Source organism: Streptomyces monomycini (genome assembly GCF_022271435.1).
Classification (GTDB): Bacteria; Actinomycetota; Actinomycetes; order Streptomycetales; family Streptomycetaceae; genus Streptomyces; species Streptomyces monomycini.
On sequence record NZ_JAFIQY010000005.1, the window covers coordinates 115,344 to 173,014 of the forward strand.

At 72.4% G+C, this 57,671-nt stretch carries 36 protein-coding genes, 1 tRNA gene and 5 pseudogenes (2 of these 42 cut by a window edge); 14 read left to right on the forward strand and 28 right to left on the reverse strand.

The annotated features are described in order from the left end of the window. From JXZ78_RS08440 to JXZ78_RS08470, 7 genes and pseudogenes are all read right to left on the reverse strand, one after another. Window positions 1–2,711: the 5' portion of a non-ribosomal peptide synthetase gene (locus JXZ78_RS08440; RefSeq protein WP_238782758.1), read on the reverse strand. The gene continues 1,969 nt to the left of window position 1, outside the view; 2,711 of the gene's 4,680 nt are visible here — the first part of the coding sequence; it begins with the start codon at window positions 2,709–2,711; its stop codon lies beyond the left edge, outside the window. Beyond that, window positions 2,708–12,034, reverse strand: coding sequence for a non-ribosomal peptide synthetase (locus JXZ78_RS08445; protein WP_238782759.1), 9,327 nt, complete (start codon window positions 12,032–12,034; stop codon window positions 2,708–2,710). The genes JXZ78_RS08440 and JXZ78_RS08445 overlap by 4 nt, the downstream gene beginning before the upstream one ends. A 175-nt stretch (window positions 12,035–12,209) precedes the next feature. Further along, window positions 12,210–14,282 (reverse strand): ABC transporter ATP-binding protein, encoded by a 2,073-nt coding sequence (locus tag JXZ78_RS08450; RefSeq protein ID WP_030024778.1) that lies wholly within the window; start codon window positions 14,280–14,282, stop codon window positions 12,210–12,212. 447 nt (window positions 14,283–14,729) lie between these two features. Then, entirely contained in the window at window positions 14,730–15,725 is a 996-nt protein-coding gene (locus tag JXZ78_RS08455; protein WP_030024780.1) for a ParB N-terminal domain-containing protein, read from the reverse strand. A gap of 535 nt (window positions 15,726–16,260) precedes the next feature. Beyond that, a pseudogene (locus JXZ78_RS08460) lies at window positions 16,261–16,671 on the reverse strand (winged helix-turn-helix domain-containing protein); the annotation flags it as partial. A 261-nt stretch (window positions 16,672–16,932) separates the two neighbouring features. Then, the gene (gene aroF / locus JXZ78_RS08465; protein ID WP_030024782.1) at window positions 16,933–17,982 is read right to left on the reverse strand and encodes a 3-deoxy-7-phosphoheptulonate synthase; all 1,050 of its coding nucleotides are present in this window, start codon (window positions 17,980–17,982) and stop codon (window positions 16,933–16,935) included. 442 nt (window positions 17,983–18,424) lie between these two features. After that, window positions 18,425–21,307, reverse strand: coding sequence for a helix-turn-helix transcriptional regulator (locus JXZ78_RS08470; protein ID WP_238782760.1), 2,883 nt, complete (start codon window positions 21,305–21,307; stop codon window positions 18,425–18,427). Window positions 21,308–21,883: 576 nt separating this feature from the next. On the opposite strand from JXZ78_RS08470, the gene JXZ78_RS08475 reads away from it, so the two are divergent. The 7 genes and pseudogenes from JXZ78_RS08475 to JXZ78_RS08505 all read left to right on the forward strand — a co-directional run bounded on the left by JXZ78_RS08475 (window position 21,884) and on the right by JXZ78_RS08505 (window position 26,838). Continuing rightward, the gene (locus tag JXZ78_RS08475; protein WP_030022965.1) at window positions 21,884–22,339 is read left to right on the forward strand and encodes a nitroreductase family deazaflavin-dependent oxidoreductase; all 456 of its coding nucleotides are present in this window, start codon (window positions 21,884–21,886) and stop codon (window positions 22,337–22,339) included. A gap of 268 nt (window positions 22,340–22,607) precedes the next feature. Further along, window positions 22,608–23,180, forward strand: a complete 573-nt coding sequence (locus tag JXZ78_RS08480) for a hypothetical protein (RefSeq protein ID WP_030022964.1) — start codon at window positions 22,608–22,610, stop codon at window positions 23,178–23,180. Between the two features lie 397 nt (window positions 23,181–23,577). Beyond that, window positions 23,578–24,123 (forward strand): hypothetical protein, encoded by a 546-nt coding sequence (locus JXZ78_RS08485; protein WP_157851702.1) that lies wholly within the window; start codon window positions 23,578–23,580, stop codon window positions 24,121–24,123. 4 nt (window positions 24,124–24,127) lie between these two features. Beyond that, window positions 24,128–24,838 (forward strand): DUF6193 family natural product biosynthesis protein, encoded by a 711-nt coding sequence (locus JXZ78_RS40685; protein ID WP_157851701.1) that lies wholly within the window; start codon window positions 24,128–24,130, stop codon window positions 24,836–24,838. A gap of 478 nt (window positions 24,839–25,316) precedes the next feature. Continuing rightward, window positions 25,317–25,604 carry an IolE/MocC family protein gene (locus tag JXZ78_RS08495; RefSeq protein ID WP_030022962.1) on the forward strand — a complete coding sequence of 96 codons (288 nt, stop codon included), beginning with the start codon at window positions 25,317–25,319 and terminating at the stop codon, window positions 25,602–25,604. A gap of 264 nt (window positions 25,605–25,868) precedes the next feature. Further along, window positions 25,869–26,231, forward strand: a pseudogene (locus JXZ78_RS08500) (GDSL-type esterase/lipase family protein); the annotation flags it as partial. A gap of 112 nt (window positions 26,232–26,343) precedes the next feature. Beyond that, entirely contained in the window at window positions 26,344–26,838 is a 495-nt protein-coding gene (locus JXZ78_RS08505) for an FG-GAP repeat domain-containing protein (RefSeq protein WP_050502839.1), read from the forward strand. Window positions 26,839–26,848: 10 nt separating this feature from the next. Here JXZ78_RS08505 and JXZ78_RS08510 read toward each other — a convergent pair. The 3 genes and pseudogenes from JXZ78_RS08510 to JXZ78_RS08520 form a co-directional block, all read right to left on the reverse strand. After that, a pseudogene (locus JXZ78_RS08510) lies at window positions 26,849–27,159 on the reverse strand (class II glutamine amidotransferase domain-containing protein); the annotation flags it as partial. Window positions 27,160–27,217: 58 nt separating this feature from the next. Beyond that, window positions 27,218–27,643, reverse strand: a pseudogene (locus JXZ78_RS08515) (SUMF1/EgtB/PvdO family nonheme iron enzyme); the annotation flags it as partial. Between the two features lie 123 nt (window positions 27,644–27,766). After that, window positions 27,767–27,851: transfer RNA gene (locus tag JXZ78_RS08520), tRNA-Leu, on the reverse strand. A 323-nt stretch (window positions 27,852–28,174) separates the two neighbouring features. Here JXZ78_RS08520 and JXZ78_RS08525 point away from each other — a divergent pair. The 6 genes from JXZ78_RS08525 to JXZ78_RS08550 all read left to right on the forward strand — a co-directional run bounded on the left by JXZ78_RS08525 (window position 28,175) and on the right by JXZ78_RS08550 (window position 36,830). After that, complete coding sequence (locus JXZ78_RS08525) at window positions 28,175–29,899, forward strand: thiamine pyrophosphate-binding protein (protein WP_030023196.1); 1,725 nt, start codon at window positions 28,175–28,177, stop codon at window positions 29,897–29,899. A gap of 27 nt (window positions 29,900–29,926) precedes the next feature. Next, on the forward strand, window positions 29,927–31,183 hold the full coding sequence (gene frc, locus JXZ78_RS08530) for a formyl-CoA transferase (RefSeq protein ID WP_238782779.1): 1,257 nt from the start codon (window positions 29,927–29,929) through the stop codon (window positions 31,181–31,183). A 116-nt stretch (window positions 31,184–31,299) separates the two neighbouring features. Beyond that, on the forward strand, window positions 31,300–33,441 hold the full coding sequence (locus JXZ78_RS08535) for an acetate--CoA ligase family protein (RefSeq protein WP_050502874.1): 2,142 nt from the start codon (window positions 31,300–31,302) through the stop codon (window positions 33,439–33,441). Between the two features lie 32 nt (window positions 33,442–33,473). Then, window positions 33,474–34,838 carry an OFA family MFS transporter gene (locus JXZ78_RS08540; protein ID WP_050502871.1) on the forward strand — a complete coding sequence of 455 codons (1,365 nt, stop codon included), beginning with the start codon at window positions 33,474–33,476 and terminating at the stop codon, window positions 34,836–34,838. A gap of 202 nt (window positions 34,839–35,040) precedes the next feature. Then, window positions 35,041–36,156 carry an NAD(P)/FAD-dependent oxidoreductase gene (locus tag JXZ78_RS08545; RefSeq protein ID WP_078624573.1) on the forward strand — a complete coding sequence of 372 codons (1,116 nt, stop codon included), beginning with the start codon at window positions 35,041–35,043 and terminating at the stop codon, window positions 36,154–36,156. Between the two features lie 77 nt (window positions 36,157–36,233). Then, window positions 36,234–36,830, forward strand: a complete 597-nt coding sequence (locus tag JXZ78_RS08550; RefSeq protein ID WP_030023191.1) for a class I SAM-dependent methyltransferase — start codon at window positions 36,234–36,236, stop codon at window positions 36,828–36,830. A 100-nt stretch (window positions 36,831–36,930) separates the two neighbouring features. Here the strand turns inward: JXZ78_RS08550 and JXZ78_RS08555 are convergent, their stop codons facing one another. The 15 genes and pseudogenes from JXZ78_RS08555 to JXZ78_RS08625 form a co-directional block, all read right to left on the reverse strand. Then, complete coding sequence (locus tag JXZ78_RS08555; RefSeq protein WP_030023190.1) at window positions 36,931–37,587, reverse strand: PASTA domain-containing protein; 657 nt, start codon at window positions 37,585–37,587, stop codon at window positions 36,931–36,933. A 229-nt stretch (window positions 37,588–37,816) separates the two neighbouring features. After that, window positions 37,817–38,395 carry a hypothetical protein gene (locus JXZ78_RS08560; protein WP_030023189.1) on the reverse strand — a complete coding sequence of 193 codons (579 nt, stop codon included), beginning with the start codon at window positions 38,393–38,395 and terminating at the stop codon, window positions 37,817–37,819. A gap of 98 nt (window positions 38,396–38,493) precedes the next feature. Further along, on the reverse strand, window positions 38,494–38,877 hold the full coding sequence (locus JXZ78_RS08565; protein ID WP_050502868.1) for a chorismate mutase: 384 nt from the start codon (window positions 38,875–38,877) through the stop codon (window positions 38,494–38,496). An 85-nt stretch (window positions 38,878–38,962) separates the two neighbouring features. Then, window positions 38,963–40,060, reverse strand: coding sequence for a sugar phosphate isomerase/epimerase family protein (locus tag JXZ78_RS08570; protein WP_030023187.1), 1,098 nt, complete (start codon window positions 40,058–40,060; stop codon window positions 38,963–38,965). 49 nt (window positions 40,061–40,109) lie between these two features. Then, window positions 40,110–41,504, reverse strand: coding sequence for an alkaline phosphatase family protein (locus JXZ78_RS08575; protein WP_030023186.1), 1,395 nt, complete (start codon window positions 41,502–41,504; stop codon window positions 40,110–40,112). 794 nt (window positions 41,505–42,298) lie between these two features. Further along, a pseudogene (locus JXZ78_RS40695) lies at window positions 42,299–42,922 on the reverse strand (metabolite traffic protein EboE); the annotation flags it as partial. A gap of 13 nt (window positions 42,923–42,935) precedes the next feature. Next, entirely contained in the window at window positions 42,936–43,784 is an 849-nt protein-coding gene (locus JXZ78_RS08585; RefSeq protein ID WP_030023185.1) for a TatD family hydrolase, read from the reverse strand. Window positions 43,785–43,845: 61 nt separating this feature from the next. After that, window positions 43,846–44,865 carry an EboA domain-containing protein gene (locus JXZ78_RS08590; protein WP_238782780.1) on the reverse strand — a complete coding sequence of 340 codons (1,020 nt, stop codon included), beginning with the start codon at window positions 44,863–44,865 and terminating at the stop codon, window positions 43,846–43,848. 14 nt (window positions 44,866–44,879) lie between these two features. Continuing rightward, window positions 44,880–45,938, reverse strand: coding sequence for a sugar phosphate isomerase/epimerase family protein (locus JXZ78_RS08595; protein ID WP_078624570.1), 1,059 nt, complete (start codon window positions 45,936–45,938; stop codon window positions 44,880–44,882). Beyond that, window positions 45,935–46,900, reverse strand: a complete 966-nt coding sequence (locus tag JXZ78_RS08600; RefSeq protein WP_030023182.1) for an SCO3242 family prenyltransferase — start codon at window positions 46,898–46,900, stop codon at window positions 45,935–45,937. Before JXZ78_RS08600 ends, JXZ78_RS08595 begins: the two co-directional genes overlap by 4 nt. Before the next feature lie 158 nt (window positions 46,901–47,058). Further along, window positions 47,059–48,150, reverse strand: coding sequence for an inositol-3-phosphate synthase (locus JXZ78_RS08605; RefSeq protein ID WP_238782781.1), 1,092 nt, complete (start codon window positions 48,148–48,150; stop codon window positions 47,059–47,061). Between the two features lie 206 nt (window positions 48,151–48,356). Then, on the reverse strand, window positions 48,357–49,649 hold the full coding sequence (locus tag JXZ78_RS08610; RefSeq protein ID WP_050502873.1) for a ThuA domain-containing protein: 1,293 nt from the start codon (window positions 49,647–49,649) through the stop codon (window positions 48,357–48,359). A gap of 176 nt (window positions 49,650–49,825) precedes the next feature. Continuing rightward, window positions 49,826–52,318 carry a PQQ-dependent sugar dehydrogenase gene (locus tag JXZ78_RS08615; RefSeq protein WP_030023180.1) on the reverse strand — a complete coding sequence of 831 codons (2,493 nt, stop codon included), beginning with the start codon at window positions 52,316–52,318 and terminating at the stop codon, window positions 49,826–49,828. Between the two features lie 193 nt (window positions 52,319–52,511). Next, a complete protein-coding gene (locus JXZ78_RS08620; protein WP_030023179.1) occupies window positions 52,512–53,525 on the reverse strand; it encodes a sugar phosphate isomerase/epimerase family protein in 1,014 nt (337 codons plus the stop codon). Between the two features lie 201 nt (window positions 53,526–53,726). Next, window positions 53,727–54,947: a Gfo/Idh/MocA family protein gene (locus tag JXZ78_RS08625; protein WP_078624572.1), complete on the reverse strand. Its 1,221-nt coding sequence runs from the start codon at window positions 54,945–54,947 to the stop codon at window positions 53,727–53,729. Between the two features lie 111 nt (window positions 54,948–55,058). Here JXZ78_RS08625 and JXZ78_RS08630 point away from each other — a divergent pair, with 111 nt between their 5' ends. Further along, a complete protein-coding gene (locus JXZ78_RS08630) occupies window positions 55,059–55,343 on the forward strand; it encodes a hypothetical protein (protein ID WP_238782763.1) in 285 nt (94 codons plus the stop codon). Window positions 55,344–55,346: 3 nt separating this feature from the next. Here JXZ78_RS08630 and JXZ78_RS08635 read toward each other — a convergent pair whose 3' ends face one another. The 3 genes from JXZ78_RS08635 to JXZ78_RS08645 form a co-directional block, all read right to left on the reverse strand. Continuing rightward, window positions 55,347–56,516: a substrate-binding domain-containing protein gene (locus tag JXZ78_RS08635; protein WP_078624568.1), complete on the reverse strand. Its 1,170-nt coding sequence runs from the start codon at window positions 56,514–56,516 to the stop codon at window positions 55,347–55,349. After that, on the reverse strand, window positions 56,513–57,460 hold the full coding sequence (locus tag JXZ78_RS08640) for an ABC transporter permease (protein WP_050502872.1): 948 nt from the start codon (window positions 57,458–57,460) through the stop codon (window positions 56,513–56,515). The genes JXZ78_RS08635 and JXZ78_RS08640 overlap by 4 nt, the downstream gene beginning before the upstream one ends. Before the next feature lie 113 nt (window positions 57,461–57,573). Beyond that, window positions 57,574–57,671 carry the 3' end of a sugar ABC transporter ATP-binding protein gene (locus tag JXZ78_RS08645; protein WP_238782782.1) on the reverse strand. 1,555 nt of this gene lie beyond the right edge of the window, so the window shows 98 of its 1,653 coding nt (coding positions 1,556–1,653); its start codon lies beyond the right edge, outside the window — the gene reads right to left on this strand; its stop codon occupies window positions 57,574–57,576.

Consider the following 57,671-nt stretch of genomic DNA (forward strand, 5'->3'; position numbering starts at 1 on the left):
TGGGCCACCCCCGGCGCGGCCGCGAGCACGGCCTCGATCTCGCCCGGTTCGATGCGGTAGCCGCGCACCTTGACCTGCGCGTCGGCGCGCCCGGCGAAGAGCAGTTCGCCGTCCGGCGTCCAGCGCGCGAGGTCGCCCGTGCGGTACATCCTCCCCCGGCCTTCGGCCGGGGGGACCCCCGTGCCGGGCGGGAACGGGCAGGCGACGAAGCGTTCGGCCGTCGCGCCGGGGCGGTCGAGGTAGCCGCGGGCCAGGCCCGTACCGGCCAGGTACAGCTCACCGGCCACGCCGGGCGGTACGGGCTGGAGGAACGCGTCGAGGACGTACGCCTGCCGGTTGGCCAGCGGGCGCCCGATCGGCAGCACGTCCGGGGTGGGCCCGCCCGGCCGGAGCCGGTGCCAGGTGGCGCTCAGGGTGGTCTCGGTGGGCCCGTACAGATGCCGTACGGACACCTCGGGGCACGCCCCACGCACCCGCGCCACCGACGCCGCCGGCACCACGTCGCCGCCGGTCAGCACCTCGCGCAGTCCGGTGAAGCACTCCGGGTCCTCCTGCGCGGCCACCCGGAAGGCCCCGGCGGTCAGGTGCACCGCCGTGACACCCGCCGCCACCGCCTCCCGTACCCGCTGCGCGTCCACCGCGCCGGGCGCCGCCACGGCCACCCGGGCGCCGGAGACCAGCGGCACCCATATCTCGAACAGGGAGGCGTCGAAGGCGTGCGGGGCGTGCATCAGCACCGCGTCGTCCGGGCCGAGCGCCCAGTCGCGGTCCCCGGCCAGCGCCGCGACACTGCCGTGCGGCACGCCGACGCCCTTGGGTACGCCGGTGGAGCCGGAGGTGTACATCACGTACGCCAGGTCCTGGGGCCGCACCGGCGGTCGGGACTCACCGGCCGGTGCTTCCGCCACCGCCGTCCGTACCTTCGGGTCGTCCAGCACGACCGTCTGCCCGGCCAGGTCCGCCGGGACCGCCGCGCGAGTGGCCTCGGTGCACAGCACGAGCGCGGGCCCCGAGTCGGCCAGCAGGAACGCGACCCGCTCCGCCGGATAGCCGGCGTCCACCGGCACGTACGCCGCGCCCGCCTTCCACACCGCCAGCAGCGACGTGATCAGCCCGGCCGACCGCTCCAGCATCACCGCGACCCGGTCGCCACGGCCCACCCCCAGGCCGCGCAGGTACGCGGCGAGGCGGTCCGCCCCCGTGTCCAACTCACCGAATTGAACACTTTGACGCCCGTCCGTCACGGCCACGGCATCCGGCGCGGCCGCCACGCGTGCCGCGAACAGTTCCGGCACGGTGGCTTCCCCCGTCTCAGCCGCCTCCGCCGACGTGGCGTTCCACTCCGTCACGGCCCGGTGCCGCTCGGCCGCGTCCAGGACGTCGACCCGGCCCACCGGCACCGACGGGTCCGCCACCAGTTGCTCCAGCACCCGCACCAGCCGCCCGGCCAGCGCGCGGGCCGGCTCGGCGGTGACCAGGTCGGGCCGGTAGGAGACCTCCACCTCCAGCCGGTCGCCGGGGAGGATGCCGAGGGTCAGCGGGTAGTGGGTGGCCTGGCGCAGGCCGAGCGTGGTGAAGGTGAGCGTGCCGGGGGCCGATTCGGCAGCCGGGCGCGGGTAGTTCTCGTACACCACCAGCGTGTCGAAGCCCGCTTCCGGGCCGGCGTGCTTCTGGATGTCGGCCAGGCCCAGGTGCTGGTGCGGGAGCAGCGCGGACTGGCGGCTCTGTACGTCCTTGAGCATCTCCACCACGGGCTGCCCCGCGTCCAGGCGCACCCGCACCGGCACCGTGTTGATGAAGAGGCCGACCATGGACTCGACGCCGGGGAGTTCCGGCGGGCGGCCCGCCACGGTCGTGCCGTAGACCACGTCGTCGCGCCCGGACAGCCGGGCCAGGAGCAGCGCCCAGGCGCCCTGCACGACGGTGTTGACGGTCAGGCCGTTGCGGCGGGCCAGGTCGGTCAGGGCGCGGGTGAGGGACGCCGGCAGGTCGGCCTTGGTCTGGTCGGGCAGCTCGGGAGTGCGGGCCGGGTCGGCGGGGGCGACGAGCGTCGGCTCGCCGTCCCCGGTCAGTTCGGCGCGCCACGCGGCCCGCGCGGCGTCCTTGTCCTGCCGTCCCAGCCACGCCAGGTAGTCGCGGTAGGAGGCCGTCCGCCGCAATACCGAGGGGTCGCCGCCCGCCGCGTACACCGTGGTCGCCTCGTCGAAGAGGATGGGCATCGACCAGCCGTCGAGCAGGATGTGATGAGCCGTCAGCACCATGCAGTGCCGCTCGGCACCGAGGCGTACGAGCAGCACCCGCAGCAGCGGCGCCACCCCGAGGTCGAAGCGTTCCGCGCACGCGTCGGCTGCCAGCCGTCCGACCTCGGCGAGCGCGTCGGCCTCGGGCAGGCCGGACAGGTCGGCCTCGCGCCAGGGCAGTACGGCTTCCCGGCTGACGAGCTGGACCGCCTCCCCCGACTTGCGGCGGTGGAAGCTGGCGCGGAGCGCCGCGTGCCGGCCGAGCAGTGCCTGCCAGGACGCGTGCCAGCGGTCCGCGTCCAGGGGACCGTCGATGGTCAGGGTGCGCTGGATGACGTAGACGTCGGGTCCCTGGTCGCCGAACCCGGCGTGGAAGAGCATCCCTTCCTGCAACGGGGACAGCGGCCACACCTCGGCGAGTGCCGAGCCCCTGCCGGATGCCGGTCCCGTGGCGGGTGTTGAGGTCTTCACAGCGACAGTCCCCCTTCGAGCCGTGCCGCGATCGCTTCGAACTCCTCGACCTCGTCCTGTCCGAGGTCCAGGAGCGGGAAGTCGGAGGGTGTGTGGCCGCCCGCCTCGGGCGCGGCCGTGTGGGCGGCCAGGCCGCCGAGCAGGTCCTTCCAGAGGTCGCCCAGGCGGGCGACGGCCGCGTCGTCGAGGACGCCGGCCGGTCCGCCGACGGTGAGGGTCAGCGCGGGCCCTTCGGGCGTGTCGCGGATGACCGCGCCCGCCTCCACGGCGTGCGGCGCCGGCATGTCCGGGTCGTCGGAGCCGCCCAGTGCGGTGCTGCCCGCCGCTTCCCACGGCCGGACGGTGCCCTCGGGGGCGCCCGCGGGGAACCGGCCGAGGTAGTTGAAGCCGATCTGCGGGGCCGGAAGGGCGGCCAGTACGGGGCCGGTCTCCGGGTTGAGGTGGCGCAGCAGTCCGTGGCCGAGGCCGTCGCCGGGCACCGCGCGCGTCTGTTCCTTGACCGCCTTGAGCAGCGCTCCGGCCGCGGGGCCGCCCGCCATGACCTGGCGCGGGTCCACGCCGGACAGGTCGAGCCGTACGGGGTGCACGCTGGTGAACCAGCCCACCGTCCGGGACAGGTCCGCCCCGGCGGCCGGTTCCCGGCCGTGCCCCTCGATGTCCACGAGGACACCGGCCGCCGCTTCCGTTTCCGTCCGGGCGCACACGACCGCCGCGGCCAGCGCCGCGAGCAGCACCTCGTGCACACCGCAGTGGAAGACCGCGGGCGTCCGGGTGGCGAGGACCGCCACCTGCTCCCGGGGCACCTGCCAGGTGCGGTGGCGCACGGTCGCCTGGGTGTCCGTGCCCGGGTCGAGGGCGCGGGCGCCGAGCACCGGGTCGGGTCCGTCGAGTACGGCGGCCCAGTGCGGCAGTTCCGCCACGCGCCACGGCTGTTTCGCCTGCGCGGCCAGCAGTCCGGCCCACTGCCGGAACGCCGTACCGGCGCGGTCCAGTTCCGGTGCGCGCCCGGCCGCCACCGCTTCGCAGGCGGCCCGCAGGTCCGGGAGCAGGATGCGCCAGGACACGCCGTCCACCGCGAGGTGGTGCACGGCCAGCACCAGCCGGCCGGTGCGGTGCGGTCCGGCGTCCAGCCAGACCGCCTGGACCAGGACGCCTGCGGCCGGGTCGAGCCGTCCGACCGCTTCTCCGGCGGCCCGTTCCGCGAGACTGTCGAGGCCGCTGTCCGGCGCCCCGGCCACGTCCACCCGGGTGACCAGCGCGTCGGCGTCCACCGAGCCGCGGCCGCCGACGGCCAGCACCGGTCCACCGGGCCGCGGCACCACCCGGGCCCGCAGCATGGCGTGGGTGTCCAGTACGGCGGCCAGCCCGGCGGCCAGCACGTCCCGGCCCAGCCCGGCCGGGGCGCCCACGGTCGTCCACTGCGCGAACCGGCCGCCGGTGATCCGCTCCCCGAGCAGCCGCATCACCGGTGTCCACGGCACCTCGCCGGTGCCCGCGCCCGCGGTGTCCGCGCGCGGGCCGGACCTCACCGGCTCCGCCACCTCGGCCAGCCGCTCCGGGGTCTGCTCGTCGAAGACCTGGCGGGAGGTCAGCAGCAGCCCGGCCCGGCGGGCCCGCGCCACCAGCTGGAGCGAGGTGATCGAGTCGCCGCCCAGTTCGAAGAAGCTGTCCTCGGCGCCGGCCCGGTCCAGGCCCAGGAGTTCGGCGAACAGGGCGCACAGCACCGTCTCGGCGGGGGTACGCGGCTCCCGGCCGGTGACCTGTCCGGCGAAGTCGGGCGCGGGCAGCGCCGCGCGGTCCAGCTTCCCGTTCGGGGTCCTCGGCAGCTCGTCGAGGACCACCACGGCCGCGGGCACCATGTAGTCCGGCAGTGTCCCGGCGACGTGCGTACGGACGGACCGCTCGTCCAGGCCGGGCCCGGCGGGCACCGCGTAGCCGATCAGCCGGCGTTCGCCGGGACGGTCCTCGCGGACCACCGCGACCGCGTCCGCCACCGCGGGGTGCGCGGCCAGCGCGGCCTCCACCTCGCCGAGTTCGACACGGAAACCGCGCACCTTGACCTGGGCGTCCGCCCGCCCGGCGAAGACCAGTTCGCCGTCGCCGGTCCAGCGGACCAGGTCCCCGGTCCGGTACATCCTCCCCCAGCCTTCGGCCGGGGGGACGCCCATGCCGGGCGCGAACGGGTCCGCCACGAACCGCGACGCGCTCAGCCCCGCGCGCCCCAGGTAGCCGCGCGCCAGGTTCACCCCGGCGACGTACAGCTCGCCGACCACACCCGGCGGCACCGGCTGGAGGAAGGCGTCCAGGACGTACGCACGGGAGTTGATGATCGGACGGCCGATCGCGGGCGCACTGCCGGCGTCCAGCGGCGCGGTCACGGTGGAGGTGACGGTCGCCTCGGTGACGCCGTACTCGTTGAACAGCTCCCGGCCGGCGGACCAGCGGCGGCGTACCTCGTCGGTCATCGGCTCGCCGCCGGTGACCAGGACCCGCAGCCGGGACAGTCCGTCGGAGGGCAGTTGCGGCAGGAACGCGGCGGGCAGCACCACGTGGGTGGCCTTGCGTTCGCGCAGCAGGTCGGCCAGGTCCTCGCCGAAGGACTCCTGCCCGGCCGGGGCCAGCACGAGCCGCCCGCCCGCGCACAGCACCGGCCAGATGTCCCCCATGGACACGTCGAAGCTGGGCGAGACGCGCTGGACGACGCGGCTGTCCGGGCCGATGCGGTAGCGCGCGACGCGGTCGGCGACGAGGTTGGCCAGCCCCCGGTGCGCGACCAGGACGCCCTTGGGCACGCCGGTCGATCCGGAGGTGTAGATCACGTACGCCGCGTGGTCGGCGTGCAGCGGCGCGGACCGCTCGGCGTCGGACAGCGAGCCGCCCGTCCGGCGCGCCACCGCCGCGGCCACCGTGGGGTCGTCCAGGACGACCGTGCCGCCGGACGCCCCGGCCGGGATCGCGGCCCGGGTGCGCGTTGTGCACACCACGACGGCCGGTCCGGCGTCCCGCAGCACGAACGCGATGCGCTCGGCCGGGTATTCGGGGTCCACCGGTACGTACACGCCGCCCGCCATCGCCACGGCCAGCACGGCGACGGCCATCGCCACCGACCGTTCGACGACGACCGCCACCCGGCACTCCGGCCCCACGCCGTGCCCGGTCAGGTGCCGGGCCAGCTGACCGGCCTGGTGCTCCAACTCGGCGTAGGTGAGCGCCTCGTGTGCGTCCTGCACCGCGACGGCGCCCGGCGTGCGCCCGGCCTGTGCGCGGAACAGCTCGGGCATCGTCGCCACCGCCACCGGCGCGTCCGTACGGTTCCATTCCGCCACGACCAGCGCGCGCTCGTCCGCGTCCAGGACACCGACCCGGCCCACCGGCACCGAGCAGTCCGTCATGAGCTGTTCGAAGACCCGCACCAACCGCCCGACGAGCTTCTCGGCGATGTCCGCCGCCACCTGGCCGCGGCGGTGCGCCACGTGCACGCGCAGCCGCTCGCCCGGGATGACACCCAGGGTCAGCGGGTAGTGCGTGGCCTCGCGGGTGCCCAGGACGGCGAAGGAGAGCGCGTCCGGTGAGCCGGGCGCGGCGATCGCGCGGGGATAGTTCTCGTGCACGACGAGCGTGTCGAAGACGGCGCCGGGACCGGCCAGCCGCTGGATCTCCGGCAGGCCCAGGTGCTGGTGGGCCACCAGCGCGGACTGGCGTTCCTGGAGGTCGCGCAGCAGCCCGAGCACCGGCTGCGCGGCGTCCAGGCGTACCCGTACCGGCACGGTGTTGATCAGCAGGCCGACCATGGACTCCATGCCGGGCAGCTCCGGCGGCCGGCCCGCGACGGTGGCACCGAACACCACGTCGGTACGGCCCGCCAGCCGGGCCAGCACCAGGGCCCAGGCCCCTTGCATCACCGTGTTCACGGTCAGGCCGTGGCGGCGCGCCAGCGCGGCGAGGCCGCGGGTGGTCCGCTCGGGGATGTCGGTGATCACGTGACCGGCGTCCACCGGCCCCCGGTCGGCCGCGCCCGGCGCGACGAGCGTCGGCTCGTCGGTGCCGGTGAACTCGGCGGCCCAGGCGGCCCGCGCGGCGTCCTGGTCCTGGCGGGCGCGCCAGGCGAGGTAGTCGCCGTAGGACGCGGCCGGGGCCAGGGCCGACGCGTCACCGCCCGCCGCGTACACCTCGGCCAGTTCGGCCAGCAGGACCGGCATGGACCAGCCGTCCATCAGGATGTGGTGGCTGATGACGACGAGCCGGTGCCGGTCCGCGCCGAGGCGGATCAGCAGCAGCCGCAGCAGTGGCGCGACCGCCGTGTCGAAGCGGCGCTCCTGCTCCCGTGTGGCCAGCTCCTCGATGCCGGAGAGCGCGTCGGCCTCGGACAGGCCGGACAGGTCGATCTCCCGCCAGGGCAGGCGCACCTCACGGGCCACGACCTGGACGGCCTCGCCCGACGCGCGCCGGTGGAAGCTCGCGCGCAGCGCGGCGTGCCGGTCCAGCAGCGCCTCCCACGAGGCGCGCAGCCGGACGGCGTCCAGCGGTCCGGACAGCTCCAGCATCCACTGGGTCTCGTAGACGTCCGGGCCCTCCTCCTCGAAGGAGGACTGGAACAGCAGCCCTTCCTGGAGGGACGACAGCGGCCAGATGTCGGCCGGCCGCGGCACGGCGGCCTCCAGCTCCGCGACGCCGTCCTGGGTGAGGGCGAGCAGCGGGAAGTCGGAGGGCGTGTGGCCGCCCGCGCCCGGGCGGGCGGCGTGGGCGGCCAGTCCGCCCAGCATCTCCACCCAGCGGCGGCCGAGCCGCTGCGCCACCGCGTCGGCCTGGCCGTGCCCGTCCCGGTGCCGCCAGGTGAGCGTGAGGGTCAGGGTGGGCCCGGCGGCGGACGTACCGATCGCCGCGCCGGCTTCCAGGCCGTACGGGGACGGTGCGTCGCGGCCGGTCGCGACGGCTCCGGCCGTGACCTGGGCGCCGCCTCGCTCCGGGCGTCCCGAGCAGCTGAACGCGATGCGGGGGGCGGTGGTCGCCTCTGAGGCGCGGTGCCGTAGCGGGCCGAAGCCGTCGTCGCCGGGGGCCGACCGCACCTGCTCCTTCACCGACTTGAGCAGCGTCCCGGCCGCCGGGCCACCCATCAGCACCTCGCTGAGGGCGGTGCCGGAGAGGTCCAGCCGTACGGGGTGCACGCGGGTGAACCGGCCCACCGTACGGGACAGGTCGAGCCCGTCCGGGCCTTCGCGGCGGCCGTCCGTCTCGATGTCCAGCAGGACACCGGTACGGGCGTCCTCGCGCCCGTGGGCGACGGCGGCGGCCAGCGCGGTCAGCAGCACCTCGTCGGCGGTGCAGTGGAAGACGGCTGGCGCCCGGTCCACCAGCGCCGCCGTCTGCTGCGGCGGCACGGTCCAGACCATGCGGCGCGCCGTTCCGGCGGGTTCCGTGTCCGCGTCCGCCGCTGTGCTCGCGGCCGCGACGCCACCCGGGAGGGTGCCGGCGCGCGGGCCGTCCGGTTCCGCGTCCCGGTGCTCCTGCGCGGCCTGCGCGGCCGACAGGACCGCCCAGTGCCGGAAGGACGTGCCCACCGGGCCGAGCGTCGGTGCACGGCCGGCGGCCGCGGCCTCGCACGCGGCCGCGAAGTCCGGGACCAGGATGCGCCAGGACGCCGCGTCCGCCACCGCGTGGTGGACCGCGAGCACCACGCGACCGGGCTGCGCGGTGCCCGCGTCCAGCCATGTCACCTGGAGGTTCGCCCCGGCCGAGGGGTCGAGCCGTGCCACCGCTTCGCGGGCCGCCCGTTCGGCGGCGGGGCCGAGGTCCACCGCGGCCACGGCCTCCCGGCTGACCAGTGCCGCCGCGTCCACCGTGCCGCGGTCGGGCACCACCAGGCGCGGCTCGGCCTCGTCCCCGGCGGTGGTCCGTGCGCGCAGTACGGCGTGGGTGTCCAGGAGGGCGGCGACAGCGGCCCGCAGGGTGTCCGTCCGCAGGCCGTCCGGGGCCGCCAGTACTGCCCAGCGCGCGAAGTCGCCGCCCCGCGCGGTGCTCAGCGGCGCCCAGGGGATCTCGCCGGTCTCCGTTTCCGGGTCCGACTGCCCGGCCTGCGGGGCGGGAGCCACCCGTGCCAGCCGCTCCGGGGTGCGCTCGTCGAAGACCTGGCGGGTGGTCAGCACATGCCCGGCGCGGCGCGCCCGCGAGGCGAGCTGCACCGCCATGATCGAGTCGCCGCCCAGCTCGAAGAAGCTGTCCTCGGGCCCCACCCGCTCCCGGCCGAGCACCTGCGCGAACAGCGCGCACAGGGTCTCCTCGGCGGCGCCGCGCGGCTCCCGCGCCGATCCGCTGCCGGTGAAGTCGGGGGCGGGCAGTGCCTGGTGGTCGACCTTGCCGTTCACGGTCAGCGGGAGCCCGTCCAGCGGGACGAACGCCGACGGCACCATGTACTCCGGCAGCCGCCCGCCCACGAACTCGCGCAGCGCGGCGAGCAGCGCGCCGGTGTCCCGGCCCGCCGCCGCGCTGCCGCCGGACTCCCCGGTGAGCAGGGCTTCCGGAGCGCTGCCCGCGCCCACGGCGGCCCGGCCGCCGCCCGGCTCGTCGCGGAACGGCTGCTCGTCGCGCGGCGGCTGCCCGCCGTCGTACGCGGGCTGCGCGACGACGTACGCCACCAGCCGGCGCTCCCCCGGCCGGTCCTCGCGGGCCACCACCACCGCCTCGCCGACCGCCGGGTGGGCCGCCAGCGCCGCTTCGATCTCCCCCGGCTCGATACGGAAACCGCGCACCTTGACCTGGGCGTCCGCCCGCCCGACGAAGACCAGTTCCCCGTCGTCGGTCCAGCGCACCATGTCGCCGGTGCGGTACATCCGCTCACCGGGCACGAAGGGGCTGGCGGTGAAGCGTTCCGCCGTCAGGCCGGGGCGGGAGAGGTAGCCGCGCGCCAGGCCCGTGCCGGCGATGCAGAGTTCGCCCGTCACCCCTGGCGGTACGGGCTGGAGGAACGCGTCCAGTACGTACACCTGGCGGTTGTCCAGCGGGCGGCCGACCGGCAGTACGGACGGCACCGGGTCGCCGGGGCGCAGCCGGTGCCAGGTGGCGCACAGGGCGGCCTCGGTCGGCCCGTACAGATGCCGTACGGCCACCTCGGGGCAGGCCGCGCGCACCCGGGCCACGGCGGCCGGCGGCACCACGTCACCGCCGGTCAGCACCTCGCGCAGCCCGGCGAAGCACTCCGGTGACTCCTCGGCCACCACGCGGAACGACCCCGCCGTCAGATGTACCGCCGTGACCCCCGCCGCCACGGCCGCACGGATCCGCGGCCCGTCCACCACGCCCTGTCCGTCCACCACCACGCGCGCGCCGGACACCAGCGGCACCCACACCTCGAACAGCGAGGCGTCGAAGGCGTGCGGCGCGTGCATCAGCACCGCGTCGCCCGCGCCGACGGACCAGTCACGCTGTCCGACGAGCCCGGCGACGCTGCCGTGCGGCATCGACACGCCCTTGGGCACCCCGGTCGAACCGGAGGTGTACATCACGTACGCCAGGTCCTCAGGGCCCACCCGGACCGCCGGGTCCTGCGCGGGACTTGCGGCCACGGACGCCCGCGTACGGGGGTCGTCCAGCACCACGACGCCGCCGCGCACGCCGGGCGGCACCGCGGCCCGGGTGCTCCCGGTGCACAGCACGGCCGCCGGCGCCGAGTCGGCCAGCATGACCGCCACCCGCTCCGCCGGGTACGCGGCGTCCACCGGCACGTACGCCGCGCCCGCCTTCCAGACGCCGAGCAGCGCCACCAGCAGCCCGGCCGACCGCTCCATCAGCACGGCGACCCGGCTGCCGCGTGTCACCCCCTGGCTGATCAGGTACGTGGCCAGGCGTCCCGCTTCCGCGTCCAACTCCGCGTACGTCAGTGACTGTTCGTCGTCGGACACGGCGACGGAACCGGGCAGGCGCGCGGCCTGGCGGGCGACCAGCTCCGGCACCGAGGTGCCCGGCCGCTCGGCCCCCGTGGCGTTCCAGCCCTCCACGACGAGCCCGTGCTCCGGCGCGCCCAGCACCCCGAACCGCCCGACGGGCACCTCGGGTTCGGCCGCCGCCTGTTCCAGGAGCCGGACGAAGGCCCGGTGTCCCGCCCCGGCCCACTCCTGGTCGTACAGCGCCGGGTCGGCTTCGAGGACGACGCTCGTCCCGGCGTCGTCCGGCAGCTCGCGCAGCACCACGGAGAACGCCTCGACGGGCCCGCCCGGCAGGTCGTGCAGGGTGCCCCGGGCCGCGCCGAACCGCAGGTCGGGGCCGCTCGCCGGGACGGCGACCGAAGGGCCGAAGTCGCGGCGGCCGCCCGGCCGTCCCAGTTCGGCGTGCAGGCGCTCGCCGCGGTACCGCCGGTGTTCCAGCAGCCCGTCGATCTCGCGCTGCGCGGCGCGGGCCAGCCCGGCGAGGCTGTCACCGGGCCGGGCGGGCAGCCGCAGCGGCAGCACGTTGGCGGTCGCGCAGGGCGTCCGCCGGGCCGCGGGGCCCGTACGTCCGTCGACCGGGAAGCTCAGCAGCGCCTCGTCCGCCCCCGTCGTGCGGCACACGAAGGTGGCGACCGCGGCGACGACGAGCGCGCCGCGGCTCACCCCGGTACGGTCGGCGGCCGTCCGCAGCGCTTCCCGGCCGGCGGCCGACAGGCGGCCGGACGCGCGGGGGCGGGCGTCGCGGAGCACCGACCGGTGTCCCGGCACGGTGGCCGGCTCCGGGCGGTCCGCGAAGTGCTCGTGCCAGTAGCGGCGGTCGGCCTCGTGCTGCGGCGACTCCTGGTAGGCGGCTTCCTGCTCCCCCAGCTCCCGCAGCGGGGCGTGTCCGGGCGGGCAGTACGGCTCACCGCGCAGGGTCGCGCTGTAGAGAGCGGCGACACGGCGGGCCAGCAGGGTGCTGCCGAAGTGGTCGACCAGCAGTTGGTGGTGGCGCTGGTACCAGACGTACCGGTCCGGTGCCAGCTTGAAGAGGACGTGCGCGGAGAGGTCCCCTTCGGTGGGGTCGGCCGGGTGCCGGCCGTCCGCGCGCATCAACGCCTGCGCCGCCTCCCACGGTTCCCCCTCGTCGGTGAGGTCGACGTGCCGCAGCGCGATCGTCTCACCGGCCGCCCGGACCACCTGCACCGGGGCGCCGCCGTCCTGCGTGAACCGCAGCCGGAGCGCCTCGGTCTCGGCGACGGCCTGCCGCAGCGCCCGCCGGAAGAGGTCCGTGTCGAGCGGGCCCAGGACATCGGCGTACTGCCTGATGTCGTACTGCCGGGGCGGGTTCTCCGCGCGCTGGGCCAGCCACGTCCCCTCCTGGCAAGCGGTCAGGGGCGCAGTGAACTGTGCCTGGCCTTCCATGTCTCCCCCTTTGACGGACAACCCGATGCTCGCTTCTGCCTGCCGCGCCACCGCGGCGGCCGTCCGCCGCGGTGGCGCGTCGTTCCCGTGTACGCGGCCGCCGAAGGGCCGCCGGTCAGCGGCCGCCGGTTCAGCGGCCGCCGGTTCAGCAGCTGCCGGTTCAGCGGCCGCCGGCTCAGCGGCTGCCGGGGCCCGGACCGTTGGTGTGCCACACCCCGCCGCCCGGGGCGCCGCCGCCGTCGTCGGGCCCGGAGCCGTCGAAGAAGACCATGCCGCCCGGCATCATCTGCGGCGCAGACTCCTGCGGCCGGCGATCCTCCTCGGGGCCGGGCTCGGCCGGGCCGGGCCCGCTGCCATTGACGGCCTGCCGGGCGAACTGTGTGTGGTACAGCTCCGCGTAGAGCCCGCCGGCCGCCAGCAGCTCCTCGTGCGTGCCCCGTTCGCGGATGCCGCCCTCGTCGAAGACCAGGATCTGGTCGGCCTCGCGGATGGTGGACAGCCGGTGCGCGATGACGACGGAGGTACGGCCGTGCAGCGCCGTCTTCAGGGCCCGCTGGACGGCCGCCTCGGACTCCGAGTCCAGGTGCGCGGTCGCCTCGTCGAGGACCACGATGGACGGGGCCTTGAGCAGCAGCCGGGCCAGCGCCAGGCGTTGCTTCTCGCCGCCCGAGAGCCGGTAGCCGCGGTCGCCCGCCACCGTGTCCAGGCCGCTGGGCAGCGCGTTGATGGTGTCCCAGATCTGCGCGGCCCGGCACGCCTCGATCAGCTCCTCCTCGGTGGCGCCGGGGCGGGCGTAGGTGAGGTTGTTGCGGATGGTGTCGTGGAAGAGGTGGGCGTCCTGGGACACCACACCGACGGTCCGGCGCAGCGAGTCCAGGGTGACGTCGCGCAGGTCCTGCCCGGCGATGCGGACACTGCCCGCCGACGGGTCGTACAGCCGCGAGACCAGGTGCGTGGCGGTCGTCTTGCCCACGCCGGACGGGCCCACCAGCGCGGTGAGCTTGCCGGACGGCGCCGTGAAGCTGATGTCACGCAGCACCTCGGGCGCATCCTGGGACCGCTCGTCGGCGGGCAGCGCGTTGGACTCCAGGGATGCCAGGGAGACCTCGCTCGCCTTCGGGTAGCGGAAGGACACCCCGTCGAAGGTGATCTCGGGGGCGGCTCCGTCGTCCGGCGTGGGCAGGTCGGTCGCGTTCTCCCGCTCGGTAATCAGCGGCTTCAGGTCCAGGAGTTCGAAGATCCGGTCGAAGCTGACCATCGCGGTGTGCGCCTCGCCCTGGATGCTGGACAGCTGGGTGATCGGGCCGTACAGGCGGGCCAGCAGGGCGGCCAGCGCCACCAGCGTGCCGACCTGGAAGGTCCCGTCGACGACCATGGCGCCGCCGAGGCCGTAGACGAGCGCGGTGACCACGGCGGCCAGCAGCGTCATGATGATGACCGTCAGCCGGCTCAGCACCATCCAGGTGGTGCCGACCTTGCGCACCTTCTCCGCGCGCTCGGCGAACAGCTGTGCCTCCTCGCGCGGGCGGCCGAAGAGCTTGGAGAGCATCGCGCCCGCCACGTTGAAGCGCTCGCCGATGGTCGCGCCCATCTCGGCGTTCATCTGCATCTGTTCGCGGGAGTAGCGCGTCAGCCGCCGCCCGACCAGCGCGCCGGGAATCATGAAGATCGGCAGGATCACCAGCGCCACCAGACTGACCAGCCACGACAGGTAGAACATGCTGCCGAGGACCAGCACCAGCGTGAACACGCTGGACAGCGAGCCCAGGAGGGTGCCCAGCGCGTGCTGCGCGCCCACCACGTCCGTGTTGAGCCGACTGACCAGGGACCCGGTCTGGGTCCGGGTGAAGAAGGCCAGCGGCTGGCGCTGTACGTGGGTGAACGCCTGCACCCGCAGGTCGTAGCTGACGCCCTGGCTGATCCGGCCCGAGTACCAGCTCTGCGCGAGCTGGAGCCCCGCGTCGAGGACGGCGAGCCCCGCGACGACGAGCGAGATCACCGTCAGCACCGTCGTGTCCTTCTGGAGGATGCCGACGTCGATGATCTCCTTGAGGAGCAGCGGGGTGGAGACGATGATGAGCGAGTCCAGCACGGTCAGCAGCACCAGCAGGACGCTCTCGCGGGAATGCGGCTTCGCATACGCGAGAATCCGGCGGAGCGTTCCCGGCCGGAGCCGCTGCGAAGCCGTGGAATTGCCCGGGTCGTCGTACGTCGCCAGCATGATGCCCGAGCCTTGTCCGGCAAACATATCAGCGGAAACCTCCTGGGTCGGGATTCCTGGTCATGCGGTCGGACCGCATGGAAAAGGCGGCACCCCGAGGGGCGCCCGATCCGTCATGTTCGGCGAGCTTTCACGAAGACCGGCCCACCGAATGCGGTGACCGGAATACTGTCCTGCTGCGGTGCGCCATTTCGACGATACCCATATCAACTCCCGCCAGCCAGGCCGATGGACCCGGGGCGGCTCCAGGCATTTCTCGCCCGGCCACGGAAAAGGTGAAAGTGCGGCACCGGTCCACGGCACGCCGGTGCACCGGAGAATTCACGGCGCCGGGTGCCGGGCGGCCCGGCGGGCGGCGCTTTCGCGGGCGCCCGCCGGTACCGACCGTATCGCGCGTTTCCGTCAGGTGCGGCCGGCCGGGCCACAATCGTCCAACCGGCCGCGTTCCTCACTTGGACATGGTGCGGCCGCCTGTCAGACGGCCTCGGCGACATTGCGCTCGGCCCGCTGGGCGAAGTCCGCCCAGATGTCCGCGCATTCCCGGGCCAGTTGCGCGATGATGCCACTGCAGTGCGGAGGAATGTTCGCCATGATGTCGTCCCACTCCTCCGGGCTGATCGTGTGGATGCTCAGCAGCCGCAGCAGCGTCCGCCCGGTCTCGCTGAACCGCAGGGCCGGGTCGACCTTGAGGCGGCGTACGACCACCGTCCGGTCCTGGACGGGCATCCGCACGGGCACCGCGCCCTCACCGCCGTCCCCCGCGTCGGCGGGTCCGGCGGGCAACTGCTCCTGCGGCGCCCGGACCGGCCGCCCCCGCCCCTTCAGGAGCGGTTCCTCGCCCCGGCGCAGCCGGTTGCGGACGTCGCGCGCCGTCTCGGGCGAGATCCCGGACGCCCGCGCGATCTGCCGCAGCGACAGACCGGGGTTCTCGGCGATGAGGTTGCCGGCGAGCCGGCGGCCCTCGGCTCCGTTGAGCGGCCGGAAGCGGCCGTCCTGGCCGATCCTGCCGCGCCCCGCGGCGGCCGCGCCCGCCACCCGCCGGCGGATCTCCGCGACGGTGCCCGGCGCGATGCCGGTGACCGAGGCGATCATCCGGTCCGACCACAACGGGTGTGAACGGATGATGCGTTCGGCCGCGTTCTTGCGGTCCGCCATGGACAGCGGAAGGCCGTGCGTGATGTTCGACTCGACGGCCAGGACGAAGGCGTCGGCCTCGTCACCGTCGAAGAACCTCACCGCGATCTTGTCGTCGCCGCGCCGTTCCGCGGCTCGTAGTCGGTGGACACCGTCGATGACCCGCATCGTCGCGCGGTGCGCGATGATGGGCGGCAGCGGTGCCTGTGCCACCGTCAGCATGTCCACATGTTCCGTGTCTTCCCCGGATATGCGCGGAGAACCGGCCACCGAAAGCGCGTTGATCTCCACTTCGACGACCGTCTGCATATCCAGGTGCGCCTGCCCAGGTTCCACTCCAGGCTCCTCGCGTTGTGATTCCCCCGTGCGCAAGCTCGCGCCGACGCACCCTAACGACGTACGGCAGGCCCGTGCTTCGGCGATGCCGGCCTGAGGAGGACATCGCCGGGCCGTTCAGGTGTGTAGAACCCACCCCCGCTTCTCGACCGGTGACAACTCCCGGCGGGGGAGGAAGGTTCCCGAACCGCAGAAAACGCCGCACGCGAAGCGGAACACATATTCAAACAAACCATCTTCCCCCATACAGATACATACTCTAACAGTGCCTTTATCTACGGGGCACCCCTACCTGAAGTGCCTGAACCCGCGATGTCGCATTCCACCGGACACCGGAATCGGGCCTTTCGGCTCCCGTTCGATCCCCGTTCGGCTCCCGTTCCCGGTCCCCGACGACACAGATGACACGGACGACACGGGCGGCTCCGCCGCCCACCCGCACCGGTCAGCCGGTCCGCGTCCCCCGCCGGCCGCGCCCGCCGCGCGGGTCCTCCCGCCGCGTCCACCCGCCGGCCGCCCGCCCCTCCCCGCCGGCCGCCGGCGCCACGTACGTCCACCCGTGGCGGCGCATCAGCTTGCGCACACCCTGCACCGTGTACGTCACGCGGAACCGCCGTACGATCACGGCCTGGATGCGCTCCAGCGTCCAGCGGTCCCCCGCCCAGCCGTAGGCGGCCGGCCCCCGGGCGAGTTCCGCCTCCAGCCGGCGGAACTGGGCCGGGCTCAGCCGCGGCCGGGACGCCGGCCCCTTGGAGTCCAGTGCCCGCTCCCCCGCCTGCTGCCAGGCTCTGCGCCACCGCTGCACCGACCGCACGCTCACCCGCAGCTCCCGGGCGATCACCGCGTTGGTCTCGTCCCGCGCGAACCGCTCGACCGCCTTCAGCCGCAGCCGTTCGCGGAACTCCCGCCGCTCGGCGGTCAGTCCGCCGCCCTGTGCGTATCGCATCTCTCCGACATACCCCAGGATGCCCGATGGGTCAGCCTCCGACGACATTACGGGTTCAGCACCGGTACCCCTATCGCGGGCGGCCCCGTGCTCCGGGGAACACCGGCTCCCGGACGTCCCACGCGTCCGGTCGCGGACACGGAAATTGGCCTGTACCAGACGGCCGGACGGTGGGTCGTGTGCGCTTTCGTCCGGCCGCCCGTCGGGGTACCCCTACCGGCGGCGCGCACCCCGCCGACAGGAGCCGGGGCTCCGTCGGTCTCAGGAGGCGGCGGCCACGGCCTGCGGCACCGGCTGGGTGAGCGTCCGGCCCATCAGCGGCGACAGGATCGTGGCCGTACTGGCGATCTCCCGCATGTCGGCCTCCAGCAGCGCCTGGTCACCGTCGCACCGCGCCGTCTCCGGCGCCGGATGCACATCGATCATGACGCCGTCCGCGCCGACCGCCAGCGCCGCCCGCATCAGCGGCAGGACCAGTTCGCGGCGGCCGCCGGAGTGCGACGGGTCCACGATCACCGGGAGGTGCGACAGGCGCTGGGCCACCGGTACCGCGCTGATGTCCAGCGTGTTGCGGGTCGCGGTCTCGAACGTACGGATGCCGCGCTCGCACAGCACGATGTCCAGGTTGCCGCGCTGCGCGATGTACTCGGCGGCCATCAGCCACTCGTCGATGGTCGCGCCGAACCCGCGCTTGAGCAGCACGGGCTTGCCCGCCGAGCCCACCGCCTGGAGCAGCGCGAAGTTCTGCATGTTGCGGGTGCCGATCTGGAGCATGTCCGCGTAGGAGGCGACCAGTTCGACGCTGCCCGGGTCGATGACCTCGGTGACCACCGGCAGCCCGGTCTCGGCCCGTACGTCGGCGAGGATGCGCAGCCCGGTCTCGCCCAGCCCCTGGTAGGCGTACGGCGAGGTGCGCGGCTTGAACGCGCCGCCACGCAGCAGCGCGGCCCCGGCGGACCGGGCCATCCGCGCCGCGGTGAGTGTCTGCTCGGCGGACTCCACCGCGCACGGCCCCGCGATGACGGACAGGGTGTCGGGCCCGATCGGCACACCGCCGACCCGCACGACCGATCGGGCAGGGTGGTGCTCCCGGCTGACCAGCTTGTAGGGCACGGAGATCCGTACGACGTCGAGGACGCCCCTGCGGCTGCGCAGGTTGAGCGCCTCGAACTCGTCCACGTCCCCGACGAGTCCGACGATCGTCCGGGTCACCCCCCGGCTGACGAAGGCGTCACCACCCGCCGAGCGCACCAGACCGACGACGGCGTCGACATCCTCCTGCGTGGCCCCGGGGGCCATCACCACCACCATGAGGGGTTCCTCCCGTTGAGTGACCGGCACCGGCCGGCCGGGTGTGGCTGGACGAGAAACCGGCGCACGCCCGCACCGCCGCGCGCCGGACCGGCTGCCGGGGCCCGAACGGACCGTCCGGCCGCGGTGCGCACCCGTCCGCCAACTCCGTCCGAGCCACCGGATCGCGTCAACTCCCCTGCTGCACAGCGGAGTTCGCGATATTCCGTATCACCGTCAATGATTCCACACGCACGCGCCGGACTGTCCAACCGCGCAACCTCCACGGGGCACCGCAGGCCTGCCGTTCGCTACAGCTCTTGGCTACGGCCCTATGCTGCGGCCCTTGCCTACAGCCCTTAACTGCGACCCTTGGCCATGCACGCCCTCCCTGTCCGGCACGCCCTCCCTGTCCGGCACGCCCTCCCTGTCCGGCACGCTCTGCCTGTCCGGCACGCCCCGCCTACCCGGCGCGCAGGCAGTCCCGCGAGGCGCCGTCCTCGCACCCGTCGAGACCGGCGTCCTCCACGGCGTCCGGCTCCAGCCGCGTCGCCAGATCGGTACGGCGCTGGACGCCCAGCTTCCGGTAGGCCCGGGTCAGATGCTGCTCCACGGTGCTGATCGTGATGAACAGCGCCCCGGCGATCTGCCGGTTGGTGTAGCCACGGGCGGCGAGCGTCGCGACCCGCAGCTCCGCGCCGCTCAGCTCGGCGGGCGGACGGCACGCGCCGACCGCCCCGGACCGCTCGGGCGGGCAGGCGCTCGCCGCACCCACCGGCGAGGCCTTCAGGACGGGCGCCTTGATGCCGCACTCCCGCATCAGCTGCTGCGCCTTGCGCGCCGCGATGCGGGCCCGGCTGTCGTCGTTCATGTCCCAGTAGCTGTACGACAGTTCCGCCATCGCGTACGCGAACTCCAGCCGGTGCCCGCCGCGCTGGAGGATGTCCATCGCCTCCCCGAGGAGCCGCGGCCGGTCCGCGCGCTCGGCCAGCGCCGCCAGCACCCGCAGCGCGACGCCCCGCGTCCACAGCTGGCGGCACCCGGTACGGACCAGCTCCTCCTCCAGCAGGGCCCGCGCGCGGCGGTCGTCCCCGAGCGCGACATGGACCTGCGCGGCGTCGGTCCGCCACGGAACCAGCCCGGACAGGTCCAGGCGCCACCGCGCCATCAGGTCACCGCAGCGGTGGAAGTCCTCCAGCGCGGCGTACGGCCGGCCGGCGGCGAGCTGGTAGTGGCCGCGGGCCCAGAGATACAGCAGCCCGGCGGGCGTCCGGAACGCCGCGTCGGGCACGGGGACCTTCAGATGGGCCGCCGCCTCGTCCAGCCGTCCCGTGGCGGCCTTCGTGTACAGCAGCGCGGCGACCGGGGCGGCGACGGCCGCCCCCCACCCTTCGGGCGGGACGACGGTGAGCGCGGTGTGCGCCGACTCCTCCGCCGCGGCCAGCTCGCCGAGTCTGATCTCGATGAACGCCTTGGCCGCGGCGAACAGCGACTGCCACATGGGCGTACGGTGCTCCCGCGCCTCGGCGAGCAGGATCTCGCACCAGCGGGCGGCCTCCGGCAGCCCGTCGGCGACGACGAGCGCGACCAGCGCGGCCAGCCCCGCCGCCGGAGTACGGTCCTCCGGCCGGGTCTCCTGGAGGATCCGCTCCGCGCGGCCCGTCACGTCGCCGGTCACCCTCTGGTCCAGTACGGACGCCATCAGGGCCAGCGCGCGCTGCTGGGTCTCCTGCTCAGGCGTCAGGTCGGGGGCCCGGCCACCCGCCGCCGTACCGCGATACGGGCCCGCGGCCACCTCGGCGCGGTACTTCCCCGCCAGCCCCGGATACCCGTACGCGAACCAGAACCGCACCGGATCCAGCGCCGCCCCCGCGCTTCCCCCCGCCGCCTCCTCCTCCTGCTCCTCCCCCTCCACGATCCGCAGAACCTCCAAGGCATCGTCCGCCCTGCCGAACCACAGCAGATGGCCGACCAGTGCCTTCATGGCGCGCACCGTGAGCCGCCCGGCCGGTGCCGCGTCGGTGAGCGCCGACAGGTGCCGTACGGCGGCGGACGGGTCGACCCGCCACCCGGCGCGCACCAGCGCGAGCCTGACCTCCAGCAACTGCCGCTCGTCCGCACAGCTGTCCCTGGCCACGCGCAGGCAGTCCAGCGCGGTGCCCACCTCGTCGCGGGCCAGCGCTTCCTCCGCCGCCTCCAGCAGTACGGGCAGCGCCCATGGCGCGTCGACGGTCTCCGCGGCCACCAGGTGACGGGCCAGTGCGGTCGCCGGCGCACCGTACTCGTACAGCACTTGGGCGACGCGGGCCTCCAAGCGCGCGCTGCGCGGCGGTTCCGCCCGCCGTAGCACCGCCGTCCGCCCCGCCTCGTGACGGAACCGGCCATGGGCGAGCAGCCCCATGTCGTGCAAGGCGCGCAGGCTGCGTTCGCCGGTCTGGCGGGACACCCCGAGCAGTTCGGCGGGCCCGGCGTGCGCGGCCCGTTCCCCGAGCACCGCCAGCAGCCAGGCGGTACGCCGCGTGAGGTCGTCGCTGCGGCTCAGGCACTGCGCCACGGCACGTTCGTACGCCTCACCGGGCACCGGCCCCGTACCCCCGGCCCGCTCCGCGTCCGCGTAGTCGTCCAGCAGCGCCTCCATCAACAGCGGGCTGCCGCCGCTCAGCCGGTGGAATTCCGCAACGGGCGGCGCCGAACGCCGCCCTTTCTGCCCGGCGGCCAGCATGGCTACAACACCGTCTCGCGGCAACGGACCGACATGCAGGAATCGGCACGCCGTACTGCGCAGCAATTCCCGCCGCACCGGACTGTCCTCCCACGCCGTACCGTTGCTTTCCCCGAGAACCACCAGAATCCTGCTGACAGCCAGCCGCCGCACCACATACGCCACGCATTCCAGCGAATAGGCGTCGGCCTGATGGACATCGTCGATGCATACGACGACCGGCCGCTTCCTGGCCTGGGCGAACAGAATGCCGCACACCCGCGGAACGACGTTCACGGCGATCTCGGCGGGAAGCGTCTCCTCGGCCGCCCGCACCGGCGCGCCACCGCCCCCGGCCGGCGGCGGCAGCCACACCACCGGTTCCGCGCCCGCGCCGGCCAGCTCCGCCGTACGCAGCAACTGCCCGGCCGCACGCAGCGGCACGTCCTTCTCCGCCGCGACCGCCGTGGCCTGCAACCACAAGGCTCCGGTGGGCGCGGCCCGCTCCCGGAAGGCGCGCAGCAGGGCCGTCTTGCCACCGCCCACCGCGCCACTGACCACCACCGCGCCCCCACGCCCGGCCGCGCAGGCGTCGAGCAGGCCCTCCAGGACGGAGAGCTCCGTGTCCCGCTCCACCAACTTCATGAGCCGGTTCACCCCCGTATCCGGACTCGCGTTGTTCAGTTGGACGGATATCCAGCCGCAACCGACCCTTCGGATCCAACGGTCACAGGAAATCCACACCGGCCGGTCCCCCGGCCTCCGGAACGGTCACCGCCCGCGTCCGCACCCCGGCGCCGACCGCCCCGCCTAACATGTTCCGTATTACCTCAACATTACCCCGGCCCGACCCTCCGACCAGGCCGCACCGGAAAGTATTTCAGGAGTCCACCATTCCCCTCCGAAGCCCTCCCCGCGACCTCCCCCAAAACCCTCACGGCGCGTAACGAAAAGCACTGGAGATCCCCGCGAATCCGCCCCCAGAAGAACGCCCCGAACCCAACCCACCCGCCCACCCCGACTGCCCCAACCACCCCAACCACCCCAAAGGCACCGACCATCCCCCTCCTCCCCTGCCGCCCCATGCCAGCCGGATGCGCCACCGGAATCCCGCCGTCCCACTCGAAGGCATCGGCAGAGCGGAAACAGCACTCTCCCCTCCGCGCGAGGCCTGTGCTGGACTGTCCCGACACCATCCGTACACGACATGGGGTGCATGCGATGCCTCTTGAGGGCGAGTACGAGCCGAGTCCGGCACAGTGGGTGCGCGACCAGGTGGAGCTGTACGAGAGTTCGGGTGGCACCCAGGGCACGACGCTCTGGGACACCGGCCTGCCGGTCGTCATCGTCACGATGCGCGGCGCGAAGAGCGGCAGGATCCGCAAGATTCCCCTGATGCGCGTGGAGCACGAGGGGCGGTACGCGGCGGTGGCCTCGAAGGGCGGCTTCCCGCGCCACCCCGTCTGGTACTTCAACCTCAAGGCCGACCCGCAGGTGGAACTCCAGGACGGCCCCGAACGCCGACGCATGACCGCCCGTGAAATCACCGGGGACGAGAAGGCCCAGTGGTGGCAACGCGCGGTCGCCGCGTTTCCGGCGTACGCCGACTACCAGCAGAAGACCGACCGCGTGATCCCCGTCTTCGTACTCGAACCCGAGCCCCTGCACAAAGGCTGATCGAACGGGCAGGACATCAAAATCGAGACGCCCCACGTAGGATCGAGTGGTCTCGACGTCATCGGCCCGAACGGCGAGTACGTCCACGTCGGCGGCGGCGCCGAGGCCGGCAAGCCCTCCAAGTTCGGCAGCGCCCTCAAAATCGGCAAGCACGCGGCCGACCAGGCCGGCATGAAGGCCGTCTCACACCGGAATCGGCCGTCAAACAGACCAAGAAGGTATTCGGAGAAGAGAATGTGCGCATCTTCACGCTGCCGATCTGCTAGCCATGACTGACGGATTCATCCGCTGGTACCGGGAATCGGCGGCCGTACCGGCCTTCACCGAACAGACGGAGCTCTTCGTGGCACACGGCATCGCCCTCGTACATCCGGTACGGGGCCGAGCCGTCGTCCTCGACGTCGAAGGAGACGGTGTCCTCATGCGCCAGGAGGAACTCGCCCGCCTCCTGGGCCTGCGCATCGCGTCCCTCACCATGCAGTGGTGGTTCTCCGCGGACACCGACGTGGTCGACGAGTACGCGTACGACCCGCTCGGCCGTGAGATCCAGACGCTGTGGCTGGACGGCCTCACACCCCAACAGGCCGACACGGCCGTCCTAGCGGCAGCGACGAGCCTCCCGACACCGACCCGCGCCGTGATCGTCGACCGGCAGGGCACGGGCGACCCCGCCGACTGGGACTCGGCCATCCTGTACGACGGAGAGCGCCTGCCGCCCGCCCACGACCGGGTGTTCCTGTGTCATCCGCTCGCAGAAAGGCTCCTGCGAGTACAGCCAGGGCTGAGGAGGGACGAGACCGGGGGCGGCTTGTCGTTGGTGTCTCCCGCCCGTCCGCACTGACACTCGGAGACAGTGCACCGCGCGGCGGCTGCACCAGGGACGCCCCTGGTGCAGCCGCCGCCCCCACAGCAGGGCGAGGGGCTCGGAAACGGGGCGTCAGCTACTGCACTGGCCCTCAGCTCTACCGCGCTCGCGGGTCGGTGGTGTGACACGTACACGGTGGCGGCGGCCCGGTCGCTCGTGTAGGTGCAGCAGCCGGGGCGGCTGGCCCTACCGGAGGCCCTACGGGGTGGCCGGCCGGACCGAGGCGCGACCGGTCACCGCCGTCATCGTCGGGCGAGGGACAGAAGCACCTGGTAGAAGTCACCATCGACACCGATGGTGCAGCCGGAAACGCCACCGGAACACTCAAGGCCACCGATGGCCACCCGTTCTGGGTCGCCACCGTAGCCAGTGGATGGACGCCAAGGCTGATCAGCTCCGCACCTCCGACGGTGACCTGCGCGAGGTCGTCGGCACCCGCGCCCGGACCGAGGCCCGTAGGGTCTGCAACCTCTCCGTGGCGGGTATCCACACGTACTATGTGCTGGCGGGCGCGACGCCGGTACTCGTTCATAAGAGTGGATGTGGAAATGTCGCGCTGGGGCAGAATGCTGAAGGCACATATGAGTGGGCCGAAAAACTGGGCCACAAACACTTCGGAAAAGCGGAATACTGGCAAGGGCCGGTAGAGGCGGCGATCAGGGATACCAGCAATATCCTTCACGTAAACATGAAGGGAGTCGGGTCTTTCGTCGATGCCGCGCGGGACGGGCTTGCCCCGGGGCACCCATATGCCACAGATATCGAGATGGGCATGATTGTAAGGTCTGTGGTTCATGGTGGACGTTCGTGGGACAGCATAAAGTTCTACCGGCCAGGTAAGGATGGTTCTCTCATTGAATTCTCAGTGCCGGAACCTAACTGGGGTTCATTCGGCAGAATTCGCCCTTACATAGATTGAGTTCGTGGACGGTGTAGTGCTGATGGGAACGATCAACTTCGATCTATATCCGGAGATTCGGGATGCTGGCTCACTATCTTCGGCCATGGCCGAAGCAGCAGATAAGGCCGGACTCGATTTGCCCGGAGTGCGCAGTCAATCCGAGGTTGGCCCGGGCGTGATCTCCACCGCGCAGGTGGATTCCAGTCGCGGAAAGGTCTTGGTGTGGCTCGACGAGTCCACAAGGACATTCTTCGTTGGCATCCAAGAGGGCCGGTTCGTCTGGGCGGAAGGTGCCACCGACGATCTCGCTGCCCTGGTTGCTGCATCTGTAGCGTGGCGTGATGGAATGTTTGTAGGCGAGTTCGCAAATAACTTTCCTTTCATGACGCTGACGCGACTCGCTAAGGCTCGAGAGATGGGCGATCCGGTCCCGGCCCAGTGGGACTGGCTCCTGAATTCAGAGACATTCGAAGAGGAGCGGCCTCTCGTGGAGGCCGCTTGCACCGAGTATCGCCTACGTCAACTGTTCCCGAATTTGAGCCATGGGACATTGCGACTCAGTACGAATCTTGGAGTGCAGGGATCGCGCGAGATTCACATCAAGCCTATGGATGGAGGTCGCTATCGTGTCGAAGATACTTCAGTATCTGGTTCGCCTTACGACACTGGCAGCTTGATGGAGGCGGTCGTAACCGCCGCCGGATTTCTTGATCGATGCCCAGATTCGGAATGAGGTGACTTCCTTTGTTGTAGCGATCCCTCACGGGCACGGGCTTCCGTCCGCGATTTTCCCAGCGCTCCGAAACGTTGGAATTTCCAGTCAGATGCGCCCTGTCGAGGCTTCTGGGGAGCTAGACGACAGTAGTTGACGGAAACGGCGGCGAACACTGGGGGTGTTCGCCGCCACTGTCATGCGTGCAGTCAGAAGTGGTTGAGGACGGCCCATAGTTGACATGATCTAGATTGTTGTTGCGGACGAAGTTGCCGACTCTAAGACAGCGTTTCCTTTGGTGCTGATGAGTCGTTGAGCAGTTCATGGTGGGCTTGGTGGAACGGCTGGCACCCAACGAGTTGTGAGGGATGTTCCGGCGGGTGGTTCCGCCCACGGAGGTCAAACGTCCGCAGGGCGGCGGCCGGCGGCGGTCCCAGGGGCGCCGCTGCACCAGATCCTGGACAGGTACAACGGGCACGGCCTGGGGCTGCGGCTGGGCGTGGCGAACCTCCACGAAGTCGGCCAGGCAACCCCCGAGATGACCCGCGCTCTGGCCCGGTACGTGAGCTGCGTGCACGTCAAGGACTACCGGCCCGCCAACGGCGGCGGACGGTCCTTCTGTCCGGCTGGCGAGGGCGTGGTGCCATACGGCGAGGTGCCGCCGCTGCTGCACGCGGCCGGGTCGGCGCTGCCGTACGCGCTGACTGTTAGATTATTCCCATTGGGGATCCACATGAAGCTGATCCGAATCGCCAGGCACACACCGGCCAAGGGCAGTGAGCGCTAGCAGCCCAGAGCACCCCTCCTTCACTCCAACTTTTCAAGGTGGATTCCTTCGGGATGCCCATATCAACTTCCCGCCGTGGCGCCGTCTCACGGCTGATCGCCCCTGTGCTGACTGCGGCGGCTCTCCTTACGGGTCTGATAACTACGGCGTCCGCTACCACCGGCACCACGGCAGCAATCGCCGCGGAGTCGGTGACCGACAAGCAGAACTGGAAGGTTCCGAGACTGGCCGCTTCCAGGCCTCGATCATTAGGGGCACTCCGGCTGGCGGATCGATGAGCTCTCCGACAATGTCGAGAGATGGCTGGTGGCAGCACACCCCAATGTGGTGCTGCTGCACATCGGCACCAATGACATGGACCAGAACTACGACCCGGATGCGGCCCCGGAACGGCTCGGCGGGCTGATGGACCAGGTCACCACAGCTGCTCCGGGCGTCACCGTACTCGTCTCTTCGGTGGTCCCGTTCAAGGACCCGCAAGTGGAAAGGCGAGTGGAGAAGTTCAATGTCGCGGTCCCGCGTATTGTCGCCGAACGCCGGAACAAGGAGCTTGCCGTCGGATACGTCGGTATGGGCGACATCACCACGACAGACATCGCCGACCGGCTCCATCCTCCATCCCAATGACAACGGCTACGTCAAGATGGCTCACGCCTTCTGCCGTGGCGTATCCCCGGCGGCGGTCGGATGGATCCGACCGCGCGTCGAGGTCAAGCCCGCGCCGCCCTATCGGACGCCCATGGGTGACTACGGCGTTGACGTCAACGGCGATGGCAAAGCTGATTTCCTCTCGGTCGACACGAAGGGCGCCGTCCACGCTTGGCTCAACAACGGCGGTGCCGGACATGGGGGATGGGCCAACCGCGGTCGCATCACCATCGACGCAAAGGCACCTGCCAGCAGGGTACGCTTCGCGGACATCAATGGTGACGGCAAGGCCAACTACCTCGTCGTCGACGACTACGGCGCCGTCCGCGCTTGGCTGAACAAGGGCGGGGACGGCCACGGCGGCTGGTCCGATCGCGGCCAGATGGCCACCGGCAGCGGTGCCCCCGGCAGCTGCGTCCGTTTCGCCGACATCGACGGTGACGGCAAGGCCGACTACCTCGTGGTGGAGGACAACGGCCCCATCTACGCCTGGGTCAACAACGGCGGTGATGGGCACGGCGGGTGGGCCAACCGCGGCCAGATAGCCGCCGGTCTCGCCGGACCTGGTGACAGGGCACGCATCTAAGCGAAGAGGAACCGTCGGCGAATGGCGCGGCGGCCGCCTCGGCGAAGGCGGCGTCGCGTACTGCGGCGAGCAGCGCGGTGGTGCGCAGCACCCGACACAGGTCCAGGATGCCGGGGTCGGCCCAATCGGCCCGGCTCTGCGGTAGCGAGCGGGCACCGGGCCGCCGGGCGCCTATCAGCCGACGCCGAAGCCGTCGGCGTTGACGGTGCCGTGGATCTGGTGGCGTGGCTGCCAGGACTGGCGGTACAAGCCGTGGGCGGGGGCGGTGATCAGGGAGCCGAGGGGGAGTTCCGGGCCGAGGTAGGCGAGGTGGCGGCACATCAGGGTCGCCTCCAGGGGGTGAGCTGCGTCTTTCGGGGGTCCGGCGGATTCGGGGCCCTCATGCGCCCGCCGTGTCCGCGTCGCGGGCGGTGCGGAAGCCGGCGAAGATCTGGCGCCGTACCGGCAGGTCCCAGTTGCGGAAGGTGCCCCGGCAGGCCACCGGGTCGACGGCGAAGGACCCGCCGCGCAGCACCTTGTACGGGCCGCCGAAGAACACCTCCGAGTACTCGCGGTAGGGGAAGGCGGCGAAGCCGGGGCAGCGACGGGAGCGGCCGCCGGCCGGGTCGTGCCGGGCGGCCTTCTCCCACTCCTCCTCGGTGGGCAGCCGCCGGCCCGCCCACCGCGCGTACGCGTCGGCCTCGTACCAGCCCACGTGCAGAACCGGTTCATCCGGCGACACCGGCTCGGTGACACCGAAGCGCCGCCGCAGCCACTGGCCCCCACCGGATACCTCCACCACCCCTAACCCCACCCCACCCCACCAGCAAAAACACCAGCAGCCCCCTGTGAACCACAGGGGGCTGCTGCACGACCAATAACAGCAACAAGGCCGGTCAACCCGACAAACTGTCGGGTTGACCGGCCTCATTGGGTCCGTTGACCTCTGTGTCCGAGGGGGGACTTGAACCCCCACGCCCGATAAAGGGCACTAGCACCTCAAGCTAGCGCGTCTGCCATTCCGCCACCCGGACTAGGTGTCGTCTTCGCGGGGTGTTCCCCGCGGCGACATGGACAACTCTACCAAGGTTTTGGAGTGGGTTTCACCTGCGTATCCACCTCGGGCATAACCGGAGGTTATGGGACGAGTCGGGCCCCGGCCCGGTGGCTGGAACGGTGCGGTCGGCCCTGGACAGCGGCGGCTCGATGCGGGATACAGGCTCCATACAGTATTCGTCGACTGTATGCGATCTGCGGAAGGCGGAAGCCCAGAGCGGGAGTCCGCGTCCGAACCCGAACCCGAACCCAAGCCCAAGCCCAAGCCCGATCCCGCGTCACCGAAGGGAAGCGATGCCCCATGCCACCGAAGCCCGTCGAAACCCCTGACCTCGCCCCGGACCCCACCCGCCCCGACCTCGTCTCCGGCGGTCACCTCGTTGCCAAAGCGCTCAAGGCAGAGGGGGTGGACGTCGTCTACACCCTCTGTGGCGGTCACATCATCGACATCTACGACGGCTGCGCGGACGAGGGCATCGAGGTGGTCGACGTACGGCACGAGCAGGTCGCCGCGCACGCGGCGGACGCCCATGCGCGGATCACCGGGCGGCCGGGGTGTGCCGTCGTCACCGCGGGCCCGGGCACGACCGACGCCGTGACCGGTGTGGCCAACGCCTTGCGTGCTGAGTCCCCCATGCTGCTGATCGGCGGGCAGGGCGCGCGTGGCCAGCACAAGATGGGGTCGCTCCAGGATCTGCCGCACGTCGAGATGATGACGCCGATCACGAAGTTCGCGGCCACCGTGCCGGACACGGCGCGAGTGGCCGACATGGTCTCGATGGCATTCCGCGAGTGCTTCCACGGCGCGCCCGGGCCCGCCTTCCTGGAGATACCCCGGGACGTGCTGGACGCGAAGGTACCGCGGGACACGGCGCGGGTGCCCCGGGCCGGGAACTACCGGGCCTCGACCCGTTCGGCGGGCGACCCCGAGGCCGTCGAGCAGCTGGCCGACCTGCTCGTACGGTCCGAGAGGCCGGCGATCCTGTTCGGGAGCCAGGTGTGGACGACGCGCGGTACGGACGCGGCGGTGGCTCTCGTACGGGCCCTGAACGTGCCCGCGTACCTGAACGGTGCGGGCCGCGGCACGCTGCCGCCCGGTGACCCGCACCACTTCCAGCTCTCCCGCCGCCACGCCTTCGCCCGCGCCGACCTGATCGTGATCGTCGGCACCCCCTTCGACTTCCGGATGGGGTACGGGAAACGGCTGTCCCCCGCCGCGACCGTGGTGCAGATCGATCTGGACTACCGGACGGTCGGCAAGAACCGGGACGTCGATCTGGGGATCGTGGGCGACGCGGGGATGGTGCTGGCCGCCGCCGCGCAGGCCGCTTCGGGCCGGGTGGACGCGAGTGCGGGCGCCGGGCGGCGCAAGGAGTGGATCGAGGAGCTGCGGGCCGTCGAGGAGGCCGCGCTGGCCAAGCGGCTGCCGCTGCTCCGCTCGGACGCCGCGCCCATCCACCCGTACCGCCTGGTCAGCGAGATCAACGACTTCCTGACCGAGGACTCGCTCTACATCGGGGACGGCGGCGACATCGTCACCTTCTCCGGCCAGGTGGTGCAGCCGAAGGCGCCCGGCCGCTGGATGGATCCGGGGCCGCTGGGGACGCTCGGCGTCGGTGTGCCGTTCGTGCTGGCGGCGAAGAAGGCGCGGCCGGAGACGGAGGTGGTGGCGCTCTTCGGGGACGGCGCGTTCTCGCTGACCGGCTGGGACTTCGAGACGCTGGTGCGCTTCAACCTGCCGTTCGTGGGGATCGTCGGCAACAACTCGTCGATGAACCAGATCCGTTACGGGCAGCGCGCCAAGTACGGCGCGGCGCGCGAGCGGCTCGGCAACACGCTGGGCGACGTGCCGTACGACGCGTTCGCGCGGATGCTCGGCGGGTACGGCGAGGAGGTCCGCGACCCCGCGCAGATCCGGCCGGCGCTGGAGCGCGCCCGGCAGTCCGGCAAGCCGTCGCTGATCAACGTCTGGATCGATCCGGACGCGTACGCCCCCGGCACCGTCAACCAGACCATGTACAAGTGACCAAGCGAGGAGCCGCTGATGAGCGCGATGAGCATGGTTCCGGCCCGGGAGGCCGGCGGTAAGGCACTCGACGGGGTGCGGGTGCTGGACATGACACATGTGCAGTCCGGCCCGTCCGCCACCCAGCTGCTCGCCTGGCTCGGCGCGGACGTCGTCAAGCTGGAGGCGGTCACCGGCGACGTCACCCGGGGGCAGCTGCGCGACATACCGGACGTGGATTCCCTGTACTTCACGATGCTCAACTGCAACAAGCGCAGCATCACCCTCAACACCAAGACCGACCGCGGCAAGGAGCTGCTGACCGAGCTGATCCGCCGGTCCGATGTGCTGGTGGAGAACTTCGGGCCGGGCGCCGTGGACCGGATGGGCTTCCCCTGGGAGCGCGTCCGGGAGATCAATCCGCGCCTCGTGTACGCCTCGATCAAGGGCTTCGGCGAGGGCCCGTACACCCGGTTCAAGGCGTACGAGGTCGTCGCGCAGGCCATGGGCGGCTCGATGGCGACCACCGGGTTCGCGGACGGGCCGCCGCTGGCGACCGGCGCGCAGATCGGCGACTCGGGCACCGGCGTGCACTGCGTCGCCGGCATCCTCGCCGCGCTCTACCAGCGCGAGCGCACCGGGCGCGGGCAGCGCGTGCAGGTCGCGATGCAGCACGCGGTGCTGAATCTGTGCCGGGTCAAGATCCGCGATCAGCAGCGGCTGGAGCACGGTCCGCTGCCGGAGTACCCGGACGACACCTCCGGGGACGAGGTGCCGCGCAGCGGCAACGCGAGCGGCGGCGGGCAGCCCGGCTGGGCGGTCAGGTGCGCGCCCGGCGGCCCCAACGACTATGTGTACGTCATCGTGCAGCCGGCCGGCTGGGAACCGCTCACCCGGCTCATCGGGCGGCCGGAGCTGGCCCGCGACCCCGAGTGGTCGACGCCCGCCGCCCGGCTGCCCAAGCTGGCGAAGGTCTTCCAGCTGGTCGAGGAGTGGAGCGTCGCGCTGCCCAAGTGGGAGGTGCTGGAGCGGCTGACCGCGCACGACATCCCCTGCGGTCCGGTGCTGTCCACACAGGAGATCGTGCGGGACGCGTCGCTGGCCGCCGACGGGATGATCGTCCAGGTCCCGCATCCGCGGCGCGGCACGTTCACCACGGTCGGATCGCCGCTGAAGCTGTCCGACTCCCCCGTGGAGATCGACCGTTCACCGTTGCTCGGTGAGCACAACGACGAGGTGTACGGCGGCGAGCTGGGGCTCGGCGACGAGGAACTGCGGCGGCTGGCGGCGGACGGAGTCATCTGATGGTGGGTCGACAGGCGGATACGGATGCGGGGGCGGAGGGCGCGGTGACGGTGGACGCGGTAGCGGAGGACGAGGTGCCGGAGGGCCCGGCAGCGGCGGACCCGGCAGAAGTGGACATGGCGGCGGCGGGCACGGCAGCAGTGGACGCGGCAGCGGTGTTGCGGGCCGCGCGGGCGGCCGGGCGTACGACGCTGACGGCTCCCGAAGGCAAGCTGCTCGCGGACGCGTACGGGATTCCCACCCCGGCCGAGGGGCTGGCGGAGACGGCGGACGAGGCGGTGGCGCTCGCCGCCCGCATCGGCGGGCCGGTCGCGCTGAAGATCGTCTCGCCGGACATTCCACACAAGACGGACGCAGGCGGCGTACGGGTGGGCCTCTCCTCGGCCGCCGAGGTGCGCGAGGCGTTCCCGGCGATCGTGCGAAGCGCCGCCGCGTACGCCCCGGAGGCCCGCGTCGAGGGCGTACTGGTGCAGCGGATGGCGCCGGAGGGCGGGCTGGAGGTGCTGGTCGGCGCGGTCACCGACCCGACCTTCGGGAAGGTCGTCGCCTTCGGACTGGGCGGGGTACTGGTGGAGACGCTCAAGGACGTCACCTTCCGGCTCGCGCCGGCCTCCCCGGCGGACGCGGAGTCCATGCTGGACGGCATCCGCGCGGCCGAGGTGCTGCGTGGCGTGCGCGGCGGGCCCGCCGTGGACCGCGCGGCACTGGTGGACCTGATCGTGCGGGTGTCCCGGCTGGCCGCCGACCACCCGGGCATCTCCGAGATCGACCTGAACCCGGTGTTCGCCTCCCCGGACGGCGTGCTGGCCGCCGACGTACGGATCGTGCTCGGCGACGGGCCTCCCCCGGAGCGTCGCCGGTACACCGAGGAGGAGATCCTCGCCTCGATGGAGCGGCTGATGCGGCCGCGCGCGGTGGTCGTCGTCGGTGCCTCCGCCGAGCCGGGGAAGATCGGGCACGCGGTGCTACGCAACCTGCTCGACGGCGGCTTCGACGGCGCGGTCCACCCGGTGAACCCGAAGGGCGGGGCCATTCTCGGCCGTACGGCGTACCGGTCCGTCGCGGACGTACCGGACGGCGCCGACGTGGCGGTCTTCGCCGTACCGGCGCGCCTGGTGCCCGCGGCCCTGGAGGAAGTGGGGCGCAAGGGCATCCCGAACGCCGTGCTGATCCCCTCCGGCTTCGCCGAGACCGGCGAACACGCGTTGCAGGAACGGCTCGTGGCCATCGCCGAGAAGTACGGGACCAGGCTGCTCGGCCCGAACATCTACGGCTACTACTCCCCCTGGCACCGGCTGTGCGCCACGTTCTGCACCCCGTACGACGTCACCGGGCCCGTCGCGCTGACCTCGCAGTCCGGCGGCATCGGCATGGCCGTCCTGGGCTTCGCCCGCGCCACCGGGACGGGCGTCTCGGCGATCGTCGGACTCGGCAACAAGGCGGACGTGGACGAGGACGACCTCCTCACGTACTTCGCCCACGACCCGCACACCCGGAGCATCGCGATGCACCTGGAGGACCTGAAGGACGGGCGCGCGTTCGTGGCGGCCGCGCGGAAGACCGTGCGCGAGAAGCCCGTCGTGGTGCTGAAGGCGGGGCGGACCGGCGCGGGCGCCAAGGCCGCCGGGTCGCACACCGGCGCGCTGGCCGGGGACGACGCGGTCTACGACGCCATCCTGCGGCAGGCCGGCGTCATCCGGGCGCCGGGGCTCGACGAGATGCTGGAGTACGCGCGGGCGCTGCCGGTGCTGCCCACACCGAAGGGCGAGAACGTCCTCGTCGTCACGGGGGCGGGCGGCTCCGGCGTGCTGCTCTCGGACGCGGCCGTCGATCACGGGCTGCGCCTGATGACCGTCCCGGACGACCTGGACGCCGCGTTCCGGCAGCTCATCCCGCCCTTCGGGGCGTCCGGCAATCCCGTGGACATCACGGGCGGCGAACCGCCCGCCACGTACGAGGCCGCCATCCGGCTCGCCCTGCGCGACCCCCGGGTCCACTCCTTGGTCCTCGGCTACTGGCACACCCTCGTCACCCCGCCGATGGTGTTCGCGGAGCTGACGGCGCGTGTGGTGGCCGAGTTCCGGGCGGCCGGTGTCGAGAAGCCGGTGGTGGCGTCGCTGGCCGGGGACACCGAGGTGGCGGAGGCCAGTACGTACCTCTTCGCGCGGGGCGTGGTGGCATACCCGTACTCGACCGAGAAGCCGGTGGCGGCGCTCGGTGCGAAATACCGGTGGGCACGCGCCGCCGGCCGGCTGTGATCCGCACGGCGAGGAACGGGAGGCGATGTGAGGTGACCACTCAGGACGTCAGGAGCGCGGACCGCACCACGGTCACCGAGGTCCGCGACGCGCAGGGACGGGTCTACCGCCTGGGCGAGACCGACCGGCAGCTGCTCGGCCACCCCCGGTGGACCATGGTGCTGCTGCCCTGGGCGGCGATGCTCGGTATCAGCATATTCGAGTACGCCTTCGGTGCCGCCGAGACCACGCTCTCCGCGGCGCACCACTGGACGCACACGGACACCTTCTGGGTGCTGAGCGTCTGGGTCTTCTTCCAGGCGGCGGTGGCCTTCCCCGCGGGCAGGCTGCGGGAGAAAGGCCTGCTCAGCAGCCGTGCCGCGATGCTCTGCGGATCCGTACTGTCCCTGGCGGGCTTTCTGAGCCTGAGCCACGCTCCGGACATCTGGTGGGCGATCGCCGGGTTCGGCGTGCTGGGCGGCACCGGCGCCGGGCTGATCTACGCGACCTGCATCAACACGGTCGGCAAGTGGTATCCGGAACGGCGCGGCGGCAAGACCGGTTTCGTCAACGGCGGCTTCGCGTACGGCGCCGTGCCGTTCATCTTCCTGTTCTCCTACGGCTTCGACGCCGGCAACTACCGGACCGTCCTCGACCTGGTCGGCCTGTACGTGCTGCTGCTGACCGCCGCGGCGGGCCTGTTCTTCAAGGACCCGCCGAAGAACTGGTGGCCCGCACACGTCGACCCGCTGGCCGTACCGCGTGACGCCCGTACCTCCGCCGCGCTGCGCAAGAACCCGCCCGCGGCGGCCCAGTTCACGCCGCGCGAGGCCGTCCGTACGGGCATGCTGCCCCTGATGTGGGTCTGCCTGCTGTGCACCGCCGGCGTCTCGATCTTCGGCATCTCCTTCCAGGTGCCGTACGCCAAGGACGCCGGTTTCGGGCCGCTGGTCGCGGCGTCCTCCATGGGCATCATGTCGGTGGTCAACGGGACGGGCCGGGGCGTGGTCGGCTGGCTCTCGGACCGGCTGGGGCGGCGTGTGACGCTGACCTACGTGTGCCTGGTCCTCGGCCTCGCCCAGTTCGGCGTCCTGTGGGCGGGCGAACACGCCAACCAGCCCCTGTTCCTCGTCTTCGCCTTCTTGTCCGGCTTCGGCGGCGGCGCGTTCTTCCCGCTGTTCGCCGCCCTCGTCCCCGACTACTTCGGCGAGAACAACAACGCGTCGAACTACGGCCTCGTCTACAGCTCCAAGCTGGTCTCCGGCCTCCTGGGCGGCGGCATCGGCGCGGCGGTCGTGGCGGCGTGGGGGTACGAGGGCGCGTACGCGGTCGCCGGGTGCGTGGGCCTGCTGGCAGCGGGCCTGTCCCTGCTGCTGCGGCGGCCGGCGGGGAAGGGAGGGCCGGCCTACCTGGGGTGACCACGAAGGCTGTGGCCCGGGGCGGGCCCGCTCCGGGTGAGGGCAGAGGAGCCGAACCCGCTCCGGTCTACCGGGAATCGGTGGGCCGGAGCGGGTTTCGGTGCGGCCTGACCGTCCCCGACCGTCCACGTGTTGCCGTTTTCGCAAGGAACTTTGCCGGGGCGGTGGGAGAGGGCGCAGGTTGGGGGCGGAGGTGGTCACGATGACCCGAGAAACCCGTCCCGGCCCCGGTGGTCGGTACGACGGTGGAGAGAACGGCAGCGGCGTGTACGGCGGTGGCGCGTACGGCAGTGGCCCGGACGGCGGCGACCGGTACGACGTGGTGATCGTCGGAGGCGGTCCGGCGGGCCTGAGCGCCGCGCTCATGCTGGGCCGCGCCCGGCGGTCCGTCCTGGTGCTCGACGCCGGTGAGCCCCGCAACGCGCCGGCGTCGCACATGCACGGCTTCATCTCCCGCGACGGGGCGGTACCAGGCGACCTGCTGGCGGCGGGACGGCGGGAAGTGGCCGGGTACGGGGTCGAGGTCCGCACCGGCCGGGTGCGGTCGGCGGTACGGGACGGCGAGCTGTTCGCGGTCGCCGACGACGCGGGGCGTACCGTACGGGCGCGGCGGCTGCTGGTGACCACCGGGTTCACCGACGAACTGCCCGACGTCCCCGGCCTCGCTCAGCGGTGGGGGCGGGATGTGCTGCACTGCCCGTACTGCCACGGCTGGGAGGTACGTGACGAGCCGATCGGTGTCCTGGCCACCGGCCCGATGAGCGTGCACCAGGCCCTGCTGTTCCGCCAGTGGACCGACCGGCTCACCCTCCTGCTGCACACCGGTCCCCGCCCCACGAGCGAGGAGTACGAGCAGCTGGCGGCGCGCGGCATCGCGGTCGTACCCGGCGAGGTGACCGGTGTGGAGGTCGCCGACGACCGCCTCGCCGGAGTGCGCCTGGACACCGGCGAGCTGGTCCCGCTCCGGGCGCTGACCGTGGCGCCCCGCGCCGTCCCGAGTGCCGCCACGGCCGCGTTCCTGGACTCCCTCGGGCTGGCTCCCACCGAGCACCCGAGCGGCATGGGCTCGTACCTCGCCGCCGGCCCGGCCGGTCTGACGGACGTGCCGGGGGTGTGGGTCGCGGGCAACGCCGCCGACCTGACCGCGAACGTGCTCGGCTCCGCCGCGTCCGGCTCGGCCGCCGCGGGGGCGATCAACGGTGATCTCGTCGCCGAGGACACCCGTCGCGCGGTGCGGGCCCGTAAGGACCCGTTCTCCGCCGCGTCGGAAGCCCGCGTGTGCGAGCTGGTGGCCGGCGACCGTCGCCACGGTCTGTAAGCCCTTCCTCCCCACGCCCCACGGCCCGTAATCCCTTCCTTCTCACGCCCTCAGGAGCACACATGCAGGAGAACGTCATGGACGCCCGGTTCTGGGACGACCGGTACAGCAGCCGCGACCAGCTCTTCAGCGGATCACCCAACGGGGTGCTCGTCACCGAGATCACCGGCTGCCCGCCGGGGCAGGCCCTCGACGTGGGATGTGGTGAGGGCGCCGACGCCCGGTGGCTCGCCCGGCAAGGCTGGCAGGTCACCGGGGTCGACATCTCCGAGGTCGCCCTGCGGCGCGCCGCCGAGGCGGCCGCGGACGTCACCGATCGCGTCGCCTGGGCACGGGCCGACCTGGCCGTCACGCCGCCCCCGGCCGAGGCGTTCGACCTGGTATCCGTCCAGTACTTCCCTCTCAAGCACGAGCCGGAGCACACCGCACTGCGCGGGCTGCTGGCCGCCGTCGCGCCCGGCGGCACCCTGCTCTTCGTCGGCCACGACATGACCGGGCTGCCCGCACAACCCGGCTTCGACCCGGCCGACTACTACCGGCCCGCCGACGTCGCACGGCTCCTCGACCCCGACTGGACCGTACAGATCAACGAAACCCGCCCCCGGACGGTTCCCGCGCCCGCCGGCACCTCGCACACCCACGACACAGTCCTGCGAGCCCGGCGCCCGCGTTGAAGCGAACTTCGGTCGGACCGGCCCGCTCAGCGGGCTCAGCGGGCTCAGCGGGCTCAGCGGGCTCAGCGGGCTCAGCGGGCTGCAACAGTCCTTACCAGCCTCAACAGTCCTCCTGGAACTTCACCGCCTCCAGCGTCACCGGCTGCCCGTCCACCTTCGTGCCCGCGGCCGGGCTCTGCCGGCACACCTTCCAGTTGGACTCCACGAGCACCATCCGCCCGCGGCCCGACGCGTCCTTCACCGTGATGCCGGTACCGGCGTCGAGAGCGCGCCGGGCCACCTTCACCGACTTGTCCCGGAAGTCCGGCATGGCCGACCCGGCCGCGGCGGACGCGTCCGCCGCGGCACCTGACCCGGCGTCGGTCTCGGGGCAGGACTCCGTCAGCTTCACCGCACCGAAGTCCACGGTCCTGCCGGTGTCGACCTGACCGGGCCCCGGGATCTGCGTACAGACCTTCCAGTTCCGGTCGAGCGCCTGCATCCGTCCGCGGCCGAGCGCGTCGTGACTGCGCAGCACCCGGAATCCGGCCGCCTGGGCGGAGTCCTGCGCGCTCTGCAGCCCCTTCCCCACCAGATCGGGCAGCGTGGCCTGGCGGTCCGGAACGGGCCCCGGTGTGGTCTCCGCGGCCACACTGGGCTCCGCCGCCGCCTTCGTGGGCGAGCCCCCGCCGCCGTCGGTGCTCCCCGCGGGCTGACAGGCGGTGAGCCCGAGGCAGAGCGCCGCGAGGGCAGCGGCGGAGACGGTGGTGCGGTGCATGGTTCCCCCAGTACGGGAAGGGCGCCCGTACGGGAAGGGCGCCGGTAGAGGAATGGCGTCGTCACAGGCCGTGACGGAGACAGAGACTGCCGGTCCTGGGGGAAAGTTGTACGGAAGGGACAGGGGAAACCTGTTCGGGGAGATGGCGGTCAGCACCGAGGCGGGCAGTCAGGGCCGAGGCGGATGGCGCCCTTCGCGCCGGCGCCTGCCGGTCCGCGCACCCAGCGGCTCAGCCCCAGCCCCCCTCGCGAGGTTCCGTGAAATCGCCGAAGAGCGGTCCGTACGCGTCCCCGTCCTCGGTGGTCACCACGTACTCGGGCGCGGTCCGCGAGGCGGCCTCGTGCAGCCGGACGACGAGGTCGGCGACGGGCACGACACGTAGCGAGAGAGCCTCGGCCACTTGGGCCCGTTCCTCGGCGATCTCCGGATTGTCCCTGGCCAGATACCGTTCAAGATGCTGGGCAGAGACCTGCATGACGGCTATGTCGCCGCCGCCGGAGAAGCCGAGGCAGCTCATCCAGTCGAGACCGACGATGATCTCCAGCGCTTCCGCCAGGTCATCGGCTATCAGCCCGCCCTCACCTTCGGAGCTCGCGTACACCACCGGCCGACGGCCGTCCTGCTCGGGGCACAGGAAGTACGACCCGCCCGCGAACTCCCCGGCGATCGGCTCCAGCGGCGCGCCCGAGGCGAGCCGCAGGCCGTCACCGTCCCGCCGCCAGGTGTCGAAGGCGAAGGAGGAACGCAGTAGCTCCCGGATGTCCGGTGTGCGCTCGATCCGCTCCAACAAGGGATCTCTTGAGGTCATGGCACGGACGATAACGGCGACCACTGACAGCGGCCGTTCCCGGACGGGCTGCCCTCTCCCTATCGCCTTCTCAGCCGGACCGGAGCGCGCCGGAACCGTCAGCCGATGGCGACGTCGCGCCTGCCGGGGGCGTCCTCCCGGCCGCCCTCCTGGTCCGCGATGGCTTTGTGGTGGCGTACGACCTCGCCGATGATGAAATTCAGGAACTTCTCCGCGAAAGCCGGGTCCAGTTTGGCGTCCGCGGCCAAGGTGCGCAGGCGCGCGATCTGGGTGGCCTCACGGGCCGGGTCGGCGGGCGGGAGGTTGTGGCGGGCCTTCAGTTCGCCGACCTGCTGCGTGCACTTGAAGCGCTCGGCGAGCAGGTGCACGAGTGCGGCATCGAGGTTGTCGATGCTGCCGCGCAGGTAGAGCAGACGCTCCCGCGCCTCCTCGTCGGCGACGGACGTCGCGTCGCCCGCCGGTGGTGCGGTCCCCTCGCTCATGTACGTCTCGCCAATCTGGTCGTACCGGTGGCCCCGGTCGGGTAGCGCTGATCCTGAGCACACTACCCGGCCACGGGCGTACGGCTTAACCGCGCGCTGCGCGCAGGCTCCGCAGATGGCGGGCGGAGCGGCGGGCGGTCGACAGGGAGCCCGCCGGGTTGGCGGCCGGGTCCACGGCGTCGTCCCGTTCGACGATCCAGTGGGCGGAGCGGCGGCCGCGGCGACGTTCCACCGCGGCGAGGAAGCGGCGGTAGTCGATGTCGCCGTCGCCGACGTCGACCATGCGGTAGCCGTCCTGGGTGGCGGTGTCGTGCTCGCCGTCCTTGACGTGGAAGAGGGGGTAGCGGGCGGGCGCGGCCAGGACGTAGTCGAGGGGTTCGAAGGGGGCGGGGGTGCCGTCCGGACGCCGGGAGAAACGGTACTGCGCCACATAGGCCCAGAAGATGTCCATCTCGAAGAAGACCAGTCGGGGGTCGGTCTCGGCGAGCAGGACGTCGTAGAGGCGGACGCGTGGGTCGTCGGTGGCGAAAGCGAATTCCTCGGCGTGGTTGTGGTGGTAGAAGCGCATACCGCGGGCCCGGGCGGCAGCGCCGTACGCGTTGAACTCGTCGGCGGCGCGTTTCCAGGCGTCGACGGTGTTGCCGTACCGGTCGGGGCTGGACGGGGTGCCGACGTACGGCAGGCCCAGGGCCTCGGCGTCGTCGAGGACCCGGGTCAGGGCGGTGGCGAAGGTGTACGCGGTGGGGTCGGCCGAGGCGTATCCGACGTGGCTGCCGATGCCGCGCAGGCCGTTGTCCCGGAGGAGCCGCTTGATCCGGCGCAGGGTGATCGCGCCGGCGGAGCCCTGGGTGTAGCCGGCGAACTCCACCTCGTCGTAGCCGTAGCACGCGAGTTCCTCGAAGACGCGGGCGAAACCGAGCGACGAGGTCTGGTCGCGGAGTGTGTAGAGCTGGATACCGAGGCGGCCGGGCGGGAGTACGGGGCGGTGGGGGCCGTGCTGTGCGGGGGCCGCCGGGACGGTGGGCTGTGTGCCGTACGGGGCGGCGTGGGCGGGGACGGCTCCGGTACCCAGGAGCGCGGCCGCCGAGGCGCCGGCGGCGACGCCGAGGAATCCGCGGCGGTGGAGAGTCCGTCTGAGGGCGGCCTGTTGGGGGTCGTCGTGGCGGTCTCGGGGGAAAGGCATGGTGGGCGGGCTCCTCGGTCGGTGTCCGGTGGGCGGGCGGGGCGCGTTGTCAGTGGGGGCGGGCAAGATGAAGGAGCAGGGACTTCACATCGGTGGCGGCGAAGGGGGTGTGCAGGGGTGCGTCAGATGCGGAGCAGATGAGGACCGGACCGTCGGCGGGGTCGGCTCCGCTCTCGGGGAGCAAGCCGTGGCTGCCGCGTACGGGCTCGGGGTCGAGCGGTACGACCGCCATGCGGTAGCGCATCCCGGCCTTCTTGCGGGCCAGGGCGGTCGCCGCGCGGAGGCGTACGTACGGGTCCCGGGGGTCCATGAAGAGTTCGGCCGGATCGTAGCCGGGTTTGCGGTGGATGTCGACGAGGCGCGCGAAGTCGGGGGCACGGGCGTCGTCGAGCCAGTAGTAGTAGGTGAACCAGGCGTCGGGCTCGGCGAGGGCGACGAGTTCGCCGGAGCGGGGGTGGTCGAGGCCGTACGCCTTCTTGCCCTCGTCGTCGAGCAGGCGGTCCAGGCCGGGCAGTCCGGTGAGGGCCGCGCGGGCCGCGTCGAGGTCTTCGGGACGGCGTACGTAGACGTGGGCGATCTGGTGGTCGGCGACGGCGAAGGCCCGGGAAGCGGTGGGGTCCAGGTATTCCATCCCGTCCTGGGTGTGCACCTCCAGCAGTCCGGCGCGGCGCAGGGCGCGGTTGACGTCCACGGGGCGGCGGACGGGCCGGATGCCGTATTCGGACAGGGCGACGACCGTGACGTCCGCGGCGCGCGCGTCGGCCAGGAGGGGGCCGATGACGGTGTCGAGCGCGGCGGCGGCCGCGGCGGCGCGGGGGTCGTCCGGGCCGTACCGCTGCAGGTCGTAGTCGAGGTGCGGGAGGTAGCAGAGGGTGAGGTCGGGGCGGCGGGTGTGCAGCAGGTGGCGGGTCGCGTCGGTGATCCACTGCGAGGAGGGGAGGGATGCGGTGGGGCCCCAGTAGGTGAAGAGGGGGAAGGTGCCGAAGCGGCTGGTGAGTTCGTCGTGGAGGGACGGCGGCCGGGTGTAGCAGTCGGGTTCCTTGCGGCCGTCGGCGTAGTAGACGGGGCGCGGGGTGACGGTCCAGTCGGTGCCGGCGCCCATGGCGTACCACCAGCAGACATTGGCGACCGTGTAGCCGGGATGTTCGCGTCGGGCGGCGTCCCAGACCTTGTCGCCTTCGACGAGGGCGTTGTGCTGGCGCCAGAGGTGGACTTCGCCGACGTCCCGGAAGTACCAGCCATTGCCGACGACGCCGTGCTGGGCAGGCGTCGCGCCGGTGAGGAACGTCGACTGGACCGTGCAGGTCACAGCGGGCAGCACGGTGTCCAGCGGCGCGACCGCGCCGGTGGCCGCGAGCGCCTGGAGGTGCGGCATCTGGGCGAGGAGGCGAGGGGTGAGGCCGACGACGTCGAGGACGAGCAGGCGGTTCGGTGCTGCACTCATGGGAGTTCCTTGAGTCCGAGGTCGGCCAGCAGGTCACGGGCGAGGGCGAGTTCGGCCGCGATGCCGTCGGCGAGACGGCTTCTGGTGCGGGGGCGCAGGCCCGGCGGGAGGGCCTGCCAGGTATAGGTCTCGACTTCGAGGTGATGGGTGCGCGGTACGGGCCCGCCCACGAGGAGGGCCAGCGTGTCCCGGAGGACGGGGAGGGTGGAGGCGAGCGGCGGCTCGGGCGGGGCGTGCAGCGGCACGTGGAAGTGGGCGCGCCACGGCGCCGTGTCCGGTAGGCCGCCGGCGTCCTCCCCGGCCAGGGCCGCGTCGAGGTCGTCCGTGGCACGCAGCCGCCCGTCGGGGGTACGGGTGCGGGTCTGGTGGAGGAACCGCGGCTCGGCGAAGGCACTAAGGGCGGCGCGTACACCCGGGCGGTCGGGGTGTTGGGCGTGCAGCGCGGCGGACAACTGGGCTTTGACGACGGGGACGCCGGCGAGGCGGAGGGCTTCGAGGGCGGTGTGCGGCTCCTCGAAGGAGGTGGCGAGGTGGCAGGTGTCGAGGCAGACACCGATGCGGTGGGGTGGGGGTGGGGTGCGGGTGGGGGTGGTGGGGTTCGGCGGGTCAGTGTGGTGGGACGGGCCGGTGGGGTTGGGTGGATTGTCGGGGTCGGACGGTCCAGTGTGTCTGGTAGGGCTGGTAGGCCTGAGTGGCTCGATGGAGCCGATTGGGCCGGCGGGACCAGGCGGCTCGGCGGGGCCGGACGGCTCGGCGGGGCCGGACGGCTCGGCGGGGCCGGACGGCTCGCTCGGCTCGTGTCCCAGTGCCTCGACGGCGTCGGCGGTGGTTTCGACGAGGCAGCCGGGTTCGGGCTCCAGGCCGACGCGGAGGGAGCGGCCGGTGAGCTCTTCGAGGGCGTCGAGCCGGTCGGCGAGGGTGTGCAGGGCGGCAAGAGCGGTGGCCCGCCGGGTGGCGGCGTCGCGTACCGCGTCGAAGTCGGTGCGCCAGGCTAGGGGCAGGGTGGAGATCGTGCCCTCGGTCATGTCGTCGGGGAGGAGCGCGGCCAGCAGCCGGGCGAGGTCGGCGGTGTGGTCCAGACGCGCGGGCTCGGTCCAGTCGGGCCGGTAGACGCGGTATTTGACGTGACTGTCGCCGAAGCCGCGGTACGGGAAGCCGTTGAGGGTGACGACTTCAAGTCCGCGGATGTCGAGTTCACGGCGCAGCCCGCGCAGTGCGGCCGGGTCGCCGACAAGGGTGCGGGCGGCGTCGCGGGCGAGCCACAGGCCGATGCCGAGCCGGTCCCGGCCGAGGCGTTTGCGTACGGGCTCGCATTGGTCCCGGAGTTGGGCGAGCACCCCGTCCAGGGTCTCGGCCGGATGGACGTTGGTGCAGTACGCGAGGTGGACGGTCGAACCGTCGGGGTGCCGGAAGCGCATGTCCCGCTCCCCCTCATTCCCCGCCGCGAAGTATGGAGTTGCCCTCGTGCAGGGCGCTCGGGGCAGGCGTACTGAGGTCCAGCCGGCCGCTGAGGCCGTAGAACGCGACGGGGTTGCGCCACAGCACCTGATCCACGTCGTCCTCGGTGAATCCGGCGGCCAGCATCGCCTCGCCGACGCGCCGCGTCGTCAGCGGATCGCTGCGGCCCCAGTCCGCGGCGGAGTTGACCAGCACCCGGCCGGTGCCGTGCAGACGCAGGATGCGCACCATGCGGTCGGGGTCCATCTTGGTGTCCGGGTAGAGGGAAAAGCCCAGCCAGCAGCCACTGTCAGTGGCTTCCCCTACCGTTGTCTCATTGAGATGGTCCAGGACGACGTGATCGGGGGGCAGATCGGATTCACGCAGGACGTCGAGGGTGCGCCTGAGGCCCGCCGCCTTGTCGCGGTGGGGGGTGTGGACGAGGGCCGGCAGGCCGTGGTCCACGGCGAGCTGGAGCTGGGCGGCGAGGGCGGTGTCCTCGGCGGGGGTCATCGAGTCGTAGCCGATCTCACCGACGGCGACGACCGGGTCTTTTACGAGGTAGCGGGGCAGGGCTTCGAGGACGGGGGTACAGCGGGGGTCGTTCGCCTCCTTGGGGTTGAGGGCGAGCGTGCAGTGGTGGGCGATGCCGTACTGGGCGGCACGGAAGGGTTCCCAGCCGAGAAGGGAGTCGAAGTAGTCGAAGAAGCTGGCGGGCGAGGTGCGGGGCTGCCCCAGCCAGAAGGAGGGCTCGACGACGGCGCGGACCCCCGCGGCGTGCATGGCTTCGTAGTCGTCCGTGGTGCGGGAGGTCATGTGGATGTGCGGGTCGAAGATGCGCATCGGGTCTCCTCGCGTGCCGGGGGGCGGTGCGGTGAGGGGGTGTGGAGCTGAAAGTGCAGGTTCAGGTGCGGGGCGGAGATGAGAAGGGAGGTACGGGCGGAGGTTGCAGGGAGGGATCGTGAGCAGCGTGAGAGGAGGCAGGGTCGGGAGCGACTGTGGGCGCGAGATCGGGCGAGGGCCCGGGCGCGGGTGAGGACCCAGGGGCGAGGTCGGGTGCAGGTGCAGGTGCGGGGTCGGACAGGGAGGGGGATGCGTGTGAGGCGGTGGATACGGGCGGTGCGGTGAGGTCCAGGACGCGCTGAAGGTCGGCGGGTACGGGGCGGTACGCGGCGGTGCGCTCCCGGGCGTACGCGGTGAGCATGTGGGCCAGCTCCGTATCGCCGCGGGCACGTTCGGCCAGGCCTGCCACGGCGGTCACCGGGACGCCGGTGAACAAGCACTTCAGCACGGCGTGCCGCCAGGTGTGCGCGTCGAGGTGACGGGCGGCGTACGGGCCCACGGCGGCGGCGACCAGCCGGGTGTCGTCGGTGCGCAGCGCGTCCTCGACGAGCGGCCGGGCGCTCGGGCCGAGGTCAAGGTGGGGCAGCGCGATCAGCACGGCGCGGCGTTCGGCGGCGGTGCCGTGTTCGTAGAGCCGGGTGACGGTCCGGGCGTCGGCGCGGGCCGTGTGCAGGAGCAGGATGCGGGCAGCCTCGGCCGCTTCCCGGTCCCGCGCGTACGGCGGCTCACGACGGGTGCAGTGCCGGCCCGCCGAGGCGAAGCGCATCTCCCACACGGGCGGGGCGTAAGCGGTGTAGGAGAGGGCGGCACCGCTGACCGCCGAGCCCCGGGGGCCTGCGGCTGCGGCCTCAGCTGCGGCTTCGGGTCGGGCTGCGCCTTCGGGGTGGGCTGCGGCCGGACCTGCGGCTCGTGCGCCGGGTTGGGCTGCGGCTTGAGCTGCGATTTCGGGTTGGGCTGCGGCTCGTGTTCCGGCTTGGGCTGCGGCTCGTGCTTCGGCTTGGGCTTCGTCCAGTGCCTCGTCGAGCCAGGCGCGGGCGGCGCCGCCGAGCCGGTCGCGCAGAGCCGTCTGGAGCTGGGCCATCCAGGCCTCAGGCGTCAGCATCGCGGGCCTCCTGCGCTCGGAACGGGCGGATGCGACGGCCCTGTGGCGCCCGCGGGTTGGGCGGCGCGGGCAGGGATCGGTGGTTCGGTACCGGAGTAGGCGGGTTCGGCGGCACCGGCAGGGCTCGGTGGTTCGGTGCTGGAGGGTGCGGGTTGGGCGGTGCGGGCGGGGGTCGGTAGTTCGGTGTCGGGGTGGGCGGGGGCGGCGGCGCGGAGGAAGGAGAGGGAGGTGCGGGCGAGGTCGGGGCCCGCGTGGGAGTGGCGGGGCAGCTCGACGCTGACCAGGCCCTGGTAGCCGGTGTCCCGGAGCGCTGCCAGGACCGGCGGGAAGTCGATCTCGCCCGCGCCGAACGGCAGATGTTCGTGCACACCGCGCCGCATGTCCTCGATCTGGACGTGCCGCAGCCAAGGCCCGGCGGCGCGGACGCACGCGGCGGGCGGCTCGGGTTCCAGGCATTGGCAGTGGCCGATGTCCAGGGTCAGGCCGAGGACTTCGGCGGGTGGGGCGTCGAGGGTGGCACGCAGTCGGTGGAAACCGGCGAGGTCGGAAAGGAGGTGGCCCGGTTCGGGTTCGACGGCGAGGGGGACGCGGGCGGTGGCGGCCGCGTCGAGTACGGGGGCGAGCGCTCCGGCCAGGAGGTGCCAGGCCTCCGGTTCCGACGTACCGGCGGGCAGGGGACCGCTGAAGCAGTGCACCGCCGTGGCGCCGAGGTCCGCACCGACGCGGACCGCGGTGCGGAGCAGGTCGATGCGGGCCGTACGGGCGTCCGGATCGGGGTCGAGGAGAGTGGGGTGGTGTTTACGTCGGGAGTCCAGGACGTACCGGGCGCCGGTTTCGACGGCGACGGAGAGCCCCAGGGCGTCGAGTCGACCGGCCAGTTGACCGGTCCGCGACGCCAGGTCGGGGGCGAGCGGGTCGAGGTGCATGTGGTCGAGAGTGAGGGCTACGCCGTCGTAGCCGAGGTCGGCGAGGAGGGCCAGGGCGTCGGTCAGCCGGAGGTCGGTCAGGCCGTTGGTGCCGTAGGCCAGGCGCAGCGGGCTCGTCGTGGTCATGTCGGGCTGACCTTCCGGGACAGCCGCCGGGCGGCGGGCACCAGGGCCAGCAGTGCGGCCCCTGTTCCGGGGGCACCGGCCCGTGCGGCGAGTGCCGCCTGGAGCGGGATCATGGCGCGGATCCCGCTGCCGACGGCGCGCTGGAGGAGGTAGGGCGAAGGGTTCAGGGCCGCGTGGAAGAAGGGGCGGGCAGCGGTCTCGGCGTAGAGGAGGGCGGCGGCTTTGGCGAGGGGCCTGGTGAGGGAGTTGGGGAAGGCGTTGGGGAGGGCGTTGGCGAGGGACTTGGTCGCCGGGTCGGTGACGGGGATGTCGCCACCGGTCCCGCCCCTCCTGCTCACCCCGCCAACCACCCCGCCCACCGCGGCCACCACTCCCCACGCGGCCAGTGGCAGGGCCGATGAGCTGCCCTGCGCTTCGCGGCGCGAGACGGTGGTGACCGCGAGCGTGTGGGTGCCCAGCAACGCGGCCGACGGCAACGCCCTCCGCAGCGTCCGCCCCGAGCGCGCCGGAGCCGCCGAAACCGCACCTTGCAGTACGTCGAGGGTGCGGGCGCAGGCCATGGCGAGCGGGCCCGCCTGGGTGTTCTTGAGGTGGAGGTCGTATGCCCAGACGGTGGCGGCGAGCGCCGTGCCGGTGGCGAGGGACGGCCGGCCGGCAGCTGCCGCCAAGGCGAGGCCCGCCGCCGTCAGTCCGGCAGCCGCGCCGAGGGCAGCTGCCGGGGCGATACGGCCGGACGGGATGGGGCGTTCCGGGCGTTCGACGGCGTCGGTGTCACGGTCGGCCCAGTCGTTGAGCGCCATGCCCGCCTCGTAGAGGCAGAGGGAGGAGCCGGTGGCGAGGAGGGTACGGCAGCCGGGCCGGCCCCCTGCTGCCGCAACCCCCGCCAGCAGGTCTCCCGGCACGCTGATCAGGGCCGATACGCGGAGGAGTTCCAGCCAGGGAGAGGAGGCGCCGGCCGGCACGGCGCATGCGCGGCGAGAAGGAGCGTCGGCCGGCTCGGCAGAACCAGGGAGAGCAGTGGGACCGGAGGTGGCCATGGGAGCCACAGGAGTGACGGGAGCGATAGGAGTGACGGGAGCGATGGGACCGGTGGTCGCGGAGGCGTCGGTCGGCGGGAGGCTCATCGGCGGGTCCGGAGGTCGTGGGCGAAGGCGAGGAGTTCGGCGTACTGGTCGGCCAGGGCGGCGGGTCCGCCGTCCGGGTCCTTGAAGTAGAAGCCGAGGGGGGCGAGGGGCCCGGAGACGCCCGCCGCGTGCGCGGCGGCCGTCAGGCGCACGAGGTCGAGCACCAGCGGCGCGGCGAGCGCCGAGTCGCAGCCCTGCCAGACGGTCTGGAGGATCATGCGGTTGCCGAGGAACCCTTCGAAGGCGACGTGATCCCAGGCGGTCTTCCAGTCCCCGAGGGCCGGAACGTTGTCGATGTGCACCTCGCCGGGTGGTGCGGTACCGAGGTTGTCGGCGAGGACGCGTGTCTTGCCCGCGTTCTTGGCGGCCGCGGCAGCCGGGTCGGTCAGGGTGGCTCCGTCACCGCCGCCGAGCAGGTTGGTGCCGGACCAGGCACGGACGGGGAGGGCCCGCTGGGCGAACATCGGGGCGAGTACGGAGCGCAGCAGGGTCTGTCCCGTCTTGCCGTCGCGGCCCGCGTACGGCAGCCCGCTGCACACGGCCATCTGCTGGAGCAGCGGGTGGTGCATACCGGTGGAGGGCGTGAAGTTGACGTACGGGCAGCCCGCGCGCAGCGCTGCGTGCGCGTACAGGGAACTGGGCGGGAGGCGGTCGTCGTCGCGTTCTTCCCCGGCCGCGGGCTCCGTGGAGGCCACATTGACGACGATGGCACGGTCGAGTGCGTGGGTCCGCAGGAACGCGCGCAGGTCGGCGGTGAAGGCGGTGACCAGTTCCCGGTCGTCACGGTCGTCGCCGGGGAGCGGGCCGCCGGGCCGTACGGCTTCGTCCGCCGCGGCCAGTTCGGCGCGTACGGCGTGCGGCAGGCCGTACGGGAGTACGCCGCCCGCCGCGAGTTCCTCGGCCCGTTTGGGCAGCGGGTACGAGGTGGTGTCGTGGCCGCCGAAGACGAGGGCGGACAGCGGCGGCAGCGGTACCCCGTCGAACGGCGCGGTCTCGGTGACCATGCCGGTCGGCGGGTGCAGCCCGGCGGCGACGGCGGCGCAGCCGGTGATCACGGTCGTCGCGACCGACCCCCGCGCCCCGACCAGCCATACTCCCGTACGCCCGCCACCGCCCCCGGCGTAATCGGCGCCCCCGGCACCCCCACCGGATTCCGGCCCGCCACCACCCCCGGCCCCCTCCACACCCCTGCCCGCTCTCGCCGTACTCCCCGATCCCGCCGTACTCCCCGATCCCGCCGTACTCCCCGATCCCGCCTTACACTCTGCTCCCGCCACCCACTCCAACCCCGTCATCATCTACCGCCCTTCGCCGCCGTCGCGTACTCCTTCACCCGGATGTTGCGGAAGGAGATCCGGTCCTCGTCGCCGTGGTTCTGGATGCCGATGTGGCCCTGGCGCAGGCTGCGCGCCGGGTCCGTGTTCGTGAAGTCGTTGATCTTCCGTCCGTTGAGGTGGACGCGCAGCCGTTCGCCCTCGACCCGGAGTTCGTAGGTGTTCCACTCCCCCGGCGGGTTGAGCGCGGCGTCGCGCGCCTCGGTGTCGGCTGCCTGGAATCCGTAGACGGAACCGGTGGTGCGGTCCGGGGCGTCGGTGGCGTCGATCTGGATCTCGTAGCCGTTGTTCACCGCCGACCAGGGGTCGTCGGAGGGCGGGAAGCCGATGAAGACCCCGGAGTTGTCGTCGCCGTCGGCGCCGGACATCCTCCAGTCCAGTTTGAGGGAGTACGCACCGAATTCCCGGACCGCGTACCAGAGCATGCCCATGCCGCCACTGGAGGTGAGGGTGCCGTCCTCCAGGGTGAAGGAGCCGGGGCCCGCCTGCTTCCAGCCGCGGGCCGAGGTGCCGTCGAAGAGGGCCCGGTAGCCGGTCTCCGGGCGGCAGTCGGCCTGTGCGGCGCCGGTGGCCCAGCGGATGCCGCCCAGCAGATGCGTGCGGAAGGCGGGGTCGGCGAAGGACTGCCGGGTGTGGCCGGCGCCGGTGTAGAAGGCCCGGCCGCCGCGGTATTCCTGGCACCAGGCGATGGGGTGGTCGCCGCGCATCGTGCCGCCGCTGTACGTGGTCTCGTCGAGGGCGGCGAGGACGTGGGCGCGGGTGCGCGGGTTGCTGCGGTAGTTGTACCACTCGTCGGTGCGGTCCCAGGCCGCGGCCAGGTGGGCGGTGGCCGGGTGGGCACGGTCCTCGACGCGTACGGTGGCGGGCTGCACGGCGGGGTGGGACTGGAAGTAGGCGCCCGCCAAGCCCCCGTAGAAGGGCCAGTCGTACTCGGTGTCGGCGGCGGCGTGCACCCCCACATACCCGCCGCCGCGCGCTATGTAGCGTTCGAACGCCTGCTGCTGGGCGGGGTGCAGCACGTCGCCGGTGGTGGAGAGGAAGACGACGGCGGCGTAGCGGGCCAAGCGCTTGTCGTTGAAGGCGGCGGCGTCCTCGGTGGCGTCCACGGTGAATCCGTGCTGCTTGCCGAGGGCCTGGACGGCGGCGATGCCGTCGGGAATCGAGTCGTGCCGGAATCCGGCGGTCTTGGAGAAGACCAGGACCCGGTTCTCGTCGCGTTCCGGGGCACGGGTGGTGTCGCCGGGCAGGGTCATCGTCGCCAGCAGAGTGGCGGCGGCCGCCGCGGTGGTGGCCAGCCGGGCAACAGCATGCATGGGCGGTCTCCTTCCTCCGGCCACGGGGCGGGCGGCCGACGGTTCCGCGTCCGGTCGTCCCGGACGACGCCGTCCGCGCCGTCCGCGCCGTCCGCCCGCCCCGGTGGCCACCTGGGTCAGCGGGTGGTGAAGGCGAAGTCGTCCACGTCGTAGAGAGCGCCGGTGCCGCTGCCCTTGAAGACGAGGTAGAGGGTGGTGGTACCGGCCGGGGGTTTGCCGTCGAGGGTGGTCGAGACGTCGGTGAAGGTCTCCCAGCCGCCGGTCACCGGTACCTTGACGCTGCCGAGCAGCCGTCCGTCCGCCCGGCCCGTACGGATCTCCAGCGTGCCGCCGGATCCGGCGGAGGACACCCGGGCGGTGAACTTCGTGGCGTTCTTGACGACATACGGCTGGAACGCGATCCAGTCGCCGTGGTGGATGTCTCCCACGGTCCGGCCGCCGTGCGCCGGTGCGTGGCTGATGACCTGGACGCCGTGGGAGCTGCCGAAGTGCTCGGCCTGGCGGTGCCGGGGCTGGGTGACGGCCTGGTCGTGGCTGGTCAGCGGCGGCTGGCCGTTGGCTCCCTGGTCGGTGTACTCGGCGTCGAAGACCCCGAAGATGTTGGCGTTGGGGTCGTGCTCGTTGTCCGCCGAGGTCTGGATGGTGCCGGAGCAGCCGGTGGCGGAGGTGACGGGGTGGCCGTGGCTGTCGTGACCGAGGATGTGGGTGACCTTGACCTTGGCGCAGTCGATGGTCCGGTCCTCGGGGTCGGTGACCTTGACCTGGAACGGGACCTTGTCACCGAAGGTGAAGAGCTGGCCGTCCGCGGGGAGTTGCAGGGTGACCTTGGGCGCGGTGTTGCCGACGGTCAGGTACACGCTCGCCGATCCGGTGCGGCCGCCGGGGTCCTTGGCGGTGACGGTCGCGGTGTAGGTGCCGTTCTTGCGGTACGTGTGGGTGGGGTTCTGCTGGTTCGCGCTCGTACCGTCGCCGAAGTCCCAGGTGTACGTCAGCGCGTCGCCGTCCGCGTCGGTGGCCGAGGCGGTGAACTTCGTGCGCAGCGGCGCCTGACCGGAGGTGCGGTCGGCCTTGGCCTCGGCGACCGGTGAGTGGCCGCCGGTGGCGTTCTCGATGCGGTAGAGGGCGGAGTTCTCGTCGCCGTTGAAGTAGCCGGTCCCGTAGTCCAGGACGTACAGCGCGCCGTCCGGGCCGAAGGCCATGTCCATGACCTGGGTGCCCTTCCAGGGGAAGGCGTTGATGGTGCGGCCCGTGCCGTCGGCGGCCTGTTCGATGCGCTTGATCCAGCGGCGCCCGAACTCCCCGGCGAAGAAGTTCCCGTCGTACGCCTGCGGGAACTTGACCTGCGAGGTGGAGGCGGCGTCGTAGCGGTAGACGGGCCCGGCCATCGGGGACTCGGAACCGGTGCCGAACTCGGGCACCGAGCCGCCGTCGTACGGGATCCACGCGGGCTGGGCGGCCGGCAGGTCGGTCAGGCCGGTGTTGCGCGGCGACGTGTTCCGGGGAGCGGCGCAGTCGAAGGCTGAGCCGGGGGTTTCGGTGGCGAAGTCGTAGTCGACGTAGGCGTCGTTGTTACCGGTGCAGTACGGCCATCCGTAGTTGCCGGGCTTGGTGACGCGCGCGAACTCGACCTGGCCCGACGGGCCGCGCTTCGGGTCGGCGGTGCCCGCGTCGGGCCCGTAGTCGCCGACGTAGACGGTGCCGGTGGGCTTGTCGACGCTCATCCGGAAGGGGTTGCGGAAGCCCATCGCGTAGATCTCGGGCCGGGTCTTGGCGGTGCCGGCCGGGAAGAGGTTGCCGTCGGGAACGGAATACGTGCCGTCGGCGTTGACCTTTATACGCAGGATCTTGCCGCGAAGGTCATCGGTGTTCCCCGCACTGCGCTGGGCGTCGTAGGCAGGGTTGCGGATCGCACGCTCGTCGATGGGCGTGAAACCGTCGGAGGCGAACGGGTTGGAGTCGTCGCCGGTGGAGAGGTAGAGGTTGCCCTGTGCGTCGAAGTCGATGTCACCGCCCACGTGACAGCAGATGCCGCGCGAGGCGGGCACGTCCAGGATCTTCTTCTCGCCGGCCAGGTCCAGGGTGCCGTCGGTCTTCAGGACGAAGCGGGAGAGGCGGTTGACGCCGTCGAACTTCGCGAAGTCCGCTGCGGTGCCCTCGTCGGGGGCGTCGCCGGAAGGGGTGTCGAGAGGGGGCGCGTAGTAGAGGTAGACGAAGCGGTTGGCGGCGAAGCCGGGGTCGATGCCGACGCCCTGGAGGCCTTCCTCGTCGTGGCTGTAGACGGGCAGTTTGCCCGCGACCTTCGTGGTGCCGCCCGCGTCGGTCAGGCGAACCGTTCCGTCCCGCGAGGTGTGCAGCACGGACCGGTCCGGCAGCACGTCGAGCGTCATCGGCTCGCCCGTCTCGGGTTCGCCCTTGGCGAGGGTGACCTGCTGGAAGTCCTCGGCGGCGGTCGGCGCGGCCTGCGTCGCACCGGCGGCCGGCACGGCGGCTGCCGGTACGGCGACGGCGGCCGGGACGCCGGCCAGGGACAGGGACGTGGCGGCCAGCAGCGCGCTCGCGAACAGGGCGAGTGCCGGGCGCAGGGTGCCTCGGCGTGATCTTCGGTGCATGGTGCCTCCCTTGCGGGTGGGTGGGCTGAGGGGTGTCGCTCGGTCAGGCGGCCCGGCCGGGGTGCGTGGGCGAAAGGCTGCTCGGTCATGCGCCCGGCCGGGGCGGGTGGGCGCATGGGTGATGCTCGGCCAGGGTGTGGGCCGGGTGTCGCGTCGCCATGCCTGCGGAGATCCGTCGGGAGCGCCCTGGTCCTCAGCTGCCGGACGGGTCTGCCCCGAAGGCCGCGTCGAAAGCGGCGGCGGGCGGCTCGTAGTCGTACGACTTGAGGTGGGCCAGTGCTTCGGGCGCGCCCTGGAGGCGGTCCATGCCGGGGTCCTCCCACTCGACCGACACCGGACCCTCGTAGCCGATCGAACGCAGCATCCGGAAGACGTCCTCCCAGGGCACCTCGCCGCGTCCGGCCGAGACGAAGTCCCAGCCGCGGCGTGGGTCGCCCCAGGGAAGGTGGGAGCCGAGGCGGCCGTTGCGGCCGTCCAGCCGGCGCCGTGCCTCCTTGCAGTCCACGTGGTAGATCCGGTCCCGGAAGTCGTACAGGAAACCGACCGGGTCGAGGTCCTGCCAGACGAAGTGGCTGGGGTCGAAGTTCAGGCCGAAGGCGGGCCGGTCACCGATCTCCTCCAGGGCTCGGCGGGTGGTCCAGTAGTCGTACGCGATCTCGCCGGGGTGCACCTCGTGGGCGAAGCGCACGCCCTCCGCGTCGAAGACGTCCAGGACCGGCCCCCACCGCTCGGCGAAGTCCGTGTAACCGGCGTCGATCGTCGAGGGCGGTACGGGCGGGAACATGGCCACCAGGTGCCAGATCGCGGAGCCGGTGAAGCCGATCACGGTCCGTACGCCGAACGCCGCGGCGGCGCGCGCGGTGTCCGCCATCTCGGCCGCGGCCCGGCGCCGTACGCCCTCCGGCTCGCCGTCGCCCCAGACGCGGGCGGGCAGGATGGCGCGGTGCCGCTCGTCGATGATCGCGTCGCAGACGGCCTGGCCCACCAGGTGGTTGGAGACGGCCCAGCACTTCAGGCCGTACTTGTCGAGGAGCTGGCCGCGGGTGGCGAGATAGCCCGGCTCGGCGAGGGCCCGGTCCACTTCGAAGTGGTCGCCCCAGCAAGCGAGTTCGAGACCGTCGTAACCGAAGTCGCGGGCGAGCCGGCAGACCTCCTCCAGGGGCAGGTCGGCCCACTGTCCGGTGAAGAGCGTGAACGGTCTGGCCATACGTGACTCCTCGGGGCGGACGGACGGGCGGGCGGAGAGGTACGGGAGTACGGCGCGGTGCGGGGTGCGGAGTTCCGGGACGGTACGGGGGTGCGGAGCGGTACAGGGGCGCGGGGGTGCGGAGCGGTACGGACGGTGCGGTGGCCGGTTGTGAGGAAACGATCCGGTCGGCGGAGGCGACTGACAAGAGGGAGGGGTGCGTCAGGTGGGGTTGTCGGCCACCGGCACGGGCGCGGATTCGGGTACGGAGGCGGGCTCGGGCAAGGGGGCGGACTCGGATACGGATGCGGATTCGGGCGCGGGAGCGGACTCGGCCACGGGCGTGTACGCGCAGTTCTTGGCCGCGCTGTCCTCGACGGCCGCCAGCACCCGTTGCACCTGCAGCCCGTCCGCGAAGGACGGCGCGGGCTCACGGCCGGCCGCGATGGCGTGCACGAGGTCACGGGCCTGGTGGACGAAGGTGTGCTCGTAACCGAGGCCGTGGCCGGGCGGCCACCACGCCTCCAGGTACGGATGACCGGGTTCGGTGACCAGGATGCGGCGGAAGCCGGCCGCGACGGCCGGTTCGGTGTGGTCGTGGAAGGACAGCTCGTTGAGCCGTTCCAGGTCGAAGGCGAGCGAGCCGTGTTCCCCGTTCAGTTCGATGCGCAGCGCGTTCTTGCGGCCCGCGGCGACCCGGCTGGCCTCGAAGGAGGCGAGCGCGCCGGAGGCGAAACGGCCGGTGAACAGGGCGGCGTCGTCGACGGTGACGGGGCCCCGGCCGCCGGTGGGCAGCGGACGTTCCCGTACGAAGGTGCCGGTGACCGCGGACACGCCCGCCAGCAGCTCCCCCGCCAGGTACTGAGCGAGGTCGACGATGTGCGCGCCGAGATCGCCGAGCGCTCCGGAACCCGCCTGTTCCCGGCGCAGCCGCCAGGTCAGGGGCGCTTCGGGGTCGACCAGCCAGTCCTGGAGGTAGGTGGCGCGTACATGCCGCAGGGTGCCGATCCGGCCGTCACGGATCATACGGCGGGCGAGGGCGGCGGCCGGGGTGCGGCGGTAGTTGAAGCCGACCATGGCGCGTTGGCCGCGGGCCCGGGCGGTCTCGGCGGCCGCCGCCATCGCCTCCGCCTCCGCCACGGAGTTGGCCAGCGGCTTCTCGCACAGGACGTGCTTGCCGGCGGCCAGCGCGGCGACGGCGATCTCGGCGTGGCTGTCGCCCGGCGTGCAGATGTCGACGAGCTGCACGTCGGCACGGTCGAGCAGGCGCCGCCAGTCGGTCTCGGCGGCGGCCCAGCCGTGCCGGGTGGCGGCCGCCGTGACGGCGTCCCGGTCCCGGCCGCACACCACGTTCATCGCGGGGCGCAGCAGCAGGTCGAAGACGCGGCCCACGGTGCGCCAGCCCTGGGAGTGGGCGGCGCCCATGAAGGCGTAGCCGACCATGCCGATGCCGAGTTCGGCCCGCGGGCCGGGCGGCGGGGGCTGATGGGGGCGCGGGGGCGGCGGGGTCACTTCCGTAACCGGTCGTGCGGCATGCGGTGCCGGATTCCGTACGTGGCCGTCGTGCGCGTCGCGGTCGTCGTGCGCGTCGCGGTTGTCGTGCGCGTCGCGGTCGTCGTGCTCGGCACGCGCTTCGCGGGCGTCGCGGTCGTCGTGCTCAACACGGTCGTCGCGGTCGTCGTGTTCAGCGCGGTCGTCGCGGTCGTCGTGTTCAGCGCGGTCGTCGCGGTCGTCGTGTTCAGCGCGGTCGTCGCGGTCGTCGTGCTCGTCGCGGTCATTCATGCATCACCTCGTCGGTCGGCCGTGGTCGGCGGTCTTCCGGGAACTGTGCGGCGGTGATCGTCAGTTGAAGCCGGTGGGCAGGTAGTCGTCGACGTTGTCCTTGGTGACGACGGCGGAGTAGAGGGTCACCGAGGCGGGGATCTCCAGCTCGGCGGTGCCGGAGATGCCCCGGCCCTGGGCGAGGGCGCGGGCCAGGTCGACGGCCGAGGCCGACATGGTCGGCGGGTACAGGACGGTGGCCTTCAGTACGGAGGTGCCGGCCTTGATGGTCTCCATGACGCGGCGCGAGCCGGCGCCGCCGACCATCAGGAAGCCGTCGCGGCCGGCCTGCTCGATGGCGCGTTCCGCACCCACGCCCTGGTCGTCGTCGTGGTTCCACAGCGCGTCGAAGGAGGGGTGCGCCTGGAGCAGCCCGGCCATTTTCGCCTGCCCGGACTCCACGGTGAACTCGGCTGCCTGCCGCCCCACCTTGCGGATGTTGGGGTAGTTCTTCAGGGCGTCGTCGAAGCCCTTGGTGCGTTCGCGGGTCAGTTCGAGGGTGTCGATGCCGGCCAGTTCCACGACTTTCGCGTCCGGTTTGTCCTTGAGCTGCTCGCCGATGTAGCGCCCGGCGTTCAGGCCCATCCCGTAGTTGTCGCCGCCGATCCAGCAGCGGTACGCCTGCGGGGAGGCGAAGACCCGGTCGAGGTTGACGACGGGGATGCCGGCCCGCATGGCCTTCAGCCCGACCTGGGTGAGCGCCTTGCCGTCGGCGGGGAGGATGACCAGGACGTCGACCCTCTTGTTGATGAGGGTCTCGATCTGTCCGATCTGCTGGGCGGTGTCGTTGGAGCCCTCGGTGATGTCGAGGGTGACGTCCCGGTAGCGCTTCGCGCGGTTCCTGGCGTTCTGGTTGATGGCGTTGAGCCAGCCGTGGTCGGCCTGCGGTCCGGCGAAACCGATGGTGACCTTCTTGCCGGGCTTGTCGTCCGCCCCGCCCGCCTGCTGCTGCGTGGCGCCTGCGGACGCGTCGCTGCGCTGGTTGCTCGTACAGGCGCTGAGCAGGGCACCGGCCGAGACGGCGGCCGCGCCGAAGAGCACGTTCCGACGGCTGCCACCGCGGGCGGTGGCCGGGGCGTCCGCCTCCGTGCCGTACGGGCCGGATGTGCTGTACGGGCCAGGTGTGCTGTACAGGCCAGGTGTGCCGTGCGAGTCGGGTGTGCCGTACGGGCCCGGCGTTCTGTCGGTCATGACTTGTGCCCCTTCTGGACCAGTACGGCGATGACGATGATGGCGCCCTTGGCGATCTGCTGGACGGCGGTCTCCAGGTTGTTCAGGGCGAACAGGTTGGTGATGGTGGTGAAGACGAGGACGCCGAGCACGGAGCCGGTGACGGTGCCGCGGCCGCCGCTGAGCAGGGTGCCGCCGATGATCGCGGCGGCGATGGCGTCCAGCTCGTAGAGGTTGCCGTTGGTGTTCTGGCCCGACCCGGTCAGCACGATCAGCAGGAAGGCTGCGATGCCGCAGCACAGTCCGGACAGCAGGTACAGCAGCAGCCGCTGCCGCCGTACGTCGATGCCCGCCAGCCGCGCCGCCTCCGGGTTGCCGCCGACGGCCACGGTGCGCCGCCCGAAGGTCGTACGGTTCAGCAGCAGCCAGCCGGTGACGGTGACGGCGGCGAAGACCAGCACGATCGGCGGGATGCCGAGGACGTACGCGTCACGGCGGCCCAGGTCCAGTACGGACGGTACCGACACGATCTGCGTGCCGCCCTGGCTGATCTGGAGGGCGAGTCCGCGGGCGGCGGCGAGCATGGCGAGCGTGGCGATGAACGGCACCATGCCGCCGAACGAGACCAGCAGCCCGTTGACCAGCCCGCAGCCGAGGCCGACGAGCAGCGCGCAGAGCAGGATGCCGCCGAGTCCGTACTCCTGGGTGGCCACCGTAGTCGCCCAGACCGTCGCGAGGGCGACCATCGCGCCGACGGACAGGTCGATCCCGCCCCCGATGATCACGAAGGTGACGCCGACGGTCACCACACCGATCACCGAGGCCTGGGTGAGGACGAGTTGCAGGTTCTGCACGCTCAGGAACTGCTCGGGCCGGGTCAGGGCGCCGACGGCCACGAGCGCGGCGAGGACGCCGAGCAGGGAGAGGTTCCGCAGGTCGGCATGGGCGCGCAGCCGGCCGCGCACGCCGGGGGTGCGGGACGGGAGCGGGGCGGGTGCCCCCGGCGCGGGGGCGTGCGCCGGGGTGCTTCCGGCGCCGGCGGGAACCGGGCGGCGGGGCACTTTCTCTTCGGAGGTGTTCACGGTCGGTCTCCTCGCGACGGGTCTGCGCTGCCTGCCATGACCAGGTCGAGCACCCGGTGTTCGTCCAGTGCCGCCGCGCTGTCCTCGTGGACGA

Coding starts and splice junctions, on each gene's coding strand:
- JXZ78_RS08445 (WP_238782759.1), bottom strand. CDS start 12,034: ATGGAAGGCCAGGCACAGTTCACTGCGCCCCTGACCGCTTGCCAGGAG.
- JXZ78_RS08450 (WP_030024778.1), bottom strand. CDS start 14,282: ATGTTTGCCGGACAAGGCTCGGGCATCATGCTGGCGACGTACGACGAC.
- aroF (WP_030024782.1), bottom strand. CDS start 17,982: ATGGTGGTGGTGATGGCCCCCGGGGCCACGCAGGAGGATGTCGACGCC.
- JXZ78_RS08470 (WP_238782760.1), bottom strand. CDS start 21,307: ATGAAGTTGGTGGAGCGGGACACGGAGCTCTCCGTCCTGGAGGGCCTG.
- JXZ78_RS08475 (WP_030022965.1), top strand. CDS start 21,884: ATGCCTCTTGAGGGCGAGTACGAGCCGAGTCCGGCACAGTGGGTGCGC.
- JXZ78_RS08480 (WP_030022964.1), top strand. CDS start 22,608: ATGACTGACGGATTCATCCGCTGGTACCGGGAATCGGCGGCCGTACCG.
- JXZ78_RS08485 (WP_157851702.1), top strand. CDS start 23,578: ATGGACGCCAAGGCTGATCAGCTCCGCACCTCCGACGGTGACCTGCGC.
- JXZ78_RS08505 (WP_050502839.1), top strand. CDS start 26,344: ATGGGTGACTACGGCGTTGACGTCAACGGCGATGGCAAAGCTGATTTC.
- JXZ78_RS08525 (WP_030023196.1), top strand. CDS start 28,175: ATGCCACCGAAGCCCGTCGAAACCCCTGACCTCGCCCCGGACCCCACC.
- frc (WP_238782779.1), top strand. CDS start 29,927: ATGAGCATGGTTCCGGCCCGGGAGGCCGGCGGTAAGGCACTCGACGGG.
- JXZ78_RS08535 (WP_050502874.1), top strand. CDS start 31,300: ATGGCGGCGGCGGGCACGGCAGCAGTGGACGCGGCAGCGGTGTTGCGG.
- JXZ78_RS08545 (WP_078624573.1), top strand. CDS start 35,041: ATGACCCGAGAAACCCGTCCCGGCCCCGGTGGTCGGTACGACGGTGGA.
- JXZ78_RS08550 (WP_030023191.1), top strand. CDS start 36,234: ATGGACGCCCGGTTCTGGGACGACCGGTACAGCAGCCGCGACCAGCTC.
- JXZ78_RS08555 (WP_030023190.1), bottom strand. CDS start 37,587: ATGCACCGCACCACCGTCTCCGCCGCTGCCCTCGCGGCGCTCTGCCTC.
- JXZ78_RS08560 (WP_030023189.1), bottom strand. CDS start 38,395: ATGACCTCAAGAGATCCCTTGTTGGAGCGGATCGAGCGCACACCGGAC.
- JXZ78_RS08565 (WP_050502868.1), bottom strand. CDS start 38,877: ATGAGCGAGGGGACCGCACCACCGGCGGGCGACGCGACGTCCGTCGCC.
- JXZ78_RS08570 (WP_030023187.1), bottom strand. CDS start 40,060: ATGCCTTTCCCCCGAGACCGCCACGACGACCCCCAACAGGCCGCCCTC.
- JXZ78_RS08575 (WP_030023186.1), bottom strand. CDS start 41,504: ATGAGTGCAGCACCGAACCGCCTGCTCGTCCTCGACGTCGTCGGCCTC.
- JXZ78_RS08585 (WP_030023185.1), bottom strand. CDS start 43,784: ATGCGCATCTTCGACCCGCACATCCACATGACCTCCCGCACCACGGAC.
- JXZ78_RS08590 (WP_238782780.1), bottom strand. CDS start 44,865: ATGGCCCAGCTCCAGACGGCTCTGCGCGACCGGCTCGGCGGCGCCGCC.
- JXZ78_RS08595 (WP_078624570.1), bottom strand. CDS start 45,938: ATGACCACGACGAGCCCGCTGCGCCTGGCCTACGGCACCAACGGCCTG.
- JXZ78_RS08610 (WP_050502873.1), bottom strand. CDS start 49,649: ATGACCCTGCCCGGCGACACCACCCGTGCCCCGGAACGCGACGAGAAC.
- JXZ78_RS08615 (WP_030023180.1), bottom strand. CDS start 52,318: ATGCACCGAAGATCACGCCGAGGCACCCTGCGCCCGGCACTCGCCCTG.
- JXZ78_RS08620 (WP_030023179.1), bottom strand. CDS start 53,525: ATGGCCAGACCGTTCACGCTCTTCACCGGACAGTGGGCCGACCTGCCC.
- JXZ78_RS08625 (WP_078624572.1), bottom strand. CDS start 54,947: ATGGTCGGCTACGCCTTCATGGGCGCCGCCCACTCCCAGGGCTGGCGC.
- JXZ78_RS08635 (WP_078624568.1), bottom strand. CDS start 56,516: ATGACCGACAGAACGCCGGGCCCGTACGGCACACCCGACTCGCACGGC.